Raw genomic sequence first — 57,671 nt, 5'->3', positions numbered from 1 at the left:
GAGGACCTCGAGGGCGCCGTCGAGGTGCTGCTGTGGCCGAGTGTCTACGTCCAGGTCAGCTCGGTGCTCGCGCAGGACGCGATCATCCGGGTCAAGGCCGGCGTCGACAAGGAGCGCGACGGCGTCCAGCTGCGCGGCATCGAGGTCGTCGTCCCGGACCTGGACGCCAGCAGCGTCGGCGGCCCGGTCGTCATCTCCATGCCCTCCACGCGCTGCACCCCGCCGGTGGTCCAGCAGCTCAAGGACATCCTTGCCACCCACCCCGGCATGACCGAGGTGAGGCTGCGCCTGCTCACCCGCGAGAACACCCGCGTCCTCAAGCTCGGGGACGGCCTGCGCGTCACCCCGAGCCCCGCCCTGTTTGCCGACCTCAAGGCACTGCTCGGCCCGGGTTGCCTCGGGTGACGCGCCGACCGACCGTCATCTCCGTAGCGGTGATCCTGCTGTGGTGCGCCGTCCTCGGGGACCTCGGCGGCCGACTCTGGATGAGTCGTTGGCACGCCCCGCAGGGCGTCGTCTCCGGCCACACCTGGTACCCCGACCCGTGGGACGCCGGCAGCCGTGCCGACTTCGCCGCAACGGCATGGTTCACCCTGATCGCGCTCGGCCTCGGCCTGGCGACCGGCGTGCTCGCCGCGTGGCTCTCCCGCGCCGGGGAGCTCGTGACGCTGGTTGCCTTGGTCGTCGGATCATGCCTGGCCGCGTGGTTGATGTACCGGCACGGCGTCCACACGGCACCGCCGGATCCGGCACCGATCGCCAAGACGGCGAAGGACGGCACCCGACTCATCGGCACCCTGGTCGCGCCGGGATGGTCCGCCCGGGTGTGCCTGCCGCTCGCTGCGCTCATCGGGTTGGGCGGTTGGTTCCTGCTCCTTCCGGATCGGAAGACAGTAGGCTCCGACGAAGCCTTTTCGAAGGCCTGAGCGAAGGAGCATGGGGATGAAGGGCTGGATTCTCGGGGGCGGCGCAGCCGTCGTCGCAGTCGGCGCAGGAGCGGCCACCTGGGCGGCGGTGTCGTTCTTCGGAGCGGGCCCCCAGCCATCGGACGTGATGCCCGCCGACACGATCGCCTACGTCTCGGTCGACCTCGACCCGAGTGGCAGCCAGAAGATCGCCGCCCTCCGGCTGGCGAACAAGTTCCCCGCGCTGAAGAAGGAGATCGGACTCTCCACCAGCGACGACATCCGCCGGAAGCTCGTCGAGTCCTTCGCCAAGGACTCCGGCTGCACGATCGACTACAGCAAGGACGTCCAGCCCTGGCTCGGCTCGACGATCGGCTTCGGGCTCGTCGGCGCCAGCGACCCGCAGCCCGTCTTCGCCCTCGAGATCAAGGATGAGGACAAGGCCAAGACCGGCGCGGAGAAGCTGCTCAGCTGCGGCGACGGCGACGACGAGCTCGGCTTCGAGGCCGACGGAGACTTCCTGGTCTTCGCCAAGGACAAGACCCAGGCGCACAACACGATCACCGCGGCGAAGAAGGGCTCGCTGTCCGACAGCGACGACTTCAAGAAGTGGACCTCTGCCGCTGGAGACTCCGGCATCCTGACGGCGTACGCCGCCCCGAAGGCCGGCGATGCGCTGGCGACCGAGTTCGGCAGCCTCACCTCCGACCTCTCGGGCCTGTCCGGTGACGGGCTCGGTGAGCTCGGTGGCCTCAGCTCTGACGACTCCCAGGGCTCCGGACCCAGCTGGTGCCCGGGCGCCGGCGGCACCGGTGCCACCACGAGCATGCTCAAGAAGTTCGGCGGTGGTGGCGCGACGCTGCGCTTCAGCGACCACGGCCTGGAGCTGGAGTTCGCCGGCGACTTCGGTGCGTCCACCAGCGGCGCCAAGAAGGCCAGCGTCACGGACCTTCCCGCGGATGTGGGTGCCGCGTTCGGCATGGGCTTCGCCGACGGCTGGCTCGACAAGACGCTCACCAGCCTCAAGGAGACCTGCGGCGACCAGTTCGACCCGCAGTCGCTCTACGAGGCGATCAACAGCTTCACCGGCCTCGACGCGCCGGCCGACCTCGAGACGCTGACGAGCGACTCCGTGCAGCTCGTCGTCGGGCCGAAGATCGACGTGGAGGCGCTGATCAACTCGGCCGACCCGTCCGCGCTGCCGGTCGCGCTGCGCGTGAAGGGGGACCCGGACAAGATCAAGACCGTCGTCGGGAAGCTCGCCAAGCTGGCTCCCGGCAGCCCCGTCTTCGATCCGAAGGCCGGCGCCGGCTCGGTGACCATCGGCTTCGACCCGGACCTGCGCGACCAGGTGGCCGCGGGTGGCAAGCTCGGCGACGACGCGAGCTTCAAGTCCGTGGTTCCGAACGCCGACAAGGCGAACTCGGTCCTCTTCATCAGCCTCGCCCGCCTCTCCTCAGCCATCGTGAAGGCCGCGGGCGGCGACAACGAGGTCGCCGCCAACGTGGAGCCGCTCAAGGCGTTCGGTGTCAGCGGCTGGCTCGAGGGCAAGGTCAGCCACGGCGAGCTGATCCTCTCCACCGACTAGCGGACGGACTGGCGGAGGGGCTAGTTCGGGGACCAGCGGGTGCGCGCCACCTCGGTGGCGGGGAGCGAGGGGATCACGTTGATCGCCTCGAGCTCACTGCGCAGGTAGTCGGTGACCAGGGCGATCCGCTCACCCGCGTCGTCGGCCTCGAGCAGCGTCTGCCGCTCGGCGAGGGGCAGCGGCGCCACCGCGGCGAGCGTCCAGGAGAGGTACTCCGCGTCCTTCGGCAGGAGCCCGCTGTACGGGTCGCCGCGAAGGTCCGTCACCGCCGCGCGATAGGCGGTGAAGGTGGCACGGGCCCGGGTCAGGACGTCCTCCGGGACGTCGACGGTCGGCGCGGGTCGGTCACTCACCTCGCCGACCGGGAACTCGCCGTTGGTCATCAGGCCGTCGAGACGGATCCGGTCGCGGCCGAGGGCGACGATGTCGAAGGAGCCGTCCGGGTGGGCCTCCACCTCCGTCAGCTGCAGTCGTACGCCGACGCGGTAGAGCGACTGCGCCCCGTGGTCGCCCACCTCGTACCCCTCGCGGATCGCGACGGTGCCGAAGACGCGCTCTGCCGGGTCCTCGATGCGGAGCAGGTGGTGGACGAGTGCCCGGTAGCGGTCCTCAAAGACGTGCAGCGGCACGCTCACGCCCGGATAGAGCACCGAATTGAGCGGGAACATCGGCAGCGCGACCGTCACGCCCTCAACCTACTGGGGTCGAGGTGGGCGTGACGGCCGCGCTGGCCGTGCTCACTCTGTATCCGTCGCTCCGTGTCAGCGATAGCCGACGACGGCGTCCACGCGACGGTGGTAGCGCTGCCCGGTCGCACCTCCGAGCATCGCTGCGCCGAGCATGACCACGAGCAGGACGACACCGGTGATGACGGCGCCGATGCCCAGCTCGCTGTTGCTCAGCCCGGTCGACGGCAGGTCGATCCGGTCCAGCACGTTGTACTGGTCACCGAAGATCGCGCCCGCAGCGGCGGCGATGATCATCACCACCAGGGCGACGACCCAGACGCCGACACCCTGACGGGCACCGTCGAAGCGGGACATGCGGCCGGCGACGTACCCGCCGGCGTAGTAACCGATGAACATGACGACGGCGAGGACGATCGCGACGCCGAGGCCGATGGAGCTGGCGTTGGCCTCCGCGTCGTTCCGCGACAGGTCGAGGTTGTTGCCCACTGCGGTGGCGATGGCCGAGGCGATGCCGGCGAGCAGCACCGTGACTCCGACCGCGACGAGCCAGCCGAAGAAGCTGGCCCCCCAGTTGATCCCACCGAAGTGGTCGTGGGCGTCCGCACGCCGGTCGTCGGCTACGGCGAGGTGCTCGCCGCGATAGTCGGTCTCATCCTCCGTATGGTGGCGGTGAAGCAGACTCATGACTTCCTCCTAGGTTTGCTGACCATCAGGGGGTACCCGAGGCCCTCGCGTGGATACCCGCGGGCGGGCCGGAGCAGCGGACCCTAGAATTGGCACATGATCCGCCGTATCGACCTCCGTGGCGCTGAAGGCGCCCTCGACTACCGCTCGGCCGTGCCGCGCGCGGAGTTCGACATCGAGAAGGCGACGCATCTGGTCCAGCCGATCCTCGACGCCGTCCGCGAGCGGGGCGTCGAGGCCGTCCTCGAGTTCAACGCGAGGTTCGACGGCGTCGAGCAGAGCGGCCTGCGGGTCCCGGTCGAGACGCTGTCCCGCGCCCTGGAGGAGCTCGACCCGGAGATCCGCGCCGGCCTCGAGGAGTCGGTCGCACGGCTGCGCAGAACGTGCACGAACGAGCTCGAGTCTGACGCCGTCACCGACCTCGGTCCCGGCGCCCGCGTCACCCACCGCAAGGTGCCGGTCGGCCGCGTCGGTCTCTATGTCCCGGGCGGCCTGGCCCCGCTGGTCTCCTCGGTCCTGATGAACACGGTGCCGGCCCAGGTCGCGGGCGTCCGCTCCATCGCGCTCGCGTCACCCGCGCAGAAGGAGTTCGGTGGCCTGCCGCACCCCACGATCATGGCCGCCTGCGCACTGCTCGGCGTCGACGAGGTCTACGCCGCCGGCGGTGCCCAGGCGATCGGCCTCTTCGCGTACGGCGACCTGGCAGCCGGCATCGCGCCCGTCGACCTGATCACCGGTCCGGGCAACATCTACGTCGTCACCGCGAAGCGCCTGGTGAAGGGCACGGTCGGCATCGACTCCGAGGCCGGCCCGACCGAGATCGCGATCCTCGCCGACGACAGCGCCGACGCCGCCTTCGTGGCCGCCGACCTGATCAGCCAGGCCGAGCACGACCCGCTCGCCGCAGCCGTCCTCGTCACCGACTCGGAGAGCCTCGCGACGGACGTCGAGGCGGAGCTGGACAAGCAGGTCTCGGCGACGAAGCACGCCGAGAGGATCCGGACCAGCCTCTCCGGTTCGCAGTCCGGCATCGTCGTCGTCGACGACGTGGAGCAGGGCATCGCCGTCGTCGACGCGTACGCCGCCGAGCACCTCGAGATCCAGACCCGTGACGCTGCGGAGGTCGCTGCCCGGATCAACAACGCGGGTGCGATCTTCGTCGGCGGCTTCGCGCCGGTCAGCCTCGGTGACTACTGCGCCGGCTCCAACCACGTGCTGCCCACCGGCGGCTGCGCCTGCCACTCCTCGGGTCTCTCCGTGCGCGCGTTCACGAAGAGCATCCACGTGATCGACTACAGCCGCCAGGGCCTCGCCGACGTCAAGGACCACGTGGTCCGGCTGGCCAACGCCGAGGACCTCCCCGGCCACGGCGCGGCCGTGTCGGTGCGCTTCGCGAACGACGAGGCGTAGCCGATGTCGTCGTACCAGCCCCCGCTCCGCGACGAGTTGAAGGGGATCGAGCCCTACGGCGCGCCCCAGCTCGACGTTCCGGTCCAGCTCAACGTCAACGAGAACCCGTACGGACCGAGCGAAGCGACGGTTCGGGACATCGCCGACTCCGTCGCGCGCGCAGCGGCGACGCTCAACCGCTACCCGGACCGCGAGTTCACGGAGCTTCGTCGTGAGCTGGCGGGCTACCTGACCCCCGATTCGGGAAGCACGCCCATCGCCCCGGAGATGGTCTGGGCCGCGAACGGATCCAACGAGGTCATGCTCCAGCTCCTGCAGGCCTTCGGCGGCCCGGGACGCACCGCCTTGAGCTTCGCGCCGACCTACTCGATGTATCCGGAGTACGCCCGCGACACCAACACCACCTGGATTGCCGGGACGCGCGAGGAGGACTTCAGCCTCGACCTCGAGAAGGCACGAGACCTGATCGCGGAGGTGAGGCCGAGCGTCGTGCTGCTCCCGAGCCCGAACAACCCCACGGGCACTGCGCTCGACCCGAAGGCGATCGCCGTCATCGCCGAGGCTCTGGGCGACAGCGGTGTCCTCGTCGTCGACGAGGCGTACGGGGAGTTCCGCCGCGACGGAGTCCCGAGCGCGCTCGAGCTGCTGTCGACGTACGACAACCTCATCGTCACCAGGACGATGTCCAAGGCGTTCGCGGGAGCCGGGCTGCGCCTGGGCTATCTGGCTGCGCACCCGGCGATCACCGACGCGATCCGCGTGGTGCGGCTGCCCTACCACCTCAGCGCCGTCACGCAGGCCGCCGCCCTCGCCGCGCTCCGTCACCGCGAGGAGCTCTTGGCCAAGGTCGACGAGCTCCGCCAGGAGCGGGACGCCCTCGTCGCGTGGCTCCGCGGCCAGGGCCACCAGGTGGCCGACTCCGACGCCAACTACGTCTTCTTCGGGACCTTCCCCGACCGCCATGCCGTCTGGCAGGGCCTGCTGGATCGCGGTGTGCTGATCCGCGAGACTGGCCCCGACGGCTGGCTCCGCGTCTCCGTCGGCACGCCCGAGGAGATGACCGCCTTCAAGAACGCACTACTGGAAGTTGTGACGCCATGACACGCACCGCCCGCATCGAGCGCCAGACCAGCGAGTCGAAGATCCTCGTCGAGCTCGACCTCGACGGCACCGGCGCACACTCGATCGACACCGGTGTCGGGTTCTACGACCACATGCTCACCGCGCTGGCGCGGCACTCGCTGATCAACCTGACGGTCCAGGCCGAGGGCGACCTGCACATCGACGCCCACCACACCGTCGAGGACACGGCCATCGTCATCGGCCAGGCGATCCGCGAGGCTCTGGGGGACAAGAAGGGCATTCGCCGGTACGGCGACGCCACCGTGCCCCTCGACGACGCGCTGGTCCAGGCCGTGGTCGACGTGTCCGGCCGCCCCTACCTCGTCCACTCCGGCGAGCCCGCCGGCCAGGAGCACGTCCTGATCTACGGCTCCGGCGTGCCCTACCTCGGCTCGCTCACGCGCCACGTTTTCGAGTCGATCGCGCACCACGCCTACCTCACCACGCACATCCGCGTCCTGGACGGACGCGAGCCGCACCACATCGTCGAGACGCAGTTCAAGGCCTTCGCCCGCGCGCTGCGCCAGGCGATCGAGCCCGACCCCCGCGAGACCGGCATCCCGTCCACGAAGGGCGCTCTGTGACCGGCAGGCTTGTAGACCTCACTCGCATCGCCACCCTCCGGGCCTCGCTCGCTGGCGCTCGCTCGTGTCCTCAGGCGGCGGCTTCGTGAGGAAGGTCGTCGTCCTCGACTACGGCTCCGGCAACCTGCGTTCCGCCGTCCGGGCCGTCGAGCGCGCGGGAGCGGAGGTCGAGCTGACCGGAGACATGGACGCGGCCATGGAGGCCGACGGCCTGCTGGTGCCGGGCGTCGGTGCCTACGCCGCCTGTATGGAGGGCCTGCGGGCGATCCGTGGCGAGCGGATCATCGCGCGCCGCCTCTCCGGTGGACGGCCGGTGCTGGGCATCTGCGTGGGGATGCAGATCCTCTTCGAGCACGGCATCGAGCACGGCATCGACACCGAGGGCTGCGGCGAGTGGCCCGGCGTCGTCGAGCGGCTCCAGGCGCCCGTCGTACCGCACATGGGGTGGAACACCATCGCCGCTCCGGCAGGGTCCAAGGCCTTCGAGGGCATCGAGGACGAGCGTTTCTACTTCGTGCACTCCTACGGCGTCCGGGACTGGACGCTCGTGACCAACGACCGCACCACGGCACCGCTCGTCACGTGGGCCGACACCGGCCCGGGCGAGGGCGGAGACCGCTTCGTCGCCGCTGTGGAGAACGGCCCGCTGTGGGCCACGCAGTTCCACCCCGAGAAGTCCGGCGATGCGGGCCTCCACCTCCTTGAGAATTGGATCAACACGCTGTGAGCACGTACCTCGAACTCCTTCCCGCCGTCGACATCAAGGGCGGCCGGGCCGTCCAGCTCGTCCAAGGCGTCGACGGCTCCGAGAAGGTCTTCGGTGACCCCATCGAGGCCGCCCTGCGCTGGCAGGAGATGGGCGCAGAGTGGATCCACCTCGTGGACCTCGACGCCGCCTTCGGCCACGGGTCGAACGCCGACCTGCTCGCCGAGGTGACCAAGGCGGTCGACATCAAGATCGAGCGCAGTGGCGGCATCCGCGACGACGAGACCCTTCGCGCCGCCATGGAGTCGGGCTGCCGCCGGGTCAACATCGGCACCGCCGCGCTGGAGAACCCCGAGTGGTGCCGCAAGGCCATCGCCGAGTACGGCGACCGCGTCGCCATCGGTCTCGACGTACGCGGCACGACCCTCGCCGCCCGTGGCTGGACCAAGGACGGCGGCGACCTCTACGAGACGCTGGCCCGCCTCGACTCCGAGGGCTGCGCGCGGTACGTCGTCACCGACGTCAACAAGGACGGCATGCTGCAGGGGCCGAATCTCCAGCTGCTCCGCGACGTCTGCGCCGCGACGTCTGCTCCCGTCGTGGCCTCGGGTGGGGTCACGACGATCGACGACATCGCCGCCCTCATGGAGCTCGTGCCGATCGGCGTCGAGGGTGCCATCGCCGGCACTGCGCTCTACACCGGCTCACTGTCCTTGGCCGACGCCCTCGACCTGACGCTCGGCCGCACCACGGGCGACGGGTCATGAGTCTGGCCGTCCGCGTCATCCCATGCCTCGATGTCGACGGCGGCCGGGTGGTCAAGGGCATCAACTTCCAGGACCTGAGAGACGCGGGTGACCCCGTCGAGCTGGCGAAGGTCTATGACGCCGAAGGTGCCGACGAGCTGACCTTCCTCGACATCTCCGCCTCCCACGAGGGCCGCGCCACGACGATGGAGATCGTCTCGCGCACGGCCGAGCAGGTCTTCATCCCGCTCACGGTCGGCGGCGGGGTCTCCTCGGTCGAGGACGTCGATCGACTGCTTCGCGCCGGCGCCGACAAGGTCGCGATGAACACCGCCGCCATCCGCCGCCCCGAGCTGATCGCCGAGGTCGCCGACCGCTTCGGCAACCAGGTGCTCGTCCTCAGCGTGGACGCGCGACGTGCCGAGGGCACGAGCAGTGGCTTCGAGGTGACCACCCACGGCGGTCGTGAATCGGCCGGGATCGACGCCATCGAATGGGCCGTCAAGGCCGCCCAGCTCGGTGCAGGGGAGATCCTGCTCAACGCGATGGACGCCGACGGTACCGAGGACGGCTTCGACCTGGAGCTGATCCGCGCGGTCCGCAGCGAGGTCTCCGTCCCTGTCATCGCCTCCGGCGGGGCCGGCGCCGCGGAGCACTTCCCGCCCGCTGTGGACGCCGGTGCCGACGCCGTACTCGCGGCCACGATCTTCCACTTCGGCAAGGTCCGCATCTCCGACGCCAAGGCAGCGCTGGCGGCGGCAGGTCAGCCCGTCCGCTGATGCTGGCCTTCGACTACGCGCCCGACCCCGACGGCGATGCTGATCCCGGGGAGGTCGTGTGGGCGTGGGTGCCGTACGAGGAGGACCCGAGTCAGGGCAAAGACCGCCCGATCCTGATCGTCGCGCGCGACCTTGCGACGGGCGGACTGTGGGGGCTGCCGCTGACCTCCAAGGACCATGACCGCGACGCGGCGCAGGAGGCGTCGGTCGGTCGGTACTGGATGGACATCGGCACCGGTGGATGGGATCGCTCCGGCCGCCCGTCCGAGGTGCGCCTCAACCGCCTCGTGCCGTTGAAGCCTTCGGCCGTACGTCGCGAGGGTGCCGCCGTCTCCCGGTCGGTCTTCGACGCGGTGATCGCGGCCGCCCGCCCCTACCTCCCGGCCGCGCCGCTGGTCGAGGTGCGAGCCTCGAAACCACTGACTTCTCCACAGGCCCGCTTGAGGGGTCTGGTCAGGCGCCTGCGCGGTCGCTAGCGTCGGCTCAGCGTCTCTCTGGTCGAGGCGTGATCTCGGGAAGGCCAGGACATGGGGAAGCACCTCACCAGGTTCGCTGTCGGCACGGTCGCCGCAGCGGTTGCGCTGGCCTTGGCCGGCTGCGGGTCGGACAAGGCACAGCCGCCGTCGTCGGTCCGTACGACGAGCACCGTCGCCTCACCCACCTCAACGCCCACGCCCACCGCTCCAGTCATGCCCGACGCCGCCAAGCAGCACACCAAGGAAGGTGCAGAAGCGTTTGTTCGGTACTTCTGGGACGTCGCGAACGCTGCCCAGTCCAACGGTGACCCGAGCGAGTTGACTGACCTAAGTCTCGACGGTTGTGAAGCGTGTGACGGGACGATTTCATCGATTCGCAAAACGAAGGCCGCGGGCGGCACCTACGTCGGCGGCACCTCGACGGTTGTCGTGCAGTCTTCAGAGCTGTTGCAGTCCGAGACATTCCAGATGGCTCACGTCCAGGCTCGAATTGATGTGTCAGACGAAACGGTCGACTACCCGGGCAGCGGGAAGGATGTCCATCGCCCCGCCCGCCAAGCTCGCATTCGCATGGAACTCACATGGGCTGGCGGGTGGCGTGTCGCGCAGATAGTCGCTGTGGCATGAGCTTCTTACTGCGGCTGCTCTGCATCACGGCGCTGATCTCTTGGTTGAGTGTTTGCGTCATCAGTTCTTCAGTCCTAGCTGCGGGTTGTAGTGGCACCCTCGCCGGTTCGGCAGGGGCCGAGGACCAAGACTTCCTTACGAACATCGACATCACGACGCACTGCGGCAACTCTGATGATTCGTTCGTCGACGCGGTTCCAGGTCACTGGGTCCACGAGCCCGTTTGCAAGCTAGGGGGCAGCACTATGTGTGATGCCGATGGCCAAGCCGTCTGCGCCGACGGAACACCGATGGAGACGGTCTACTTCCAGCCAGACGAGGGCGTGGCGGGCGGGCCCCGGAGCAACTGCCCGACTGACGCTAATGCGGCAGACCCAGGTCCAACGGTGAGCGACGTCATACACGCCCTTGAACGAGTCCCGTTGCCGCAGTCCGTCCTCCAGATCCAGCCTCCCGACGGCGAAACGCTCGTCAACTTCGACACCAACTTCCTGACCGAAGCTGAGCCCTTCGACACATCGGTGACGCTCGTCGGCCACACCGTCGACTTCAAGATCCACCCTGCGCGTTTCACCTGGCACTACGGCGATGGTGAGACGGCCGAGGGGACCGAGCCGGGGCGGCTTTACCCGAACCTCGACGTCACGCACCGCTATCGGAAGAAGGGCACCGTGGCGGCGAGCGTCGACACGACCTGGGCGGCCGATTACCGGATCGACGGGGGAGCGTGGGCGACCGTTCCGGACACGGTGACGATGGCCGGCGCCCCGCAGCAGTTGAGGATCAGGACGGCGACACCGTTACTCGCGGGGTCGTGAAAGCCGCGGGTGTCGGCGTACATCGGCAGGTGGCTTCGGCGTAGCCGGAGTACGCAGGTTTAGCCCGTATGTGACGGGGTACACAACCCGCGGAAAACGATCGTGGAAGGCCTGGACATGAAGTACCTCAGTTGGGTGGTTGCCTACGGCGTCGTGGGCACGGTCTTGATCGTTCTCGGAGGACGCAGCCTGAGCGAGGCCGCCACCCCCGAGCAGGACGGGCCCGTGGCTGTTTCCGTCGTCGCCGGGCACTGACGACCAATCGCACATCGCCTCCGCGGCTCTTAGAGTCGCGACATGAGGACCTGGCTCTATCTGATCCACCCGCCACGCGAGGACTTCATCGCCACCATCACGCCGGACGAGGCGGCGATCATGGGCGAGCAGCACTCGCCGTACCTCGCCCGCCTGCTCGACGAAGGCACGCTCATCCTTGCCGGGCCGACGTGGGGGCAGCCGTGGAACGACGGTGTCGCGATCGTCGAGGCCGCCGACGAGGAGGCGGCGCGCGCGATCATGGAGGCAGACCCGGCGATCACCTCGGGCCTGATGGTCGGCGAACTGCGGGAGATGCGCGTCTCCTATCTGCGCGGGCGGGCCTGACGAGCATGGGCCTTTGGGGCGATCGGCTGCTGCCGCACGTGATCGACCGGGCGTGCGGTGACCGGCGCCTGCAGCCCCTCCGTGAGCGCGCGCTGGCGGGACTGCACGGCACCGTCGTCGAGCTCGGCTTCGGCAGCGGGCTCAATGTCCCGCTCTATCCCGAGGCGGTTGACCGTGTCCTCGCCGTGGAGCCCTCCGACGAGGCGTGGCGGATGTCAGACGCCGTACGCCGACAGGCCGATGTTCCGATCGAGCGGGTCGGCCTCGACGGAGCGTCGCTGGACCTCGCCGACGATTCGGCCGACTGCGTGCTGCTCACCTTCACGCTCTGCACCATCCCGGACGTCGAGTCGGCGGTCCGCGAGTCGGCGCGCGTGCTCCGGCCCGGCGGCACGATCCACATCGCCGAGCACGGACTGTCGCCTGACCCCGGTGTCGCCACGTGGCAGCACCGGCTCGATGGGTTGCAGCAGCGGGTCTTCGGCGGCTGCCATCTGATCCGGGATCCTCGAGTGCTTCTCGCTGGGGCCGGATTCGTCGAGCTCAACATCGAGTCCGGCTACGTCGACGGCCTGCCGCGCTTCGGCCGTCCATGGTCCTATGGCTATGCGGGGTCGGCTCGCCACGGTTTTGTCGGTGGTGGCGTATAGCGTCGGAGACGTGATCTCGGGCGAGCGGTTGGCCGGTGTTTTCGGCCTCGATGCGGGCGACCTGGGCGGGGTGGAGTTCCTCGACCATGTCGCCGACGTCGGGCGTGCCCTGCGGGAGCTCGAGGTCCGGATCGTGCAGCTGGCCTACGAGTGGGTGGTGCGTAACGACGCCCAGACGGTGGGCAGGCGTGAGGCCCGCCGGCGGCCCGAAGGCGTGGAGCGTGTGGTGCCGGTCGGGAGCGCGGGAGCTGAGGAGATCGCCGAGTTCTCCCCGGCCACGCTGGGGATGCGGCTCGGCATGACGACGTACGCCGCCCGCGAGTTGATGGCCGACGCGACCGACCTGCACCACTTCTTCCCGCAACTGTGGGCCCGGGTGCAGGAGTTCGAGGTGAAGGTCTCCTACGCGCAGCACGTGGCGAAGTGCTGCCGAGCCGCCAACCTCGATCGCGAACAGATGGCGTCCGTTGACGAGGCGGTGGCCGAGTCGGCTGATGGGCGGCTCAACTGGACCCGCTTCGACGAGCTCGTCCGGGCGGCGACCACCACCTGTGACTACGAGCGGGCTCGTGAGGAGGAGCGGAAGCGGCGTGAGGCGACCTTTGCCCGCAAGCTCCGCGGTGTGCAGTCCGGCATGGCATCGTTCATGTACCGCGACACCCTCGACAACATCACCCGTGTCGATGCCTCCGTGAAGGCGGATGCCGAGAAGCTGGCCGAGACCATGCCGGAGAAGTCCTTCGATGAGCGCTGTGCGATCGCGGCCCGGATGCGACTCCTCGGAGAGACTCCGGGTGAAGGAACGCCGAGTGGCCCCGACGTGGTGATCCACCTCCACTCCTACGCCGACCCGACCGGCCAGGACAGTGCCGAAGAGGCCGGCTTCTCCCGGATCGACACCGCGGAGATGGTGACCAACGCCTGGGTCTCGGAGGTCTTCGGGGACGACCCCGCGGCGAAGATTGAGATCCGGCCGGTGCTCGATGTCGAGGGTCTTGCTCCGGTCGATTCCTACGAGATCCCGAGGCGGCACCGCCGCGCGGTCGAGGTTCTCTTCCCGGCGAGTGTCTTCCCGTGGGGCGGACGCCGGGGTCCGACCTCGCAGATCGACCACACCATCGCGTGGAAAACCGACGGCCCAACCGGCCAGACCGGGATCGGCAACCTCGGCCCGCTGAGCACCCGCGAGCATCGCCTCAAGACCCACGGTGACGTCGACGTGAAGCAGCCCTTCCCGGGCATCTTCCTCTGGCGCGACGCCGGCGGAGCGGTCTACCTCGTGGACGCCTCAGGCACCCGCGCGCTTCGACATCAGGAGCCGCCGCCTCCGAGAAGGCGAAGGCCGAGCGCAGCCGAGCTGCGCCTTGCGACCCACTTCGGGCTCCACACCTTCGACGTCGACTACGACGCCGCCTGAGTCAGTTCTTCGGCACAGGGAACGACTCGACGTCTCTCGTGAAGTCGACCAGGTAAAGCGGGTCGATCTCGAGCGCCTTGGCGAGTCGATAGATGACGTCGATGGTCGGATTCGGTGGAGCGGACTTGTCCGTGTTGCTTCCCCGGTTGTTGAGGAGCAACTGAACGTAGCGACGGCTCAGTCCGGTCGCATCCACAAGCCGCTGCTCGGTCCATCTGAGCTCGTTGTGGCGATGCCGCACCTTCTGGCCGAGGAGGCGTGCTCGCGCCTCGAACTCTGCCGGTCGCGTGTCGGAAGCCACCGAAAGAGCCTCTTCGGCTACGGTCCTTTACTCGGCGCAATATATTGAGCCAAGCGCAGGATCCTGCGCTTCCTTGTTGCGCGTCCGAGAGGGTGACCGTTGAGCGTCTTGGGCTCTGCGATCTGGTCGATCGCGGACATCCTGCGCGGCCCGTATCGGCCGAACCAGTACGGCGCCGTGATCCTCCCGTTCACGATCTTGCGCCGGCTCGACTGCATCCTTGAGCCCGAGCGCGAGACGGTCCGGGAACTGGGGGAGAAGTACGGCAACCCGGCTCGGCTGCGTGTCGAGGTCAAGAAGGTGACGGGCCGCACCTTCTACAACCTGTCGAAGTTCTCCTTCGCCAACCTGCTCGCCGACGCTGACGGGCTGGTCGACAACCTCGTCGACTACGTCGACCGCTTCTCCGACGACATCGATGTCTTCGACTACTTCGACCTCAAGAAGGAGATCCTCGCCCTCGAGAAGGCCGAGCTGCTCCGCGAGATCGTCAAGGCCTTCGGGGCCCTCGACCTGCACCCGGAGGTCATCAGCAACGCCGACATGGGTGATGCCTTCGAGTACATCATCCGGAAGTTCAACGAGGTCGCCAACGAGACCTCGGGCGACCACTACACGCCCCGCGATGCCATCAAGTTGATGGTCGACCTCCTCTTCGCGGAGGAGGACTCGGGCCTCACCGAGGCCGGCGTCGTGCGCTCGATCTACGACCCCACGGCCGGCACCGGCGGCATGCTCGCGCTCGCGGAGGAGCACCTCCTGGAGCAGAACCCCGACGCCCGCCTCGCGCTCTTCGGCCAGGAGTACAACCCGCAGTCGTACGCCATCTGCAAGTCAGACCTGATCGCCAAGGGCCACGACGCCTCCAACATCGCCTTTGGCAACACGCTCACCGACGACCGGTTCGCAGGGCGGCACTTCGACTTCGGCATGTCGAACCCGCCGTACGGCGTCGACTGGAAGCAGTACGCCAAGCAGATCAAGGCGGAGCAGGAGCAGGCCGGTCCCTACGGCCGCTTCGCCCCCGGCCTCCCCGCGACGTCAGACGGCCAGATGCTCTTCCTTCTCCACCTGGCCCACAAGATGCGCCCGGCCCACGACGGCGGCGGCCGCGTCGGCATCGTCATGAACGGCTCACCGCTCTTCAACGGCGCCGCGGAGTCGGGACCGTCCAACATCCGCCGCCACCTGCTTGAGAACGACCTGGTCGAGGCGATCGTCGCGCTTCCGACCAACATGTTCTTCAACACCGGCATCGCCACGTACATCTGGATTCTCGACAACACCAAGCAGCCTGAGCGCCGCGGCAAGGTCCAGCTCATCGACGGCTCGTCCTTCTGGACCAAGCTCCGGAAGAACCTCGGCTCCAAGGGCCGCGAAATCAGCGATAGCGACCGCTCCCAGATCCTCAAGTTGTACGTCGACTTCGAGAATGCCGACCCGGATTTCTCCAAGGTGCTCCGCAACGACGAGTTCGGCTACTGGACGATCACTGTCGAGCGCCCGCTGCTCGACGAGTCCGGTGAGGTCGTTCACGACCGCAAGGGCAACGCCAAGCCCGACACGAAGAAGCGTGACACCGAGAACGTCCCCTTCACCTACGGCGGCAACACCGGTGCCGACGGGAAGATCGAAACGATCAAGGCGTACGTCGACGCCGAGGTCCTTCCGCATGTCCCCGATGCTTGGATCGATTGGTCCAAGGTCAAGGTCGGCTACGAGATCCCGTTCACGCGGCACTTCTACAAGTACGTCCCGCCTCGTCCGCTCGAGGAGATCGATGCGGACTTGGAGAAGCAGGTCGCGAAGATTCTTGACCTTCTTCGCGAGGTCGAGGGATGAGTGTGCTTGCGCCCTGGCTTCCCGATCTCCCACCCCGATGGGATGTCGTTCAGATGAGGCGGGTCGCCACGATTCGCAACGGAGTTGACTACAAAGAGGTCGAGGTGTCGGCGGGCGGCTACCCGGTCTACGGGTCCGGAGGCGAGTTCCGACGCGCCTCGGAATATCTATACGACGGCGTCAGTGTCTTGTTTGGCCGTAAAGGGACGATCGACAGGCCACTTCTTGTGACGGGGCGGTTTTGGACCGTCGACACGATGTTCTTCACCGAGTTGTCGGAGAAGGTCGAACCGCGGTTCTTTCACTACTACGCGTTGACCATGCCGTTTTCGTATTACGCGACCAACACGGCGCTTCCTAGCATGACGCAAGGCGAGCTCGGCGGTCACCGAATGCCGCTGCCGCCACTGAACTTGCAGCGCTCCATCGCCGACTTCCTCGACCGCGAGACCGCCCGGATCGACGCGCTCATCGACGATCAGCAGCGACTGGTCAAGTTGTTCAAAGAGCGCCGGCAAGCAGCCGTGGACTTGGTGTTCAACGGTGCGCCGACTCGGCGGGTCGAGTTGAGGAGACTCCTAAGCCAGTCGCCGACCTATGGCGTCCTGGTGCCACGTTACGTGGAACCTGAGGAACCCGGCGCGGTCCAATTCTTCCGAGTGGGCGATCTTTCCTCAGCGCAATTAGTGCCGAGCGCAAGGTGGGTCTCGGGTGAACAGTCGGACGAGTACGGACGGACCGTTCTTCGTGAAGGGGATGTCCTTCTCGGCGTGGTTGGCAAGATGGGGAGCGCTGCCGTCGCGCCTGCTTGGGCCTCAGGAGCGAATGTCGCACGGGCGGTAGCCGTGCTCCGACCTGCCATGGACGTACAGCCAGAGTTGCTGCGCGCGTGGCTCACGTCTAGCGAATTCCTTGAACAAGCAGGGTCCGCAACCAGCGGTGATTCCGTCCAGCCCACGCTCGGCATGGCCGACCTGTCGAGATTCATTGTCTCGTGGCCCAGTACGTCCGGCGTTTGGCATCGCCTAGAACTGTCGCTTTCGCGCCTCGACGCACTCATTGCCGAGACCGAGCGGTTCATCGAGCTGTCCAAGGAGCGCAGGGCAGCGCTCATCACCGCGGCAGTGACGGGCCAGATCGATGTACGCGACGCGGTGGCGTGATGGCGGATCACAACGAGGTCGTCTTCGAGACGGAGATCTGTGAGTACCTCGAGGCGAACGGATGGCTGTACTCCAAGAACGACAAGGGCTACGACCGGGAGCGCGCACTCTTCCCTGAGGACGTCGTCGCCTGGCTCGAGGCGACCCAGCCGGCGGCGTACGAGAAGGCCCTGAAGGCAGCGGGAAGCCAAGGGAAGTTCCTCGACGTCCTGACGGCCGCACTCGACAGGCCGCTGGAGCACGGTGGCGGCACGCTCAACGTGCTGCGCAACGGCGTGCAGTACGTCGGCGGCGGCCGGCTCAAGATGGCGCAGTTCCGTCCGGAGAACACGCTCAACGAGACGACCGTCGCGCAGTACGCCGCCATGCGGGTGCGTGTGATCCGGCAGGTGCACTTCTCGACGGCCGACCAGCGCAGCATCGACCTGGTCCTCTTCGTCAACGGCATCCCGGTGGCGACAGCGGAGCTCAAGACCGACTTCACGCAGAGCCTCGACGAGGCGACGACGCAGTACCGGCGGGACCGCAACCCGCTCACCAACGGCAAGCCCGAGCCGTTGCTCTCCTTCGGTCACCGTGCACTGGTCCACTTCGCCGTCTCCAACACGCTCGCCGCGATGACGACCAAACTCGAGGGGGAGAAGACTCACTTCCTGCCCTTCAACATCGGCCACGACGGTGGCGCCGGGAACCCGCCCGCCGAGGACGAGCTGTCACCGACGGCATACCTCTGGACGCGGGTCTGGCAGAAGGACGCGTGGCTCCAGATCATCGGGCGCCTGATGATCGTCCAGACCAAGGAGGAGTGGGACGCCGCAACGGGGAGGAGCGAGCGGCGCACGTCGATGCTCTTCCCGCGGTTCCACCAGTGGGAGGCGGTCACAAAGATCGAGCAGGCGGTGGCGGCCGAGGGCGTGGGCCAGCGCTACCTGATCGAGCACTCCGCCGGCTCAGGGAAGACCAACACGATCGCGTGGACGGCCCACCGGCTCGCGCGTCTCCACGTCGACAACAAGAAGGTCTTCGACTCGGTCGTCGTCGTCGTCGACCGTGCGGTCCTCGACGGTCAACTGCAGGACGCCGTCCGCCAGATCGACGGGGGCAGGAAGGTCGTCGCGACGATCAGCCCGGAGGACGTGCGCAAGGCGGGCGCCAAGTCCAAGTCGGGCCTCCTCGCCCAAGCACTGACACAGGGTGAGCTGATCATCGCCGTCACCGTGCAGACCTTCCCGCACGTGCTCAAGGAGCTCGGCGACGACGCCTCACTGGCGGGCAAGCGCTTCGCGGTGATCGCCGACGAGGCGCACTCGTCGCAGGCCGGCCAGACGGCGTCCAGGCTCAAGGAAGTCCTCTCGGCCGGCGAGAGTGAGGACGAGGAGCTCGACGTCGAGGACATCCTCGCCGCTCAGATGGCAGAGCGCGCCGAGTCGCACAACGTCTCCTACTTCGCCTTCACCGCGACGCCGAAGGCGAAGACGATCGAGCTCTTCGGGCGCAAGGGCGCCGACGGCGTGCCGAAGCAGCGCTTCCACCTCTACTCGATGAAGCAGGCGATCGAGGAGGGCTACATCCTCGACGTGCTCCGGGGCTACCAGACCTACGACACCGCCCTCAAGATCGCCGGCAACGCGACGGCAGCGGAGGGTGAGCTCGATGTCGAGGTCGACGAGAAGGTCGCGAAGAAGGGCCTGATGCGGTGGGTCAAGCTCCATCCGACGAACATCAGCCAGAAGGTCCAGATCATCGTTGAGCACTTCCACGCCAACGTCGCCCATCTGCTCGACGGCAAGGCCAAGGCGATGGTCGTGACCGACTCGCGCAAGGCCGCGGTGAAGTACAAGAAGGCCATCGACCTCTACATCGCCAAGCGCGCGGCGGAGGATCCGAGCTACAGCTACGGCACACTGGTCGCCTTCTCCGGCTCCGTCTCCTTCGGCGACGACGAGATCTGGTCGCCGGAGTGGGGAGTGAAGCCCGACAAGGACGCCGAGGCGACGGAGGCCACCCTCAACCCGGGCGCCAGCGCCGACCTGGCAGCGGCCTTCAAGGGCGACACCTACAAGGTCATGCTCGTCGCCAACAAGTTCCAGACCGGTTTCGACCAGCCGCTGCTCTCGGCGATGTACGTCGACAAGCGCCTCTCCGGCGTCACGGCCGTCCAGACGCTGTCCCGACTCAACCGCACGCACCGCACCGCCACGGGTGAGCGCAAGGTCACGACCTTCGTCATCGACTTCGCCAACAAGCCGGAGGACATCCAGGCGGCCTTCGAGCCCTACTTCGCGGGCGCCTCGCTCGAGACCGAGACCGACCCGTACGTCGTCTCCCACCTGATGAACAAGCTGGACACCGTCGGGATCTACGACGAGGCCGACGTCCGCAAGGTCGGGCTGATCCTCGTCGAGCACCAGGGCAACAACGCGCTCGCGGCCGTCGTCAGCCGGGGCCAGGAGGAGTTCCGCAGACGGTGGACCCACGCCATCGAGACCGGCGACAAGCTCGCCCAGGACGAGCTCGAGCTCTTCCGCAAGGACGCCGGCACGTACGTCCGCCTCTACGACTTCATGAGTCAGGTCGTGAACTACGGCGACCCCTACATGGAGATGCTCGCCGCCTACCTCCGCCTTCTGGGCCAAGTGATAGGTGAGGAGACGTGGAGCTCGCCGGTCGACCTCTCGAACGTCGAGCTCGCCGGCGTACGCCTGCAGAAGAACGCCGAGGTCGACATCAGCCTCAGCGGCGACGCCGACCTGAAGCCGCCCAGCGGCGCTGGCACAGGGGCGAAGAAGGAGCCGAAGTACGTCGCCCTCCGAGAAGTCATCGACGAGATGAACACCCTCTTCGGGGCCGAGGCGTTCGGCGACGCCCAGGTCGCCGAGTTCGTGAACGTGCTCCTCGGGACCCTGATGGGCAACGAGGCACTCCGACTCCAGGCGAAGGTCAACTCACGCAACCAGTTCCGCGAGTCCGCCGACTTCAAGGACGCCGCGATCGAGGCAGTGGCCGACAACCAGAACGCCCACAACACCATGGCCGACTACTTCTTCACCGACGGTCCGGCCATCCAGCGGATCATGACCAAGTTGGCCGACGCCTATTACGAGGCGGCCCTCGACGGTCGGTAAAGTCGTCCCTTGTGGCTGAACCCCCGAGCAGAGCAACGACGTGGGACGGCCTCAAGGTCCTCGGGGTGGCGATCAGGCGCGAGCCGGCGATCTTCACCCTCTCGACGATCGGGAGCGCGCTCTTCGGGGCCCTGACGGTCGCGGATGCGTGGGTCCTCGGGTGGTCGACGGACCACGTCCTCATCCCGTACTTCGACGGCCACCACGTCGGCCGGGGTGCGTACGTCGCCGTGGCGGCGCTCTTCATCGGCGTTGCGCTCCTGCGGGCGGTCGGCATCGTCGCGCGGCGACTGGGCGCCGGGATCATGCAGTACCGGATGCAGGCCCACACCCGCCGCGCGGTCACCCGCACGTACCTCGAGCTTCCGCTCGCCTGGCACCACCAGCACCCGACCGGCCAGCTGCTGAGCAACGCCAACTCCGACGTCGAGGCGGCCTGGGCGCCGATCGCGCCGCTGCCGATGGCGGTCGGCACGATCGTCATGATGGTCATCGCGGTGGCCCAGATGTTCCTCGCCGACGTCGTCCTCGCGCTCGTGGGTGTCCTCGTCTTCCCGGCCGTGATCGCGGCCAACCTCACCTACCAGCGCTTCTCGAGCCCGCTGATCACGCGCGCCCAGCAGCTTCGCGCGGAGCTCAGCGAGATCGCCCACGAGTCCTTCGACGGCGCCCTCGTCGTCAAGACGCTCGGCCGCGAGACCGAGGAGACCGAGCGGTTCAGCGCCAAGGCGCAGCAGTTGCGCGACATCAACATCCGCAGTGGCCGCATCCGCGCCGCCTTCGACCCGACCCTCGCGGCCGTGCCCAACCTCGGCGTCCTCGTCGTCCTCATCGTCGGCGCCCTCCGCGTCCGCTCCGGCGGCACGGCCGCGGGCGACGTCGTCACGGTCGCCTACCTCCTCACGATCGTCAGCTTCCCGATCCGCTCGATCGGCTGGCTGCTCGGCGAGTTCCCGCGCAGCGTCGTGGGCTGGCGACGGGTGCGCAACGTCCTCGACGCGACCGGCTCGACGGCGTACGGCGACGCTGCGCTCGCCGACAGCTCGGCCGGGGCCTCCCTCGAGGTGCGGGACGTCGCCTTCTCGTACGACGGCACCACCCCCGTCCTCGACGGCGTCACGTTCGACGTCCAGCCCGGGCGCACCACCGCGATCGTGGGCGCGACGGCAGCCGGCAAGTCGACGCTCACGACACTGTTGACCCGTCTCGTCGACCCTGCTTCCGGCCGGATCGTCGTGGACGGCACGGACGTCCGTCACCTGGCACCCGGCGAGCTCGCACGAGCCGTGGCCGTCGTACCCCAGGCGGCGTTCCTCTTCGACGACACGGTCCGCGACAACGTCACGCTCGGCGGCGACTTCTCCGACGAGGAGGTCTGGTCGGCGCTGGAGACGGCACAGGCGGCCGACTTCGTCCGCGAGCTCCCGCACGGCTTGGACACGCGGCTGGGGGAGCGCGGCACCTCGCTGAGCGGTGGCCAGCGCCAGCGCATCTCCCTCGCCCGCGCGCTGGTCCGGCACCCGCGGCTCCTGATCCTCGACGACGCGACGAGCGCGGTCGACCCCGAGGTCGAGCAGCGCATCCTCGCCGGCATCAAGCAGTACGACGCCACCTTGGTCGTCGTCGCCTACCGCAAGGCCACGATCGGGTTGGCCGACGAGGTCGTCCACTTGGCCGAGGGCAGGATCGCCGACCGCGGTTCGCACGCCGAGCTGCTCGCAGAGTCCGACGACTACGCGCGGCTGGTCAATGCCTACGAGACCCAGGAGGTGCACGAATGAGCAGCGTCGACACCGGTCTCGACCTCGGCGCGTTCGAGACCATCCGCCGTGGCGTGAAGCACAGCCCGGAGCTGACGGTCGGGATCAGGACCACCGTGCTGTTCGCGATCTTCGCCAGCCTCGGCCAGGTCGTCGTCCCGATCGCCGTGCAGCAGACGCTCGACAAGGGCATCAACGCCGACGGCGGCCCCGACATCCCGTTCACCGTCACCGCCGCGATCATCTCCGCAGTGGCGATCATCGGCACGGCCGTCTGCTCCTACCTGATGACCAGCCGGCTCTTCACCGCGAGCGAGCGTGGCCTCGCCACCTTGCGTACCAAGGCGTTCCGGCACATCCACGACCTGCCGATGCTCACCCAGAACACCGAGCGGCGCGGCGCCCTCGTCTCCCGCGTCACCAGCGACGTCGACCAGGTCAGCCAGTTCCTCGTCTTCGGCGGACTCATCTTCATCATCAGCCTGGGCCAGATGCTCGTCGCGACGGTCGTGATGGCCTTCTACAGCTGGCCCCTCGCAATCGTCGTCTGGCTCTGCTTCGCCCCGCTCTTCGGTTCGATCCGCTGGTTCCAGCGCCGCCTCTCGGCCGCCTACACGCACGTGCGCCAGACCGTCGGCGCCATGCTGTCGGCCGTCAGCGAGCCCGTCGTCGGCGCTGCCGTCGTCAAGGCGTACGCCGTCGAGGAGCGCACCCAGCAGCGCATCGACGAGGCGATCGACGCCAACAGGAACGCCCAGGTCGCCGCGCAGGGCTACACCGTCGTGAGCTTCAGCCTGGGCGGCATCAGCGGCGGCCTCGCCAACGCCGGGGTCGTCCTCGTCGGTGTCTGGCTGGCTGCCCACGGCACGTTCGGAAGCCACCCGATGAGCTCTGGCACCATTCTCGCCTTCGCGTTCCTCGTCAGCCTCTTCGTCAACCCGGTCCAGATGGGCACGCAGATCCTCACCGACGCCCAGAACGCCATCGCCAGCTGGCGTCGCGTGATCGGTGTGCTCGACACTCCGGCCGACCTCGTCGACCCCGGACCGGACGGACAGGTCCTGCCGCGCGGCCCGATCAGCATCGAGTTCCGTGAGGTCAGCTTCGCCTATCCCGGCGGTGCGCCGGTGCTGCACGATCTCAGTCTCGCCATCGCGCCCGGCCGCCGCATCGCCGTCGTCGGTGAGACCGGCTCGGGCAAGTCCACCATCGCGAAGCTGCTCACCCGCCTGATGGACCCCAGCTCGGGCACCGTCCTTCTCGACGGCGTCGACCTGCGGGAGATCCGCGCGGAGTCCCTGCGCTCGTCCGTCGTCCTCGTGCCGCAGGAGGGTTTCCTCTTCGACGACACCCTCGCCGCGAATGTGCGTTACGGCGACCTCACGGCCACCGACGACCAGATCGTCGCGGCCGCGGAGTCGCTCGGGCTCGACGACTGGCTCGCCTCGCTGCCCCTCGGCGTCGCGACGCGTGTGGGCCAGCGCGGCGAGAGCCTGAGTGCGGGGGAGCGGCAGCTCGTCGCACTGCTCCGCGCCCAGCTCGCCGACCCCGACCTGCTCGTCCTCGACGAGGCCACGAGTGCCGTCGACCCGCAGTTGGAGATGCGGATCAACCGCGCGCTCGAGCGGCTGATGGAGGGCCGCACCAGCGTCACCATCGCCCACCGGTTGAGCACCGCCGAGGCCGCCGACGAGGTGATCGTCGTCGACCGCGGACACATCGTCCAGCGCGGCCCGCACACCGAGCTGGTGAGCCAGTCGGCGACGGCGTACGACCGCCTGCACCGCTCCTGGATCGCGCAGCACGGATAATGGACTCCGTGCTGAACCCTGACATCGCCGCCCGGCTCAAGCGGACCACCGACGGCCTCGTGCCGGCGATCGTGCAACAGCACGACACCCGCGAGGTCCTGATGATGGGCTGGATGGACGACGAGGCGCTGCACCGCACGCTCACGACCGGCCGGGCGACCTACTGGAGCCGCAGCCGCCAGGAGTACTGGGTCAAGGGCGACACCTCCGGCCACGTCCAGTGGGTCAAGGAGGTGCGCCTCGACTGCGACGGCGACACCATCCTCCTCACCGTCGACCAGGTCGGTGCCGCCTGCCACACGGGGGACCACACCTGCTTCGATGCCGACCTGCTCGGCGCGCCCCAGGCTTCCGCGTGAGGCTCGGTCTCTGGCCGACCACGCTCCTCGGAGTGGCGGGAGCCGGCGTCGCCGCGATCGCCGGGCACCACGACTGGGCCTCGCGGCCCGGCGCCGCGGCTGCCACGGTCACCTCCGGCGCCAATCCCGCCGAGCGTCCGGCGGTGACCGCGTTGGCACTCGTCGCGCTTGCGGCCTGGGGTGTGCTCCTGGTGACGCGAGGTGTGGTGCGACGTGGCATCGCCGGGCTGGCAGCCCTCGCAGCCCTTGCAGCGCTCGCCGCGTCGGTCGTCGGGCTGATCAACGCGCGCTCCGATGCGCGGAACGTGGGCTGGTCGACGTACACCTCCACGCCGCCCGACCCCTCCCTGACCGTGTGGGGGTTCGTGGCCGTGGTGGCCGCCTCGCTCGCTGCGCTCGCCGGCTGCTTCGCCGTGTGGAAGGTCGGCTCGTGGCCGGAGATGGGGCGGAAGTACGACGCCCCGACGACTGCCGCGGCACCGACGCCGGACACACCGCTGGATGTCTGGAAGGCCCTCGACGAGGGTCGCGACCCGACCGACCCTGACCCCCGTTAGGATCTGCGCTATGGCTGACAATCACGGAAACACCCCCGCCGCCTGGGCCGCTGTCGCGCTCGCGCTTCTCGGCTTCGTGGTCGGCAGCGTCGGCATGATGCTCTCGCCGGTCAACTACGTCGTCTTCTGGATCGGCGTCGCGCTCGTGGTCATCGCCGGGGTGGCGTTCGTGGTGCTGTCGAAGATGGGTTACCACGTCGAGTCGCACTGACCGGCTCACAGCACCGGTCCTGACCATCGGCGGCCTCGCGGTCGCCACGCTTGCGCTGCGGCTCCGTGACCCGCACCAGCACGGCGCCTGGGGCCTCTGCCCGTTGTACGCCGCCACCGGCATCTACTGCCCGGGGTGCGGCGGCCTGCGGGCGGTCAACGACCTGACGCACGGCGACGTCGGTGCCGCCCTCTCGAGCAATCTCCTCATCACCGTCGGCATCCCGTTCGCGGTCGTCGGACTCGCGCTGTGGCTCCTGCATGAATGGCGCGGCACCACGGTGAACCGCGTCCCGCCGGCGCTCCGTTCGGGGGCCTGGACCGCGCTCGTGGCGGTGGCGGTGGTCTTCACCCTCGCTAGGAACACGCCGGCCGGCTCCTGGCTCGCGCCCTGACCCGGCCGACGCGCGGGATCAGCTCGACGAGCTCTCGAAGTCGAGGTTCGCGTCGATGACGCCGGTCGAGATCAGGATGATGTTGACCACCAGGCCGACCGCGGTCAGCACCACGCCGATGATGCCCATCGTGCGGCCGCTCTTGACCCTGTCGCGGCCGCTGAGCGTGCCGCCGGAGGCGTCGATCTCGCGGAGCGCGCTGGTCCCCATGACCCACGGCGCGATGCCGACCAGGCCGAGGAACGCGCAGCAGAAGAGCCCGATGATCCCGAGCACGAGGCTCGTGATGCCGAGCCCGAAGATGAGGCCCGCGCGGGGGTGCTCACCAGGCGGTTGGCCGGGAAAGCCGGGCTGCGGTGCGCCGTAGCCGGGCGGGGGAGGCGGAGGAGGGGTTCCGTAACTCATGACCTGACCCTAGTGACGGCGGAACTGCTTGGTCACACAAATGGGTGCCATGCCAGACTGAGGGCCATGCCCAACAGCCCCGCGACCGTGCTCGACGGCATCATCGCCGGCGTTCGCGAGGACCTCGCCGCGCGACAGGCCACGACCTCCGAGGCCGATCTGCGCGCGATGCTCGCCGACGTCGAGCCGGCCCGCGACCCGATGCCGTCCCTCCGCACGCCGGGCAGCAGTGTGATCTCCGAGGTCAAGCGGAAGAGCCCCAGCAAGGGCGCCCTGGCCGACATCCCCGACCCCGCGGAGCTCGCCGGCGCCTACGCCCGCGGCGGTGCACACGCCATCAGCGTCCTCACGGAGCAGCGTCGGTTCGGCGGTTCGCTGGCCGACCTCGACGCGGTGCGGGCGGCTGTCGGCGTACCGATCCTGCGGAAGGACTTCGTCGTCGAGGCCTACCAGGTGCTGGAGGCCCGCGCCCACGGAGCCGATCTGATCCTGCTGATGTGCTCGGCACTCGACGACCTCCAGCTCAAGGCGCTCTACGGGCGCGCCTGCGAGCTCGGCCTCACCCCGCTGGTCGAGGTGCACGACGAGGCCGAGACCGAGCGGGCGGTCGAGCTCGGTGCCGAGCTGATCGGCGTCAACGCCCGCAACCTCAAGACCCTCGAGATCGACACCGACGTCTTCGGCCGGCTCGCTCCGCTGATCCCTGACGATCGCGTGAAGGTGGCCGAGTCCGGCATCTTCAGCGCCGCCGACGTCACGCGCTTCGTCGGAGAGGGCGCTCGGGCCGTCCTCGTCGGTGAGGCGCTGGTCAAGGACGGCGACCCGGAGGCCGCGGTGCGCGCCATGACCGGCCTCGGTGCATGAAAGGCACGAAGTGACCACCCACCTGCACGAGACGACGAGCTTCGACGCGGACGCCCGCGGCTTCTTCGGCGGCCCCGCCGAGGGCTTCGGCGGCAAGTACATGCCCGAGGCCCTGATGCGTGCGCTCGATGAGATCGACGAGGCGTGGACGGCGGCGAAGGCCGACGCGAGCTTCGTCGAAGAGTTCGACGCGATCCTGCGTGACTACGCCAACCTGCCCTCGCCGCTCTACCACGCCCAGCGACTCTCGGAGACGGTCGGCAGAAGGATCCTGCTCAAGCGCGAGGACCTCAACCACACCGGCGCCCACAAGATCCGCAACGTCCTCGGCCAGGCGCTCCTGACGAAGCGGATGGGCAAGAGGCGCGTCATCGCCGAGACCGGCGCGGGCCAGCACGGCGTCGCCACGGCCACCGCGGCGGCGTACTTCGGGCTGGACTGCACCATCTACATGGGCAAGGTCGACACCGAGCGTCAGGCACTCAATGTCGCCCGCATGCAGCTCCTCGGCGCCGAGGTGATCCCGGTCGACACCGGCTCGGCGACGCTCAAGGACGCGATCAACGAGGCCTTCCGCGACTGGGTCGCCAACGTCGAGCACACCGCCTACCTCTTCGGCACCGCGGCCGGCCCGCACCCCTTCCCGACCCTGGTGCGCGACCTGACCCGTGGCATCGGCGACGAGGCCCGCGAGCAGGTCCTGGCGCAGTACGGTGCCCTCCCGGACGCCATCGCCGCGTGCGTCGGTGGAGGCTCCAACGCGATCGGCCTCTTCACGGCGTTCCTCGAGGACCCGTCGGTGAGGATCTACGGCTTCGAGGCCGGCGGCGACGGGTACGAGACCGGTCGTCACGCCGCCACGATCACCGCCCACGACGAGGGCGTCCTGCACGGCGCCCGCACCTACGTCCTCCAGGACGACGAGGGGCAGACCATCGAGTCGCACTCCATCAGCGCCGGCCTGGACTACCCGGGAGTCGGCCCGCAGCACTCGTGGCTCGCGAAGTCCGGCCGGGCGACGTACGAGCCCGTGACCGACACCGAGGCGATGGACGCCTTCGCCCTGCTGGCACGCACCGAGGGGATCATCCCCGCGATCGAGTCGGCCCACGCCGTCGCCGGCGCGCTGCGGATCGCGCCCACGCTGCCCGAGGGCTCGACCATCCTGGTCAACCTCAGTGGGCGTGGTGACAAGGACATGGGCACCGCGGTCGAGTGGTTCGGCCTGGGCCAGGCGAAGCCCGACGGCACGCCCGTCGCCGCCACTGAGGAGCAGATCGCGGAAGGGGCCAAGGCATGAGCACGAGTACGTCGCGCGCGTTCGAGACCGCGAAGGCCGACGGCCGCGCCGCGCTCGTCGGCTACCTGCCCGCAGGCTTCCCCGACGTCGACGGGGCCATCGACGCACTCAAGGCGATGGTCGACGCCGGCTGCGACGTGATCGAGATCGGCCTGCCCTACAGCGACCCCGTGATGGACGGCCCGACCATCCAGGCCGCGGCGCAGCAGGCCCTCGACGGCGGCGTCCGGATCAAGGACGTCCTCCGCACCGTCGAGGCGGTCGCCTCCACCGGTACGCCGACACTGGTCATGACCTACTGGAACCCCGTGGAGAAGTACGGCGTCGAGCGCTTCGCCACCGATCTCGTCAACGCCGGGGGAGCGGGCCTGATCACGCCCGACATCACGCCGGACTACGCCGAGGCGTGGATCGCCGCGGCCGACGAGCGTGACCTCGACAAGGTCTTCCTCGTCTCGCCGTCGAGCACCGACGAGCGGATCGCCCTGACGACCGCCGCCTCGCGCGGTTTCGTCTACGCCACGGGTGTCATGGGCGTCACCGGGGGCAAGCAGGCCAGCGCCGACATCGTCGGGCCGCTCGTCGCGCGCACCAAGGCGACCACGTCGCTGCCGGTCGGTGTCGGTGTCGGCGTGAGCACGGGCGACCAGGCCGCGGAGCTCGGCCGGCTCACCGACGGTGTCATCGTCGGCAGTGCCTTCGTCCGGGCGCTGCTCGACAATGCGGGGGACCGGGCGGGTGGTCTCCGCGCCCTCTCGGACCTCACCTCAGAGCTGGCTGCTGGTGTTCGGCGTCGCTAGGCGCCTCGTCGCAGTCGTCGCTGCGCTCCTCCTGCTCGGCGCCTGCGGCTCCGCCGGGCCGACCGGGTTCACGGGCATCACCCACGCGCCGTACGCCGTGGCGGCGACGCCGCTGCAGAACACCGACGGGTCGACGTACGCCCTGACGCAGGCGACCAAGCCGCTGACGCTGGTCTTCTTCGGTTACACCCACTGCGAGGACTACTGCCCGCTGGTGATGAACAACCTCAGCGTCGCCCTGCAGCGGCTCGACGAGGAGGACCGCAGCAAGGTCGACCTCGTCTTCGTGACCAGTGACCCGGCCCGCGACACCGGGCCGGTGCTGCGCAAGTACCTCGACCGGTACGGCGACGGCTTCCTCGGCCTCACCGGCAAGCTGACCGACATCGTCACCGTCGCCAAGTCGTTGGCCGTCTCCGTCGACGACGGCACCAAGCTGCCCGACGGCGGGTACGACCTGACGTCGCACTCCACCACGATCACGGCGCTCGGACCGGATCACACGTCGACGGTCCTGTGGGACATGGAGACCTCCTCGGCCCAGTTCGCGGCCGACTTCACTGCGATCCTGCACGGAAAGGCCCCCGCCGCCTCATGAGTCTCGCCACCGTTCTGCCGCTCAGCATCCCCAGTCCCGGCGACGGCGTCTGGCACATCGGTCCGCTGCCGATCCGCGGCTACGCGCTCTGCATCGTCCTCGGCATCGTCGTCGCGGTCTGGCTGAGCGAGCGACGGTGGGCCGCCCGCGGCGGCAAGCCCGGCGAGATTGCCGACCTGGCGCTGTGGGCGGTGCCGCTCGGCATCATCGGCGCCCGGCTCTACCACGTCGCCACCGACCACGACCTCTACTTCGGGGCCGGCCGCAGCGCGTGGAACATCCTCTACGTCTGGCACGGCGGCCTGGGCATCTGGGGCGGCGTCGCGGGCGGCGCCCTCGGGGTGTGGATCGGCGCGAAGCAGAAGGGGATCCGTTTCCTCCCTCTGATCGACATCGTCGCGCCCACGCTCCTCGTCGCCCAGGCCATCGGCCGCTGGGGCAACTGGTTCAACCAGGAGCTCTACGGCAAGCCGACCGACCTGCCGTGGGGCCTCAAGATCGATGAGGCGCACCGCGTCCCGGGCTACGAGAACGTCGCCACCTTCCACCCGACGTTCCTCTACGAGTGCGTCTGGAACCTGGCCGCTTTCGCGCTGCTCCTCTGGCTCGAGCGCCGCTTCAGGCTCGGCTACGGCAAGGTGATGGCGCTCTACGTGATGTTCTACTGCGCGGGCCGCGGATGGATCGAGATGCTGCGCATCGACACCGTCGAGCTCAACCACGTCCTGGGCCTCCGGTTCAACGTGTGGACCTCGATCGTGCTGTTCGTCGTCGCGACGGCGTACCTTCTATGGAGTATCCGGAAGCACCCCGGCCGTGAGGACGGCGTCTACGTTGCGGACAACGCGCGTGCAGAACCCTGAAACACGGTGGTAACGTAACGCTTCGCGCCTGGGCCAATGCCGTCCCTTGCAAAGCTTCACCGGACGACACATCGACAGGAGAGCATTCCTGTGCGCTACCAGCACTCGTTCCCGGCCCCTCAGGGTCTCTATGACCCGCGCTTCGAGCGCGACGCCTGTGGCGTCGCCTTCGTCGCCACACTGACGGGCACCCCCAGCCACGAGATCGTCGCGCAGGGCATCCGCGCTCTCGAGAACCTCGACCACCGCGGTGCGGCCGGTGCCGAGGTCAACTCGGGCGACGGCGCGGGCATCCTGATCCAGGTGCCCGACGCGTTCCTGCGTGCCGTGGCCGCCGAGTCCGGGCTCGGCGAGCTCCCCACCCAGGGTGCGTACGCCGTCGGCACGGCGTTCCTCCCCGGCGACGCCGACCACGTCGCCAAGACCAAGGCCACGATCGAGACCATCGCCGGTGAGGAGGGCCTCGACGTCCTCGGCTGGCGCTCGGTCCCCGTCGACCCCGCCACGCTCGGCCCGACGGCCCTGGCCGTGATGCCGACGTTCGAGCAGCTCTTCGTCGCCTCGTCCGGCTCGCGTCGGACCGGCCTCGCGCTGGAGCGCCTCGCCTTCTGCCTGCGCCGGCGGGTCGAGGCCGAGACCGACACCTACTTCCCGTCGCTCTCCTCGCGCACCCTGATCTACAAGGGCATGCTCACGACCAGCCAGCTCGCCGAGGTCTTCCCGGACCTCCGTGACGAGCGGATCGCCTCGGCGATCGCGGTCGTGCACTCGCGCTTCTCGACCAACACCTTCCCGTCGTGGCCGCTGAGCCACCCGTTCCGGTTCATCGCCCACAACGGCGAGATCAACACCGTGATGGGCAACCGCAACTGGATGCGCGCGCGTGAGGCCCTCCTCGAGTCGGCCCTCATCCCCGGTGACCTCGAGCGGCTCTTCCCGATCTGCACGCCGGGTGCCTCGGACTCCGCGAGCTTCGACGAGGTGCTGGAGCTGCTCCACCTCGGCGGCCGCAGCCTGCCGCACTCGGTGCTGATGATGATCCCCGAGGCGTGGGAGAACCACGCCGAGATGGACGCCAAGCGCCGTGCCTTCTACGAGTTCCACTCCGCCCTGATGGAGCCGTGGGACGGCCCCGCCAACGTCGTCTTCACCGACGGCACCCAGGTCGGCGCGGTCCTCGACCGCAACGGCCTGCGTCCCGGTCGCTTCTGGGTGACCGACGACGGCCTGGTCATCTACGCCTCGGAGGCCGGTGTCCTCGACGACATCGACCCCGCCAAGGTCGTCCGCAAGGGCCGGATGCAGCCCGGAAAGATGTTCCTCATCGACACCGAGGAGCACCGGATCATCGAGGACGACGAGATCAAGGACCAGCTCGCCGGGGAGCAGCCCTACGACGAGTGGCTCCACGCCGGACTGATCAAGCTCGACCAGATCCCCGAGCGCGAGCACGTCATCCACTCCCACGCCTCGGTCACCCGCCGCCAGCAGGTCTTCGGCTACACCGAGGAGGACCTCCGCGTGCTCCTCACCCCGATGGCCAACACCGGTGCCGAGCCGCTCGGTTCGATGGGCACCGACAGCCCGATCGCGGCGCTGTCGAGCAAGCCGCGGCTGATCTTCGACTACTTCGCCCAGCTCTTCGCGCAGGTCACCAACCCGCCGCTCGACGCCATCCGTGAGGAGCTCGTCACGAGCCTCCACGGGTCGATCGGCCCCGAGGCCAACCTGCTCGAGCCTGGCCCGGCGTCGTGCCGCCAGATCGTGCTGCCGTTCCCGGTCATCTCCAACGACGACCTCGTGAAGATCCGCTACATCAACAACGAGGGCGACCACGCCGGGTTCATCACCCACGTCTCCCGCGGCCTCTACGACGTCGCCGGCGGCGGCGCCGCCATGGCAGCCCGGATCGACGAGATCTGTGCCGAGGTCAGCGAGGCGATCGCCGGCGGTGCACGCATCGTCGTGCTCTCCGACCGCCACTCGAACGCCGAGCTCGCGCCCATCCCGTCGCTGCTCCTCACCGCGGCCGTCCACCACCACCTGGTCCGTGAGAAGACCCGCACCCAGGTCGGCCTCCTCATCGAGGCCGGCGACGTCCGCGAGGTCCACCACGTGGCGCTCCTCGTCGGTTACGGCGCGGCGGCGGTCAACCCCTACCTCGCGATGGAGTCCGTCGAGGACCTCGCCCGCGAGGGTCACTACGTGATGGTCGAGCCCGAGGTCGCCGTCAAGCACCTGATCAAGGGCCTCGGCAAGGGCGTCCTCAAGGTCATGTCGAAGATGGGTGTCTCGACGCTGTCGTCGTACACCGGTGCGCAGCTCTTCGAGTGCGTCGGCCTCTCCCAGGAGGTCGTCGACAAGTACTTCACCGGTACGTCGTCGAAGCTCGGCGGCATCGGCCTCGACGTCGTCGCCGAGGAGGTGGCCCTGCGCCACGCCAAGGCGTACCCGCGTGACGGCGTCGGAGCGGCGCACCGCGAGCTCGAGATCGGCGGCGAGTACCAGTGGCGCCGCGAGGGCGAGCCGCACCTCTTCGACCCCGAGACCGTCTTCCGGCTCCAGCACGCCACGCGTCAGGGCCGCTACGACATCTTCAAGCAGTACACCGAGCGCGTCGACGAGCAGGCCGAGCGCCTGATGACCCTGCGCGGTCTCTTCAAGTTCAAGGACGCTTCGGTCACCGGTCGTCAGCCGATCTCGATCGACGAGGTCGAGCCGGTCGAGGCGATCGTCAAGCGATTCTCGACCGGTGCCATGTCCTACGGCTCCATCTCGATGGAGGCCCATGAGACCCTCGCGATCGCGATGAACCGGATCGGCGCCAAGTCGAACACCGGCGAGGGCGGCGAGGACCCGGAGCGTCTCTACGACCCGGAGCGCCGCTCCGCGATCAAGCAGGTCGCCTCGGGCCGCTTCGGCGTCACGTCGGAGTACCTGACGAACGCCGACGACATCCAGATCAAGATGGCCCAGGGCGCCAAGCCCGGTGAGGGCGGCCAGCTGCCCGGCCACAAGGTCTACCCGTGGGTCGCCAAGACCCGTCACTCGACGCCGGGTGTCGGCCTGATCAGCCCGCCGCCGCACCACGACATCTACTCGATCGAGGACCTGGCGCAGCTGATCCACGACCTCAAGAACGCCAACCGTGACGCGCGCGTGCACGTCAAGCTGGTGGCCGAGGTCGGCGTCGGCACGGTCGCGGCCGGTGTGTCGAAGGCCCACGCCGACGTCGTACTCATCTCTGGTCATGACGGTGGCACGGGTGCCTCGCCGCTGACGTCGCTCAAGCACGCCGGTGGTCCCTGGGAGCTCGGCCTCGCCGAGGCCCAGCAGACGCTGCTGCTCAACGGTCTCCGGGACCGGATCGTCGTGCAGACCGACGGCCAGCTCAAGACCGGGCGTGACGTCGTCATCGCCGCGCTGCTCGGTGCCGAGGAGTACGGCTTCGCGACGGCCCCCCTGGTCGTCAGCGGCTGCATCCTGATGCGGGTCTGCCACCTCGACACCTGCCCTGTGGGTGTCGCGACGCAGAACCCGGTCCTGCGCGAGCGCTTCTCCGGCAAGCCCGAGTTCGTGGAGAACTTCTTCATGTACCTCGCCGAGGAGGTGCGCGAGCACCTCGCCGCGCTGGGCTTCCGCAGCCTCGACGAGGCGATCGGCCAGGTCGACGTCCTCGACGCACGTGAGGCGATCGACCACTGGAAGGCCTCGGGTCTCGACCTGAGCCCGATCTTCCACAAGGTCGAGCTGCCCGAGCAGTTCGCGGCCCAGGACCTGCGCCACACCAAGGGTCAGGACCACGCGCTGGAGAAGTCGCTCGACCTCACCACGCTGCTGCCGCTGGTCCAGCCGGCACTCGAGAGCGGCGAGCCGGTGCGCGCGCAGCTCCCGATCCGCAACATCAACCGGACCGTCGGCACGATCGTCGGCAACGAGGTGACCAAGCGCTATCGCGGCGAGGGCCTGCCGGACAACACGATCGACCTCACCTTCATCGGTGCGGCCGGCCAGTCCTTCGGCGCGTTCATCCCGCGCGGCGTGACGCTGCGCCTCGAGGGCGACGGCAACGACTACGTCGGCAAGGGCCTCTCGGGCGGTCGGATCGTGATCCGCCCGGATCGCGCCGCGACCTTCAACCCGAGTGAGCAGATCATCGCGGGCAACACGCTGGCCATCGGCGCCACCTCGGGCGAGATCTTCGTCCGCGGCGGGGTCGGCGAGCGCTGTTGCGTGCGCAACTCCGGCGCGACGGTCGTCACCGAGGGCGTCGGCGACCACGGGTGTGAGTACATGACCGGTGGCCGTGTCGTCGTACTCGGGAAGACCGGGCGGAACTTCGCCGCCGGCATGTCCGGCGGCTACGCCTTCGTGCTCGACTTCAAGGAGATCCGGCTCAACGGCGAGCTGGTCGAGAGCGGCCCTGTTCCGGAGAAGTACGCCGGCGAGCTGCTCGACCTCGTGACCCGACACCACGAGGAGACGGACTCCGAGGTGGCTGCCGAGCTCCTGGCCGACTGGCCGGCGGCGCTCGAGCGGTTCACCTTCATCATCCCCAGTGACTACAAGCGCGTGCTCGAAGCCCGTGAGGAGGCCTTCGAAGAGGGTCTCGACGACGACGAGGCCGCCGCGCGGATTATGGAGGTTCTCCATGGCTGACCCGAAGGGCTTCCTGAAGGAGGGGCGCCAGGTCGCGTCCCGCCGTCCGGTCGAGGAGCGACTGGGGGACTGGAACGAGGTCTACCCCGGTGGCATCGGCCGTGCGCTGCTGCCGATCATCAACACCCAGGCGAGCCGCTGCATGGACTGCGGCATCCCGTTCTGCCACCAGGGCTGCCCGCTGGGCAACATCATCCCGGAGTGGAACGACCTCGTCTGGCGCAACGACTGGGAGGGCGCGATCGAGCGCCTGCACGCGACCAACAACTTCCCGGAGTTCACCGGTCGCCTCTGCCCGGCCCCGTGCGAGACCGCCTGCGTCTTGGGCATCAACCAGGACCCGGTGACGATCAAGAACATCGAGGTCTCGATCATCGACAAGGCGTGGGAGTCGGGCTACGTCCGGCCCCAGGCGCCGGAGTGGCTCTCGGGCAAGACGGTCGCCGTCATCGGCTCCGGCCCTGCCGGACTCGCCGCCGCCCAGCAGCTCACCCGCGCGGGCCACACCGTGGCCGTCTACGAGCGGGCCGACGAGATCGGGGGGCTGCTGCGCTACGGCATCCCCGAGTTCAAGATGGAGAAGATGCAGGTCGACCGTCGCCTCGACCAGATGCGGCGCGAGGGCACGATCTTCCGTACCGGCATCAACGTCGGCGACGAGCTCACCGGCGAGGCGCTCCGTGCGCGGTACGACGCCGTCGTGCTCGCCATCGGTGCGACGGAGCCCCGCGACCTGCCCGCCCCGGGCCGTGAGCTCGGTGGCATCCACCAGGCGATGGAGTTCCTGCCGCAGGCCAACCGCGTGGCGCGTGGCAAGGCTCCGACCACCGACGGTTCGGAGCAGATCACCGCGACCGGCAAGCACGTCGTCATCATCGGCGGCGGCGACACCGGTGCCGACTGCCTCGGCACCTCCCTGCGGCAGGGCGCCGCGTCGGTGACGCAGCTCGAGATCATGCCGCGACCGGCTGACTCGGACGGCAAGGCGCTCAACCGGCCGAACGGCCAGCCGTGGCCGACGTACCCGATGATCTACCGCGTCTCCTCGGCCCACGAGGAGGGGGGCGAGCGTGTGTACGCCGTCAACACGAAGGAGTTCCTCGGCAACGACGAGGGCAACGTGCGGGCGCTCAAGCTGGTCGAGGTGGAGTTCGTCGAGGGCCGCCTGACCGAGATCGAGGGCACCGAGCGCGAGATCCCGGCCGACCTGGTCCTCTTCGCAATGGGCTTCCTCGGCCCGGAGAAGCCGGGGCTCCTCGAGCAGCTCGGTGTCGAGCTCGACGGCCGCGGCAACGTCGTCCGCGACGGTGCGTTCGCCACCACGGTGCCGGGCGTCTTCGTGGCCGGTGACGCCGGTCGCGGTCAGTCGCTCATCGTCTGGGCGATCGCCGAGGGCCGCGCCGCCGCGTCCGCCGTGGACACGTTCCTGACCGGCTCCACGACGCTGCCGGCGCCGATCAGGCCGACGGACCGACCGCTCGTCGTCTGAGACGTTTCCGACACCCGGGACTCCTGCAGCGGTAGGGGTCCCGGGTGTTTTGATCGTTCCACGGTCGCTAGGGTGGAGGCGTGAGACGGGCAAAGATCGTATGCACGCTGGGACCGGCGACAGACTCCGAACGACGGATCAAGGAGCTGGTCTACGCCGGCATGGACATCGCTCGGCTCAACATGAGCCACGGTGCGCATGAGGAGCACGCGGCCCGCTACCGGCTGGTCCGCGACGCCGCGGACGCCAGCGGCAAGGGCGTCGGCATCCTCGCCGATCTGCAGGGTCCCAAGATCCGTCTCGAGAAGTTCCGCAGCACCCCCGACGGGTCCAAGTGGCAGCTCCGCCGTGGTCAGGCCTGGGTGATCACCACGCGTGACGTCGAGGGTGACGACACGATCAGCGGGACGACGTACAAGGGACTGCCGGGCGACGTGAAGGTCGGCGACATGCTGCTCGTCGATGACGGCCGCCTGCGTCTCCGCGTCACCGGCGTCGTGGACGAGACCGACGTCCACGTCGAGGTCCTCGTCGGTGGTCCGGTGAGCGACAACAAGGGCATCAACCTGCCCGGCGTCGCGGTCTCCGTCCCCGCGCTGAGCGAGAAGGACATCGAGGACCTGCGCTTCGCCCTCGGCCTCGGTGTGGACTACATCGCGCTGTCGTTCGTGCGTGACGCCGCCGACGCCGAGGACGTCCGGAAGATCATGCGCGAGGAGGGCCGCATGGTCCCGATCATCGCCAAGATCGAGAAGCCGCAGGCGATCGACAACCTGGACGAGGTGATCGAGGCGTTCGACGCGTTCATGGTCGCCCGTGGCGACCTCGGCGTGGAGTGCCCGCTCGAGGAGGTGCCGTTCCTCCAGAAGACGATCATCGACAAGGCCCGCCGCAACGCGAAGCCCGTCATCGTCGCCACCCAGATGCTCGACTCGATGATCACCAGCCCCGCCCCGACGCGTGCCGAGGCCAACGACGTCGCCAACGCCGTCCTCGACGGCGCGGACGCCGTCATGCTCTCGGCCGAGACGTCGGTCGGTGACTATCCCGTGCACACGGTCGAGACGATGGCGCGGATCATCACCGCCACCGAGGGCCACGCCTTCGACCCGGGCACGGTCGGCCACCTCGCGCCCATCCAGTGGGACCCGCACACCCGCGGCGGCGTGATCACCAAGGCTGCCGAGGAGGTGGCCGAGCGTGTCGGTGCCAAGTACCTCGTCGCCTTCACCACGTCAGGCGACTCCGCACGACGCCTGGCCCGGCTCCGCGGCCCGATCCCGATGATCGCCTTCACCCCGCATCCCTCGGTCCGCTCACAGCTCGCCCTCGTCTGGGGTGTCGAGACGTTCAAGACCGACGAGGTCGAGCACACCGACGAGATGGTCCGCCAGGTCGACGAGGCGCTCCTGCAGATCGGCCGGGTCGAGGAGGGCGACCTCGTCGTGATCATCGCCGGCGCCCCTCCGGGCATCCCCGGCTCCACCAACGCCCTGCGGATCCACCGCATGGGGGACGCGATCAACGAGGTCAGCCCGGCGTACAAGCGCAGCTGATTCACCCTGGGTGCCCCGAGTCGGATTCGAACCGACACTGGATCCGGTTTGAGCGGACTCTCTCTGCCGTTGGAGTACCGGGGCTTCGAGCACTGAACCCTAGCGGGTACTAACCTTCTGCCGTGAGCCAGACCCCCACCCGCCGTACCGTCGTCATCGCCGAGGACGAGGTGCTGATCCGCATGGACCTTGCGGAGATGCTCGAGGAGGAGGGGTACGCCGTCGTCGGCCAGGCCGGGGACGGGCAGGCGGCCATCGACCTGGCCACGGAGCACAGGCCAGACCTGGTGATCCTCGACGTGAAGATGCCCGTCCTCGACGGGATCGCTGCGGCGGAGGTGATCGCGCGCCAGCGGATCGCACCGGTGGTCATGCTGACGGCCTTCTCCCAGCGCGAGCTGGTGGAGCGTGCCCGCGACGCCGGCGCGATGGCCTATCTGGTCAAACCGTTCACGGCCTCCGACCTCGTCCCGGCGATCGAGCTCGCCGTGAGTCGCTTCCAGGAGCTCGCCCAGCTCGAGTCCGAGGTCGCGGGCCTGACCGAGCGGCTCGAGACCCGCAAGGCGGTCGACCGCGCGAAGGGTGTCCTCCAGCAGCAGCTCAGCCTCAGCGAGCCCGAGGCGTTCCGCTGGATCCAGAAGACGGCGATGGACCTGCGCCTCTCGATGCGGCAGGTTGCCGAGGGAGTGATCGAACACGGACCCGCGATTGCCGGGGGCAACTGAATCGGTGGCGACAGCTCCGATTACGTCTTGATTTCGGAGCGTTACCGACTCAGCACGGTCGTTGACACCACCTGTCACAGAACCTAGGTTCACGGACCAGTGCTTCACCATGCCCAGAGGACCTGGCATGACCTGGCATCCCCGCCATACGAAGCAGTTGAGAGGACAAGAATGAACAAGCGCATCAAGGCGATCGCCGTCCTGGCGACCGCGGCCGCGACCGGCCTCACGGTCACGGCCTGCGGCTCCAGCGACTCAGACAGCTCCGGCGGCAGCGGCGGCGGCAAGACGCTGATCGTCGGCGTCGACCAGCCCTTCACCGGCTCGTCGAAGGACGCGGCGGACTCCATCTGGAACGCCATGCAGCTCTACCTCAAGCAGAACCCGAAGGCCGGCGACTACACGATCGAGCTCAAGAAGTTCGACGACGCCACCGCTGCTGCCGGCAAGTGGGACGCCGCGCAGTGCTCGAAGAACGCCAACGACGCGGTCGCCACCAAGAACCTCGTCGCGGTCATGGGCACGTACAACTCGGGTTGTGCCGAGGTCGAGGTCCCGATCCTCAACCAGGCTCCCGACGGCCCCCTCCTCGAGGTCTCCGAGGCCAACACCTACCCCGGCCTGACCAAGGCCTGGGACACCGGTGAGCCCGACAAGTTCTACCCCACCGGCATCAAGTCCTACGCCCGCGTCGTCGCGACCGACGACTACCAGGGTGTCGCCGGCGCGCAGATGGCCGTCCAGGACCTCAAGGTCACCAACTGCCTCGTCCTCGACGACGCCGAGGTGTACGGCAAGGGTGTGGCCGGTCAGTTCGCCAAGGAGGCGAAGAGCGAGGGCATCAAGGTCACCCAGCAGGCCTGGGACGGCAAGGCCGCCAACTACAACGCCCTCTTCAACAAGGCGAAGTCCGACGGCGTGGACTGCGTCTACTTCGGCGGTATCGAGGACAACAACGGCGCCCAGCTGATCAAGGACAAGGTCAAGATCCTCGGCGACAACTCCAAGGTCAAGGTCATCACCCCTGACGGCTTCGTCGGCTACCCGGACTTCGACGCGCTGCCCGAGGCGGAGGGCGTCTACCAGACGTTCCCGGGCCTGGGCCTCGACGACCTCGCCAAGACCGAGACCACCGGTAAGTTCCTCACGGACTACGAGGCCGAGTACGGCGGCCCGCCGGCCAGCCCCTACGCCCTCTACGGCGTCCAGGCCCTCCAGGTCATCATGCAGGGCATCGAGAAGTCCGATGGCACCCGCAAGGGTGTCAACGCGGCGGTCGTCGGTGACGACGCCGACATCTCGATCGCCGCTGCCGACGCGATCCTGGGCAAGGACATCAAGATCGACCCGGCCTCCGGTGACGTGAACCAGATCGACATCACCATCCAGCAGGTCAAGGGTGGCAAGGAGACCACGGTCAAGCCGTGGCCGGTCTCCTGACGTCGTACTGAGAACGGGGGAGCCGACGCTCACACATGAGCGCCGGCTCCCCCTTCCCACGTCCCCATCCTTGGGACGAAGATCCCAACAGCACCACCCGGACCTTTAGGGAGATCCCCATGGCCACGTCCGCCGCAGTAACCCTGCCCAAACCGCCCCTCCGGGTCAGCGTCATCGTCGAGCGCGCCTTCGCGTACGCGCTCCTGACCGCTGTCGCCGTCTGGCTCATCGCCAACCTCGCCAAGAGCCCCTCGAGCTTCGCCTCCGCCATCGTCATCGGCATCAGCAACGGCGCCCTCTACGCGCTGCTCGCCCTCGGCTACTCGCTCGTCTACGGCATCATCGAGCTGATCAACTTCGCCCACGGCGACCTCTTCATGCTCGGCACCATCTTCAGCGCCCTCGTGGTCGACCGCTGGTTCGACCAGCACGGCGGCACGAGCCTCACCGGATGGCTCGCCCTGCTCGCAGCGCTGATCCTGACCGCCACGTTCTGCGCGGCGATCAACGTCGCGATCGAGTTCTTCGCCTACCGCCGCCTGCGGCACGCGCCCAAGCTGGCGCCCCTCATCACGGCCGTCGGCATGAGCTTCGTGCTCCAGTTCGTCGGCCTCAAGTGGAACGGCTCCTCACCCAAGTCGGTCGCCAGCGTCCTGCCCAAGGGGGGTTTCAGCATCTTCGGCGTGGACTTCTACTGGTCCTACACCATCGCCTTCCTGATCACGATCCCGATCCTCCTGGTGGTCAGCTGGCTCGTGACCAAGACCCGGATGGGCAAGGCGATGCGCGCCACCGCGCAGGACCAGGACGCCGCCCGCCTGATGGGCGTCAACGTCAACCGGATCATCTCCATGACCTTCGCGCTCGGCGGCGCCCTCGCGGGCGTCGCTGCGGTCATGTACGCCCAGACGATCGGCACCGTCCGCTACAGCCTCGGGATGCAGCTCGGCATGATCGCCTTCACCGCGGCCGTCCTCGGTGGCATCGGCAGCCTGTCGGGCGCAGTCCTCGGCGGCTTCCTGATCGGCATCCTGCAGGCCCTCAACGAGGGCGCGGCGTACGGCGCCGGCCAGCGCTGGACGCAGTCGGTCGTCTTCGTCGTCCTCATCCTCGTCATGGTGTTCCGCCCCGGCGGCCTCATGAACATCAACACGAAGGAGAAGGTGTAGCCACATGGCCATCGACTTCAAGAGCATCGACAAGTCCAAGGTCGGTTGGCCGCTCGGCTTCGGCATCGCGGCCGTCGTGGTCTTCGTCTTCTACAGCTTCATCCTCCCCAACCTCGGTGACGACGTCGGCACGTTCTTCCAGGACTGGCTTCCGCTCGACCAGATCAACCTCGCGCTGATCTGGGCGATGAGCGCCCTCGGCCTCAACATCGTCGTCGGCTACGCGGGCCTGCTCGACCTCGGCTACGTCGCCTTCTGGGCCTTCGGTGGATATTCGACGGCGTGGTTCATGTCGTCGTTCATCCCGACGCACAAGGCGATCGACGTGCTCGGCAACCTCTCGCCGGGCACCGAGCAGGGCGTGCACCTCAACGTCGTGCTCGTGGCGGTCATCGCGGTCGCACTCTGCGCGGCCTTCGGCGTGCTCATCGGCGCGCCGACGCTGCGCCTCCGCGGTGACTACCTCGCCCTGGTGACGATGGGCTTCGGTGAGATCACCGCCCAGTTCTTCACCAACAGCGACAACATCTTCGGGCACAACATCGGCAACGGGTCGCTCGGCATCGGTCCGACGGACAACGTCAGCGGGGTCAAGGTCACCGACAGCACGCTGAGCTGGGGCAACCTGCTCGCCTTCGACCACCAGGGGCGTTTCATCTACTTCGCGCTCCTCACGGGGATCATCATCTTCATCTCACTGCGCATCCGCTCGGGCCGACTCGGACGCGCCTGGCTGGCACTCCGTGAGGACGAGTTGGCCGCAAGCGCCATGGGCGTCTCGCTGGTGAAGACCAAGCTGTCGGCGTACGCCGTCGGGGCGGCCGCCGGCGGCCTCTGCGGCGTCGCCTACGCGATGCAGCTCGGTCGCCTGCTGCCGGATCCCTTCACCTTCTCGGTCTCCATCACCCTGCTCGCCATGGTCGTCCTCGGCGGCATGGGCAACGTGTGGGGCGTCCTGATCGGCGCGCTGTTCCTCTCCTGGTTCAACAGCACCGGCCTGGGCCAGATCGGTGACACGATCAACAACGCCGCCGGCACGAGCATCGACTTCTCGTCGTACACGTTCCTCATCTTCGGTGGCGCGCTCGTCCTGATGATGCTCTTCCGTCGTGAAGGCTTCTTCCCGGAGAGCCGCACCCGGGCAGTCATGCATGAGGGCGCCGTCGGCGACACGTTCGCCGAGGCTCCGAGTGACGAGATCGTCGAACAGGCCGAGGCCAAGGCAGAGGAGTCGTCCCTGTGAGCACCACCGCAGCAACCGCAGTCGAGGCCCCTCCCGCCCTCGTCGCCAGCAACATCAGCGTCACCTTCGGCGGCCTGGTCGCCGTCAACAAGGTCGACTTCATCGTCCCCGAGAAGTCCGTCGTCTCCCTGATCGGCCCCAACGGTGCCGGCAAGACCACGTTCTTCAACGCCCTCACCGGTCTCTACGAGCCCGACCATGGCGGTCGGGTCGTCCTGGGGGAGAAGGACGTCACGGGCTTCCAGCCGCACAAGATCGCGCAGCTGGGCCTGGCCCGGACGTTCCAGAACATCCGGCTCTTCGGTCTCATGACGGCCGAGGAGAACGTCAAGGTCGCGATGCACTCGCACCTGCGCTCCGGCATGTGGAGCACGGTCTTCGGCCTGCCGAAGCAGAAGCGCGAGGAGAGGGAGGCCCACGACTTCGCGCGTGAGCTCCTCGACTTCGTGGGCATCGGCAAGACCGCCGGCGAATACGCCCGCAACCTCTCGTACGGCGACCAGCGCCGTCTCGAGGTGGCCCGTGCGCTCGCGCTCAAGCCGAAGGTGCTCCTCCTTGACGAGCCCACCGCCGGCATGAACCCGGCCGAGTCCGCCGAGTTCGTGCGGTTCGTCCACCGGGTCCGCGACGAGCGCGGCGTCTCGGTGCTGCTCATCGAGCACGACATGTCCGTCGTCATGCGTGTCTCGGAGCGGATCACGGTGCTCGACCGTGGCGAGAAGATCGCCGAGGGCACCCCCGACGAGGTCCGCGTCAACCCGCGCGTCGTCGAGGCCTACCTCGGCTCCGCCGCAGGCGACGACCACATCACGATCGCAGACGAGGACTGAGCCATGACCATGCTGGAACTCAAGGACGTCCACGTCTCCTACGGCAACATCGCCGCCGTCAAGGGACTCAGCCTCACCGTCAACGAGGGCGAGATCGTCACGCTGATCGGCTCCAACGGTGCCGGCAAGTCGACGACGCTGCGGACCATCTCGGGGCTGCTGCGCCCCAAGAAGGGGCAGGTGACCTTCGAGGGCAAGGCGATCCAGGGGATGCCCGCGGACAGGATCGTGAACCTCGGCATCGCCCAGTCGCCGGAGGGTCGCCGGATCTTCCCGCGCATGACGGTCGCGGAGAACCTGGACCTGGGCGCCTTCCTCCGCAAGGACAAGGCCGCGGTGGCCGAGGACATGGAGGCCATGCTGGAGCTCTTCCCGCGGCTGCGGGAGCGGCTCCACCAGAAGGCCGGGACCATGTCCGGCGGTGAGCAGCAGATGCTCGCCGTGGCCCGTGCGCAGATGACCCGGCCCAAGCTGCTGCTCCTCGACGAGCCGTCGATGGGTCTCGCGCCGGTGCTGGTCGACCTGATCTTCGCCACGATCCGCCGGATCCGCGAGCAGGGCACCACGGTCATGGTGGTCGAGCAGAACGCCCGCGCGGCGCTCAGCATCGCCGACAGGGCTTACGTGCTCGAGTCCGGGTCGCTTAAGCTGGAGGGCGCGGCCAGGGACCTCCGGAACGACCCGGAGATCACCAAGGCCTATCTCGGCGGCTAACCACAGATTGTTGAGAGGCTGGCACCCCACATGAACAGCCGCATGACCCGGTCCATGGTGACCCTCCGCGAGGCGACCGTCGAGGACGCGCTCGCCCTGACCGAGCTCTGGGCCGACCTGCTCCGACGCGCCGACGCGCAGGAGCAGGCGGCCGACCTCGAGACGGTCATCAAGGACTCTGCCGACTCCGCCGAGCAGCGGATCGTCGTCGCCGAGTACGACGGCGAGTTCGCCGGTGCCGTCCTCCTGAGGATCACGACACTCACGCCGCTGAACCTCACGCCGACGGTGCTGATCCTCGCCCCGCACGTGGCGAGCAGGTTCCGCCGCCGCGGTGTCGGCCACGCCCTCATGGACGCCGGCACCACGTGGGCAGAGGAGAACGGCATCGGACATGTCACCGGTGGTGCCGCCCACGGCACGCGCGAGGCCAACCGCTATCTCGCCCGCCTGGGGCTGGGCGCCTCGGCGATCTTCCGGGTCGGCACGACCCAGGCGATGCGGGACAAGCTCACCGAGCAACTGCCGGTCAGCCAGCGGGTGCCGGGCTACCGGCCGCAGCGCGTGCTCGCGGCGCGGCGGATCCGGCGGGCGAACTCCGCCGGCTGAGCGCTACTTCGCGGCGATCAGCGCGCAGGTGATCCGCGAGGTGCAGATCCGCTTGCCGCGCTCGTCGGTGATGACGATCTCGTAGGCCGCGCTCGTGCGGCCCAGATGGATCGCCGTCGCCGTACCGGTGACGACCGTGCCGGGGTAGGACGAGCGGTGGTGGGTGGCGTTGATGTCCACGCCCACCGCGATCTTGCCGAGGGCGAAGGCGTGGATGCCGGAGCCGACGGAGCCGAGCGTCTCGGCGAGCACGACCGAGGCGCCGCCGTGGAGCATCCCGTACGGCTGGGTGTTGCCCTCCACGGGCATGGTGCCGACGACGCGCTCGGCGGAGATCTCGGTGAGCTGGACGCCCATCTTCTCGTTGAGCTTCCCCATGCCCTCGGGAAGGGCGGCCAGGAAGTCGTCGATGGTGATGGACGGGCTCTGTTCTGTCATAGCCCCAAGATAGGGTCATCCACGATGTCTGGAGCCACCCGCCCTCGCCTGCTGCTGCTCGACGGTCACTCGCTGGCCTACCGCGCCTTCTTCGCGCTGCCGGTCGAGAACTTCGCGACCGCGGCGGGGCAGCACACCAACGCGGTGTACGGGTTCACCTCAATGCTCACCAACGTGCTGCGCGACGAGCAGCCCACCCACGTCGCGGTCGCCTTCGACGTCTCGCGCCAGACCTTCCGGATGGCCGAGTACAGCGAGTACAAGGCCAAGCGGAACAAGACGCCCGACGAGTTCAAGAGCCAGCTGCCGCTGATCAAGCAGCTCCTCGACACCTGGCGGATCCCGTTCCTCGAGGTCGACGGCTACGAGGCCGACGACATCATCGCGACCCTCGTCACCGAGGCCCTCGCCGAGGACTTCGACGTCCTGGTGCTGACCGGAGACCGCGACAGCCTGCAGCTCGTCACCGAGCACTCGACGATCCTGTACCCGATGCGCGGCGTCTCGGACCTCGCCCGGATGACGCCGGCCGCCGTCCAGGAGAAGTACGGCGTCCCGCCGGCCCGCTATCCGGAGATCGCCGCGCTCGTCGGTGAGGACAGCGACAACCTCCCCGGTGTGCCGGGCGTGGGGCCGAAGACCGCCGCCAAGTGGATCGCGCAGTTCGACGGGCTGGACAACATCATCACGCGCGTCGACGAGATCAAGGGCAAGGCGGGCGACAACCTGCGGGCGCACCTCGGCGACGTGATCCGCAACCGGCGACTCAATGCGCTCGTCTGCGACCTTCCGCTGGCCAAGCGGCCGGAGGAGCTCGTGCGCGCCGAGTGGGACCGGCAGGCGGCGCTGCAGTTCCTCGACGAGCTCGAGATCCGCGGTGAGCTGCGCACCCGCGTGATGACGGTCGTCGGCGACGCCGGCGCGGCCGAGGAACCGACCGCCGAGGGTGGCTTCGAGCTCGCCGGTCGAACTCTCTCTCCGGGTGAGGTGGGTGCGTTCCTCGCTTCGCTCGGCACCACGCCTGTTGCCCTGCACGTCCGTGGCTCCTGGGGCTCGGGCACCGGCCAGGTCGACGGCCTCGCCTTCGTCACGCACGAGGAGGCGGCGTACCTCTCCCTGGAGACGGCGGCGCCCGAGGACCTGGCCGCGCTCGGCGCCTGGCTCGGCGACCCGGAGCGACCCAAGCTGATGCACGACGCCAAGGGACCGGCGCAGGCGCTGTGGGGACAGGGCGAGTGGGACCTGCTCGGCCTGCAGACCGACACGGCGCTCGCGGCCTACCTCGTCGCGCCCGACCAGCGCTCCTACGACCTCGCCGACCTGACGCTGCGTTATCTCAAGCGTGAGCTCAAGTCCGAGGTCTCGACCGACCAGGGCGCTCTCTTCGACGACCCGGCGGAAGACGCTGGCCAGGCCGCGATGCTGCACGCGCGGGCCGTCCTCGATCTCGCCGAGGCGCTCGACGGCGAGGTGGAGCGGGCCGGTGGCACGCGGCTGCTCACCGGCATCGAGCAGCCCCTCATCGGCGTGCTCGCGCGGATGGAGCGGACCGGCATCGCCGTCGACCAAGACCACCTCGAGGACCTGATGGGCTTCTTCGCCGATGAGGTGCGCGGCGCGGCGGAGGCGGCGTACGACGTCATCGGCAAGGAGATCAACCTCGGCTCCCCGAAGCAGCTCCAGGTCGTGCTCTTCGACGAGCTCGACATGCCGAAGACCAAGAAGACCAAGACCGGCTACACCACCGACGCCGACGCGCTGCAGTGGCTGTATGAGGCCACGGAGCACCCCTTCATGCTGCACCTGCTGCGGCATCGCGAGGCCCAGAAGCTGCGCGTCACGATCGAGGGCCTGCTCAAGACCGTCCAGCCCGACGGCCGGATCCACACGACCTTCAACCAGACGGTCGCCGCGACCGGGCGGCTGAGCAGCAACGAGCCGAACCTGCAGAACATCCCGATCCGCACCGAGGAAGGCCGCCGGATCCGGGAGGGCTTCGTGGTGGGGGCCGGCTTCGAGTCGCTCATGACGGCGGACTACAGCCAGATCGAGATGCGGATCATGGCCGACCTGTCGGGTGACGAGCAGCTGATCGAGGCGTTCAAGTCCGGTCAGGACTTCCACACCATCACGGCCCGCCGCGTGTTCGGGATCCCTGACGACGTACTCGTCACGAGCGAGCAGCGCGCCAAGATCAAGGCGATGAACTACGGCCTCGCCTACGGCCTCTCGGCCTTCGGGCTGAGCCAGCAGCTCGGCATCGAGCCGAGTGAGGCGCGGGGCCTGATGGAGGAGTACTTCCAGACCTTCGGCGGCATCCGGGACTACCTCGCCGAGGTCGTCGCCGAGGCGCGGCGTTCGGGGTACACGGAGACGATCATGGGTCGCCGCCGCTTCCTGCCCGACCTCACCAGTGACAACCGCCAGCGTCGCGAGATGGCCGAGCGGATGGCGCTCAACGCCCCGATCCAGGGTTCGGCCGCCGACCTGATCAAGGTCGCGATGCTCAACACCCAGCGCGCGCTGGAGTCCGAGGGCCTCGCCTCCAGGCTCCTGCTGCAGGTCCACGACGAGCTCGTGCTCGAGGTGGCGCCGGGGGAGCGGGACCGGCTCGAGGAGCTGATCCGTCGCGAGATGGGCGGCGCTGCCGACCTGACCGTGCCGCTAGACGTGAGTGTCGGCACCGGGCGCAGTTGGCACGACGCCGCCCACTGAGGGGCTCTCCGTGCTGTCGGCGCGCATCGTCCACAGACTCATGCCGAACAGGACGACGAAGAGCACGGCGTCGGTGGCGGTCGCGAGTGCCAGCAGCTCCGCCATCGACGAGATTCGCCACCAGCCGACCAGGCCCATCACGATGACGGCCGCCCAGATGAACCACGCCGAGCGACGGCTTTGGCGGGCCAGGACGGAGTACACGAGGAGCTGGAGGGCCGCGAGCAGCATGCCCAGCGCCGCGAACTGCCACAGTCGGCTCCGGATCGGGTCGTAGTCCGAGCCGCCGACGAAGACCATCGCGACGTCGGCCAGCACGACGGAGCCGACCAGCGAGCCGGCCCCGACGACGGCCACCATGCCGAGCGCGCGGAGCATCACCGTGCGGCGCTCGGCCGGCGTCGACATGGCGGGAAAGGCCACGATCGACACGAACTGCGGGAGGAACAGCACCGCCTTGGTGAGGATCAGGCCGCCGGCGTACAGGCCGGAGCCGTGGGGAGTGAGGATGTGCCGGCTCATCACGATGTCGATGTTGGAGAGAGCGAAGAAGCCGAGGAGTGCGAGGGAGCTGTGCGCGACCTCGGTGGCGAGCTGGCGTTGGGCGACCGATCGTCCCCCTCGTCGGGGTCGCGCGTGCCGGCCGCGGCTGAGGAACCACCAGCCGACCGCGCACGGCGCGATCCAGCCGAGCGCGACGGCCGCCATGCCGGCGCCCTCCGTGGCCCGGACTGACAGCGCGATCGCGCCGATGGCGAGACGAGGCACGCCGGCGGCGAGGTAGACCAGCGCGAGTGCTCCCCACCGCCGCTCGCCCTGCAGGATCCCGCACTGTGCGCCCTGCACGTTCATCGGCAGCGCGCCGACCGCGAGAAGCAGGGCGGGATAGAGGCTCTGGAGGTGCAGGAGGTGGCTGATCAGCGGCGACAGGGCGAGCAGCACCAGGGTCAGCGCGCCGGCCGCCCGCCATCCCAGCCTGAGGATGCCGTGCTCGACCTCGGCGACGTCGTCGGGCGCCGCGGCGATCCGTCGGGCCGCCGTCGCCTGGAGACCGAGCTGGAGGACGGAGGAGACGAGCTGGATCGCGAGCAGGCTCGCGATCGAGCCGTACTCCTCGGGACCGACGAGGCGCGCCGCCACCATCTGGAAGCCGTACGTCGACATGTTCATGACGACGATTGCCACTGCGATCAGCCCGCCGCTCTCCAGCAGGCGACGTAGGCCGGAGGGCCGCACGTCGGTAGTCGTCACGATGCGTGAGCCTAAGGCACCGGGCAGGGGACGGCGCCGTCGCCGCGTGTGTGCCCACGACGCTGACCTAATGTTCACCGCGTGAGCGGGCTGGGTCGTCGAGCGGGCGTCGGGAAGGGCTGCGGCCCACTCCTCTGGTCTCTGCTCTGGAGCCTCCTGCTGTCGGTGATGCTGCTCGGTCCCGCCCTCGGCCCCGGTTACGTGCTGCATCGCGACATGGTGTGGGTGCCCGATCTCGCTCTGGGCCGGGCCGATGTGCTCGGCCTCGGCTCCGCCTTGCCGAGGGCGGTGCCCTCTGATGCCGTCATCGCCGCGCTCGACGAGGTGATCCCCGCCATGCTGATCCAGAAGCTCGTGCTGCTCGGGTCGCTGGTGGGCGCGGGTCTCGGCGCGGCGGCACTGGTCGGTGGACGTACCGCTCCTCGGCTGGCGGTGGCCAGCGTCGCGATCTGGAACCCCTTCGTCGTCGAGCGGCTCGGGATGGGCCACTGGCCCGTGTTGCTCGGCTATGCGGCGGTGCCGTGGCTGGTGATCGCCGGTCGGTGCGTCGCTGCCAGAGGCACGCTGCCCGGCTGGGCGCTGCTCGTGCTCGTCCTCGGCAGCTTGAGCGCCAACGCCGGTCTCGTGAGCGGGGCCACGCTGCTCATCACCGCACTGGCAGGGGGAGGGCGCGGCAGAGGCGCCTGGCGTCGCACGGCCGTTCTCGTCGCTGCGGTCGCCGCGGCGAACGCCCCGTGGATCGTGGCGGGCTTCGTCCATGCGGCGGCTGCGGCCGATGCTGCGGGCTACCGCGCCTTCGCGACCTCGGGCGACGGACTCCCGGGACCGTTGGCGGCGCTGACGCTCGGTGGCATCTGGAACGGCGACGTCGTTCCCGACTCACGGCACGGGGTGCTGCCGTGGTTCGGCCTGCTGCTCCTCGTCCTCGCCGTGGTGGCCGGCGGGCGGCGATGGTGGCGCGCGTCAGGTCCTCGGCAGGGCGGTGCTCTGGTCGTGCTGTGGTCGGTGGGCGTCGGTGTCGCCGTGGTCAGCTGGGCCGTGCCCGGTGTGCTGGCGGATCTGGGCGGCTGGGTCCCTGGTGGCGCTCTGCTGCGGGACGGCACTCGCGAGCTTGCACTCGCCCTTCCGTTGACCGTCGGCATCGTCGCCGCGGCGGTGGAGCGCCTCTGCGCCTGGGCGCCGCAACGTCTCGCCGCCGGTGCCCTGGCGCTGGCCGTCGTCGCAGCTCCTGTCGCCCTCATGACGGATGCTGCCTGGGGGCTCGGCGGGTCCCTGCGCGCTGCGCACTATCCCGCGGAGTGGCTCGCCGCGCGGGCTCGGGTCGCCTCCGGTCACGGCGCCGCGCTGCTGGTGCCGCTGAGCAACTACCGGGCGCCGGCGTGGAACGGCGGCCAGCCTGTGATCGACCCGCTCGCGCGGGTGCTGGCCGTCGACGTGACGCTCGATGACGACCTGGTGGTCGACGGTGTCGGCGTACCGGGGGAGGACCCGGCGGCCCGAGCGGCGCGCGCGGCGCTGGGGGAGTCGACGCCTGACGCACGGGCGATCGCCCTGCGACGCGCCGGCATCGGATGGGTGGTCAGCGAGAACGACGCCGGTGGCGACGTCCCTGAGGTGGCGGGCAGCGTGGTTCATGACGGCCCGCTTCTGCGCATCATCCGCCTGGACGGGCTCGTCCAGGTCCCGTCCGCGGGCATGCCCGCGCGAGTCGCCCAGGGCCTGGCATGGATCGCTTTCCTGCTGGTGGTGGGATGCGGCGCGGCACGTGCGGCAGGCAGAAGTGTGAGGATGGCCACAGGACGCCATCAGCCTGCTAGGCTCCGGGACTGATTGGGAGGAGGGACCGATGTTCGGTTTCGGTTTTTTGGCAACGGTCGGCAGCATCATCGCTGGCGGCGCAGTCGCGGCGGTCACGGTCGTCGGCCTGGTGAACAGCACTGTCGAGTCCGCTCCATCGCACTCTGGCGACGTTTCGCAGGCGACGACGATCAGCTACGGCAGCACGTCTGGCAACTGAGCCGCACTCGCAGACTCAGTCACTCGCGGCGATGACTCGGCCCGCTCCGGCGGAGTCGAGCACCGCCGCGAAGTTCATCTGGGACTGCTCCCACGTGTGACCGGCCGCGTGCCACCATGCACCTTCGGCGAGCTCCTTGCGGAGTACCTCGTCCCGCAGTACGTCGCCCAGACGGCGCGTGAACTCCGCCGGATCCGCGACGAGCAGCCCCGAGACGCCGTCCATGATCGACTCGGTTGTGCCACCGGCGGAGCGGAAGGCGATCGACGGGGTGCGCCGACCGGCGGCCTCGGTGATGACGAGGCCCCAGCCCTCCTTCAGGGACGGCACGGCCATCACCCACGAGCACTCGTAGACGGACTCCTTGACGGACTCCCCGACGTGGCCGAGGAATGTCACCGCGCCCGGCTCGGAGTGTTGGTCGGCGTACGCCTTGAGCTCGTCGGCCCACCAGCCGTCGCCGACAATGGTGAGCGTCAGCTCCGGGAACTCCGCCCGCAGGGCGTTCACCGCGTCGACGGCGAGCTCGACCCGCTTGTGCGGGACGAGGCGGCCGACCACGCAGATCGACGGCTGGCCGGACTTGGTCGGAGCCACGTCGGGGAGACGCTCGGCGCCGTTGTGGACGACCGCGATCCGTGAGCCGGAGACGCCCAGGCCGACGAGCTCGTCCCGCGTGGCACGGGAGACGGCGATGTACTGACAGTGCCGGTAGAGCCGCGGCGCGACGCTGGACTCGAGCCACCACCCGACGCGACCCTTGAGGCCGGGGTAGACGACGGGCCACTGCTCGCGGTGGACGTGGTGGACCAGCACGACGACCGGGCGGCGGGTGACGAGCCGGCTGAAGAACGGCAGGCCGTTCTGCACGTCGACCACAACGTCGGGCCGGCCGAGTCGACCGGTGAGAAGCAGCCACATGCCCCAGAGATAGACGCTCAGCTTGCCTCCGCGGCGGACGAACCGGATGCCGTCGACGGTCTCGTCGGGCGCCGCACCCGGGTAGGCGGCCGTGAAGACGGTGACGCGATCGCCGCGGCCGCGCAGGCCATGGGCGACCTGCTCGAGATACATTTCGGCTCCGCCGCCCTCAGGGTTGGCGGTGTCACGCCAGCTCAGCATCACGATCTGACGGCCCTTGACGGCCGTCCCTCCCCAAGGACCCACTTGATAAGCGTAGGTCCGACCGTGAGATCGCGCACATTCCGGACCGGACTTCGGACTCGGGTATGGTGCGCCGGTGCGCCTCCGGCTTCGTCTCGTCGCCTCCTGCTCACTCCTTCTCGGACTGGCCTTCATCCAGTCGCCAGGACTACTCGTCTCCGACACGAAGTTCGACCTTGCGGTCTCACCGGTGGAGTTCCTCCATCGTGCCTTGCACCTGTGGGACGACTCGACATCCTTCGGGCAGTTACAGGACCAGGCCTATGGGTACATCTGGCCGACGGGCCCGTTCTTCGTGGTCGGACACCTCGTGGGCCTTCCCGGTTGGGTGGTCCAGCGGCTCTGGTACGCAGCCGTCCTGGGCGTCGCCTTCGTCGGATCTTCCCTCGTCACGCGGGCGCTCGGTGCCCGCCGGGACGCCTCCGTGCTCATCGCCGGCTTTGCGTATGCCCTGTCCCCCGCCCTGCTCACCAAGATCGGCCCCATCTCGAGCGAGGCATGGACCCTCGCGATCGCACCGTGGGTGCTCCTCCCGCTGGTCATCGGCTCGCAGGCAGGGTCTGTCCGGCGTGCTGGCTTCTGGGCGGGGCTCGCGGTGGCGACGGCGGGAGGCATCAACGCTGCAGCGACCGCGGCTGTCCTGCCTCTCGGAGTGATCTGGCTGTTGACCCGCGGCCGTGGTCCCCGACGTCTGCCTCTTCTTGGGTGGTGGACGCTCTTCACCATCCTCGGTACGGCATGGTGGCTCTTGCCGCTCGTCCTCCTCGGCGCCTACTCGCCGCCCTTCCTGGACTTCATCGAAAGCGCCGATACCACGACCTTCGCCAACAACGTCGTCGATGCGTTGCGAGGCACCACCGACTGGGTCGCCTATCTCGACAGCACGTGGCGGGGCGGCCATGAGATGATCACCGTCGGGTTCCTCGCTCTCGATAGTGCGGTGTTGGTTGGACTCGGCCTGATCGGCATCGTGCATCGGCAACAGAGGCACAGACTATTCCTGGTCGTCTCGCTTCTCTGCGGACTCGTACTCGTGACCCTCGGGCATTCGACCGGTGCCCATGGATGGGGCGACGGCTCCCTACGCGGCCTGCTCGACGGTGCCCTTGCACCGATTCGCAACCTGCACAAGTTCGACCCCATCGTGCGACTGCCGCTCGTCGTCGGGCTGGGAATCAGTGTCGATGTGGCCCTGCGGTCTCGCAGGCGGATCGAGCTTCGCCTGGGAAGGCGTGCCGGCCTCCTGGCGCCGGGCGTTGGCGTCGCGGGTCTCGTCTGCCTCGCCGCCTTTGCTGCGGCGATGCCCGCATGGACGGGCCGACTGGCGCCACTCAACCCGGTCCAGTCGACGCCGGCATACTGGAGTCAAGCAGCGACCTGGGTGAACGAACAGCATCGCGGCGTCGCCTTGTTGCTTCCGGGCTCCTCATTCGGGCACTACCTCTGGGGCTCGCCGGATGATGAGCCGATGCAATACCTCGATGCGAAGGACTGGGCGGTGCGCAATGCTGTCCCGCTTGCACCGGCGGGCAATATCCGCATGCTCGACGCCGTGGAGACCAGGCTGGCGCAAGGCACGCCGTCCGACGGCCTTGCCAACTACCTGCGCCGCGCCGGTGTCGGTCTCCTCGTGGTCCGCAACGACTTGCAGCCATCCTTCGACACGCCAGACGACGCCTACGTGACGCAGGCGCTGAGCGGCTCGCCCGGGATCCATCTGCTGAAGGCATTCGGGCCTGACGTCGGTGGTGACCCAGTCGTGAAGTCCGATGAGGGACGCCTTGTCATCGATGCCGGGCTCGCACGTCATCGGCAGGCACTCGAGATCTATGCGGTCGACGGTGCGCAGCAGTTGGTCTCCGCAGACAAGGCTCCCGTCGTCATCGGCGGACCCGAGGATCTCCTCGATGCCGTCGATGCGGGGGTGCTCACCGACGCGCCGGCCGTTCTCGGCAGTGATCTGGCAGCGAGCGACGCCGCCGTCCCCACCGGGCCAATGATCCTCACCGACGGCCTACTCGACCGTGAGCGCGGGTTCGGCCAGATCCACGAGGCGGCATCGGCAGTGCGCACACCCGGCGACGTCCGGCGTACCGGAAACCGGGTGCAGGACTACGCCATCAGTGGTGGCACCGCCTGGAGAACAACGGCGAAACTCATCGGGGCACGTTCGATCGCGGCGTCCTCGTCCGCATCGGATGCGACCGAGTACGGCGGTGCCGAGCCAGGCGAACTGCCCTTCGCCGCGATCGACGGCGATCCCGGGACCCAGTGGGTTTCAGGGACCACCGTGGGCGTGCCGTGGTGGCGGGTGAACCTCGGCCGCACGGTCTCGGCGAACGATGTGAGCATCACTCTTGGCCTCGGGGGTGAGAGCTCGACAGCCGTCCGCGTGCGGACAGCTGCGGGAACTGGCGCGCCGGTGCGTTTCACGGCCGGTGCGACCCACCGTGTCTCGCTTCCCAATGGCGACACCACGTGGCTCGAGATCAGAGGGGTGGAGGGGGAGAAGCTCGCCCTCGCGGACGTATCCCTTGCCGGCGTCGACATACGGCGTGAGTTGGTCCTTCCCACGATCCCGTCGACCTGGGGAGCTCCGGACACCATCCTGCTGCGTGCCCTTCATGACGACCGCACGGGGTGTGTCACCCGGGGGACACGGACCTCGTGCGTCGCTGAGCGCGCCCACGCCTCGGAGGAGCCGACAGGCTTCGAGCGAGTCGTCACGCTTCCTTCCGCGGCGCTACCCACGTCTTACTCCGGCAGCCTGACGGTCCAAGCCAGGCCTGGTGCAGCACTGACAGAGCGACTGCAGAGCGGCTTCCTGATTGGTGCCTCCGCATCCTCGTCCGGGGTGCCGGATGCGCGCGCCTCGGTCGTGGCGGCTCTGGACGGTCGGCCCACGAGCACCTGGATGGCTGCCGTCGACGATCCGAGCCCGACCGTCGACGTGCACTGGCTGGGCGAGCGGAGGATCACCTCGGTCACCGCGGCCCTCGCCAAGCTGGCTCCGGCCCGCAAACCGACCGCGCTCCAACTGCGTTGGCCCGGGGGGTCGGTGGACGTGACGCTCGACGGCAAGGGCTTGGCAACCCTCCCGGAGCCGATCACGACCGACCGGCTCCAGATCGAGGTGACGGACAGCCAGGACGCTGCGTGGACGGACGCCGCCGGGACATGGCACAAACTCCCGGTCGGTATCAGTCGCCTTCGGTTGGGCGGCCTGCCGCCACGCTCGTTGGCACCCTCCACAGAGCAGAAGGACTGGGGCTGTGGGTCCGGACCCGACGTCCACGTCGGCTCCGCAGTCGTCCAGACGCGCTTGGTCGCCTCGGCCGATGATCTGTACGCGATGCGAAAGGTCCCTGCGAGACTCTGCGGTCCGGCCGCACTCCAGTCCGGCGCCAACGACATCCGGGTCGATGCCACCGACACGCTGATCCCCCTCTCGTTGACTGTCCAGGACGCTGGAGTGAGCTTGGTGGGGACGGCGAACGAGTCGCGTCGGGCCACGACTGCGACCACGCGCACGATCGAGCCCTCGCCCGGCACCGTCATCCTCGATCAGCAGGAGAACGCCAACGCGGGGTGGCAGGCGACGCAGGGCGGACACCGGCTCAAGCCGATCATCCTGGACGGCTGGCGACAGGGGTGGCTCGCAGATGGCAGCAGCACGCCGGTCCACGTGGCCTTCGCACCTGACTCGATCTACCGATGGGCTCTTGCGGGCGGGCTATGTGGGCTTCTCCTACTCTTCGCGCTGACCTTGTGGCGCCGCTGGGGTTCGGGCGTGCTGCCGCCGTCGAGTGAGGCCACGTGGCCACCATCTGTCGTGGGGGGCCTGGGGCTGTCGGTCATCGGGTTGATGGGAGGCTGGCCCGCCGTGGCAGCCGCAGTCGTCGGCATCGGCCTCGCGGTGCTCAGCCGGCGACTCGGCAGGGATGAGGTCGCGTGGGGTCTCATCGCGGCCGGGATCCTGGCCGTGGGTCTGGCCTATGCGCTGCATCCCTGGGGGAGTTTCGGGGCGTGGGCAGGCTCCTGGGCCTGGACGGCCTACGTGGTTCTATGGGCGCTGGGAGTCATGGTCGGGATGGTCGCGGAGCGTCGGCCGAAGCGCGTGAACGGGCGCTCGACCAATCGGTAAAGAGCCTCCGAGACGACGATCGAGGCAGCCAAGGCCACGAGGGTGATCGTGACGAAGTGTCCGCGGAACTGCGCGAAGCCGAACACCCACATGGCGAACTGCAGGAGTGCCATATGGACAAGGAAGATGCCGTAGGAGACGTGTCCCAGGTGTCGCGCCCATGGGTGTGAGAGGAGGGCGACCCAGCGGGACGCCGGGTCGCCGAACGCTGCGGGGATGACGATCAACAGGCCTGTGACGAGGTACAGCACGTGGCGCGTGAGCGCCTCCGAGGTCGTCATGGGCAGCAGCAGCCACGGGCCGGCCAGCTGACTCGATGCGATGAACAGCACCGCGAGCACAAGCGTCCAGCAGACTCCGGGGCTGCGGCCGAGACCACGAAGTGCGCGGTCCGTGCGGGGAAAGAGTCCTGGGGCGGTGTGCACGACTGCCAATGCGATGCCCGCGGCGAACCACGAGAGGTAACCGGGGATCCACTCGCCGGCAGGACGGCCGGCGAGTGGAAGCCGGCCCGAGAGGTCGCCGATCCACCAGAAGCTGATCGCGCTCAGGAGGACGAGCACCGTCACGATCCGCCAGCGCGCCAACCGCCGGCCGATCAAGGCCATGATCAACGGGAGGAGCGCGTAGAAGCCGACCTCGGTCGCGAGGCTCCAAGTCTGCGTGAAGCCGTCGGGGAGCGTGTGGCGGCTGTAGCTGTCTGCCATCGTGAGTGCGCTGACCCAACGGGGCAGCCCGAGGTGACGGTTGGCCGGGAAGGCGACCATGACGACGGCGACCGTGACGAGGTAGGCAGGGTAGATCCGCCAGAACCGCTTCCAGTAGTAGCGAAGTGCGGATGGGGCCGGCTCGCCGGCTGCCGCCCGCACCAGCCACTCACGCGACAGGAGGAAGCCTGAGAGGACGAAGAAGACCGACACGCCGACCGCGAGCCGCGACACGACATGCCCGAAGACCCCGGCAGTCGTGTACGTGCCGGCGTTGAAGCCGACGTGCGTCAGCAGCACGGCCAGTACGCCGATGAACCGCACCGAGTCCAGGGCGGGTATCGACGAGGGCCGGCTGAGCATCACGACTTGCCGTTCGTGTCCGGTGCTGCCTCGGGTTTGCCGAGCTGGACATCGGTGATGCAGAAGCCGGAGGCGTTCGCGATCGATGTGAAGTCGAGCGTCGAGAATCGCTCACCGCTGGCGGGGAAGTACAGGCTGTGCAGGCCGGGGTCCACGACGGTCTCGTGGTGGAGCGAACCCGCCTGGACGGTCAGCGGAGTGGCCGTGGCGCTGTAGTAACTGACCTTGACCCACCAGCCGTAGCCCAGGACGGGGCCGTCGAGCGGCACGATGATGCGCCC

General features: G+C 68.7%; 53 protein-coding genes and 1 tRNA gene (2 of these 54 cut by a window edge). 44 read left to right on the top strand and 10 right to left on the bottom strand.

Features of this window, described 5'->3' with window-relative positions; all coding sequences use genetic code 11:
• The 3 genes in view from dnaE to LH076_RS10305 are tightly spaced (at most 16 nt apart) and all read left to right on the top strand, a layout consistent with a single transcriptional unit that may run on beyond the window.
• Positions 1 to 405: the end of a DNA polymerase III subunit alpha gene (gene dnaE / locus LH076_RS10315; protein ID WP_227780611.1), read on the top strand. The gene continues 3,165 nt to the left of window position 1, outside the view; the window shows 405 of its 3,570 coding nt (coding positions 3,166-3,570); its start codon lies beyond the left edge, outside the window; the stop codon is at positions 403 to 405.
• Positions 402 to 926 carry a hypothetical protein gene (locus LH076_RS10310; protein WP_227780610.1) on the top strand — a complete coding sequence of 175 codons (525 nt, stop codon included), beginning with the start codon at positions 402 to 404 and terminating at the stop codon, positions 924 to 926. The genes dnaE and LH076_RS10310 overlap by 4 nt, the downstream gene beginning before the upstream one ends.
• Positions 927 to 942: 16 nt before the next feature.
• A complete protein-coding gene (locus LH076_RS10305; protein WP_227780609.1) occupies positions 943 to 2,493 on the top strand; it encodes a DUF3352 domain-containing protein in 1,551 nt (516 codons plus the stop codon).
• A gap of 20 nt (positions 2,494 to 2,513) precedes the next feature.
• Here the strand turns inward: LH076_RS10305 and LH076_RS10300 are convergent, their stop codons facing one another.
• Positions 2,514 to 3,179, bottom strand: coding sequence for an LON peptidase substrate-binding domain-containing protein (locus tag LH076_RS10300; RefSeq protein WP_227780608.1), 666 nt, complete (start codon positions 3,177 to 3,179; stop codon positions 2,514 to 2,516).
• Between the two features lie 75 nt (positions 3,180 to 3,254).
• On the bottom strand, positions 3,255 to 3,866 hold the full coding sequence (locus tag LH076_RS10295) for a hypothetical protein (RefSeq protein ID WP_227780607.1): 612 nt from the start codon (positions 3,864 to 3,866) through the stop codon (positions 3,255 to 3,257).
• 96 nt (positions 3,867 to 3,962) lie between these two features.
• Between LH076_RS10295 and hisD the strand changes: the two genes are divergently transcribed.
• From hisD to LH076_RS10230, 13 genes are all read left to right on the top strand, one after another.
• Positions 3,963 to 5,276: a histidinol dehydrogenase gene (gene hisD, locus LH076_RS10290; protein WP_227780606.1), complete on the top strand. Its 1,314-nt coding sequence runs from the start codon at positions 3,963 to 3,965 to the stop codon at positions 5,274 to 5,276.
• A gap of 3 nt (positions 5,277 to 5,279) precedes the next feature.
• Positions 5,280 to 6,377, top strand: coding sequence for a histidinol-phosphate transaminase (locus tag LH076_RS10285; protein ID WP_227780605.1), 1,098 nt, complete (start codon positions 5,280 to 5,282; stop codon positions 6,375 to 6,377).
• On the top strand, positions 6,374 to 6,982 hold the full coding sequence (gene hisB / locus LH076_RS10280; RefSeq protein ID WP_227780604.1) for an imidazoleglycerol-phosphate dehydratase HisB: 609 nt from the start codon (positions 6,374 to 6,376) through the stop codon (positions 6,980 to 6,982). The genes LH076_RS10285 and hisB overlap by 4 nt, the downstream gene beginning before the upstream one ends.
• 85 nt (positions 6,983 to 7,067) lie before the next feature.
• Positions 7,068 to 7,709 carry an imidazole glycerol phosphate synthase subunit HisH gene (gene hisH, locus LH076_RS10275; RefSeq protein ID WP_227780603.1) on the top strand — a complete coding sequence of 214 codons (642 nt, stop codon included), beginning with the start codon at positions 7,068 to 7,070 and terminating at the stop codon, positions 7,707 to 7,709.
• Complete coding sequence (gene priA, locus LH076_RS10270) at positions 7,706 to 8,455, top strand: bifunctional 1-(5-phosphoribosyl)-5-((5-phosphoribosylamino)methylideneamino)imidazole-4-carboxamide isomerase/phosphoribosylanthranilate isomerase PriA (RefSeq protein WP_227780602.1); 750 nt, start codon at positions 7,706 to 7,708, stop codon at positions 8,453 to 8,455. Before hisH ends, priA begins: the two co-directional genes overlap by 4 nt.
• Positions 8,452 to 9,213: an imidazole glycerol phosphate synthase subunit HisF gene (gene hisF, locus LH076_RS10265; RefSeq protein ID WP_227780601.1), complete on the top strand. Its 762-nt coding sequence runs from the start codon at positions 8,452 to 8,454 to the stop codon at positions 9,211 to 9,213. Before priA ends, hisF begins: the two co-directional genes overlap by 4 nt.
• Positions 9,213 to 9,689, top strand: a complete 477-nt coding sequence (locus LH076_RS10260) for a type II toxin-antitoxin system PemK/MazF family toxin (RefSeq protein WP_227780600.1) — start codon at positions 9,213 to 9,215, stop codon at positions 9,687 to 9,689. Before hisF ends, LH076_RS10260 begins: the two co-directional genes overlap by 1 nt.
• A gap of 51 nt (positions 9,690 to 9,740) precedes the next feature.
• Positions 9,741 to 10,316 (top strand): DUF6318 family protein, encoded by a 576-nt coding sequence (locus LH076_RS10255; protein WP_227780598.1) that lies wholly within the window; start codon positions 9,741 to 9,743, stop codon positions 10,314 to 10,316.
• The gene (locus LH076_RS10250) at positions 10,313 to 11,134 is read left to right on the top strand and encodes a hypothetical protein (RefSeq protein ID WP_227780597.1); all 822 of its coding nucleotides are present in this window, start codon (positions 10,313 to 10,315) and stop codon (positions 11,132 to 11,134) included. The genes LH076_RS10255 and LH076_RS10250 overlap by 4 nt, the downstream gene beginning before the upstream one ends.
• Positions 11,135 to 11,251: 117 nt before the next feature.
• Positions 11,252 to 11,389: a hypothetical protein gene (locus LH076_RS10245; protein WP_227780596.1), complete on the top strand. Its 138-nt coding sequence runs from the start codon at positions 11,252 to 11,254 to the stop codon at positions 11,387 to 11,389.
• Between the two features lie 42 nt (positions 11,390 to 11,431).
• A complete protein-coding gene (locus tag LH076_RS10240; RefSeq protein WP_227780595.1) occupies positions 11,432 to 11,737 on the top strand; it encodes a YciI family protein in 306 nt (101 codons plus the stop codon).
• 5 nt (positions 11,738 to 11,742) lie between these two features.
• Entirely contained in the window at positions 11,743 to 12,387 is a 645-nt protein-coding gene (locus LH076_RS10235) for a class I SAM-dependent methyltransferase (protein WP_227780594.1), read from the top strand.
• Positions 12,388 to 12,397: 10 nt separating this feature from the next.
• Positions 12,398 to 13,804 (top strand): HNH endonuclease signature motif containing protein, encoded by a 1,407-nt coding sequence (locus LH076_RS10230; RefSeq protein ID WP_227780593.1) that lies wholly within the window; start codon positions 12,398 to 12,400, stop codon positions 13,802 to 13,804.
• A 1-nt stretch (position 13,805) separates the two neighbouring features.
• Here the strand turns inward: LH076_RS10230 and LH076_RS10225 are convergent, their stop codons facing one another.
• A complete protein-coding gene (locus LH076_RS10225; RefSeq protein WP_227780592.1) occupies positions 13,806 to 14,105 on the bottom strand; it encodes a helix-turn-helix domain-containing protein in 300 nt (99 codons plus the stop codon).
• Between the two features lie 99 nt (positions 14,106 to 14,204).
• On the opposite strand from LH076_RS10225, the gene LH076_RS10220 reads away from it, so the two are divergent.
• From LH076_RS10220 to LH076_RS10180, 9 genes are all read left to right on the top strand, one after another.
• The gene (locus LH076_RS10220; protein ID WP_227780591.1) at positions 14,205 to 15,947 is read left to right on the top strand and encodes a type I restriction-modification system subunit M; all 1,743 of its coding nucleotides are present in this window, start codon (positions 14,205 to 14,207) and stop codon (positions 15,945 to 15,947) included.
• Entirely contained in the window at positions 15,944 to 17,110 is a 1,167-nt protein-coding gene (locus LH076_RS10215; RefSeq protein ID WP_227780590.1) for a restriction endonuclease subunit S, read from the top strand. The genes LH076_RS10220 and LH076_RS10215 overlap by 4 nt, the downstream gene beginning before the upstream one ends.
• The gene (locus tag LH076_RS10210; protein ID WP_227780589.1) at positions 17,110 to 20,235 is read left to right on the top strand and encodes a type I restriction endonuclease subunit R; all 3,126 of its coding nucleotides are present in this window, start codon (positions 17,110 to 17,112) and stop codon (positions 20,233 to 20,235) included. Before LH076_RS10215 ends, LH076_RS10210 begins: the two co-directional genes overlap by 1 nt.
• Positions 20,236 to 20,246: 11 nt before the next feature.
• Positions 20,247 to 22,016 carry an ABC transporter ATP-binding protein gene (locus LH076_RS10205; protein ID WP_227780588.1) on the top strand — a complete coding sequence of 590 codons (1,770 nt, stop codon included), beginning with the start codon at positions 20,247 to 20,249 and terminating at the stop codon, positions 22,014 to 22,016.
• Entirely contained in the window at positions 22,013 to 23,806 is a 1,794-nt protein-coding gene (locus LH076_RS10200; protein WP_227780587.1) for an ABC transporter ATP-binding protein, read from the top strand. Before LH076_RS10205 ends, LH076_RS10200 begins: the two co-directional genes overlap by 4 nt.
• Entirely contained in the window at positions 23,806 to 24,165 is a 360-nt protein-coding gene (gene hisI / locus LH076_RS10195) for a phosphoribosyl-AMP cyclohydrolase (protein ID WP_227780586.1), read from the top strand. The genes LH076_RS10200 and hisI overlap by 1 nt, the downstream gene beginning before the upstream one ends.
• Positions 24,162 to 24,722, top strand: a complete 561-nt coding sequence (locus tag LH076_RS10190) for a Trp biosynthesis-associated membrane protein (protein WP_227780584.1) — start codon at positions 24,162 to 24,164, stop codon at positions 24,720 to 24,722. Before hisI ends, LH076_RS10190 begins: the two co-directional genes overlap by 4 nt.
• A 10-nt stretch (positions 24,723 to 24,732) precedes the next feature.
• Positions 24,733 to 24,933 carry an HGxxPAAW family protein gene (locus LH076_RS10185; protein ID WP_227780583.1) on the top strand — a complete coding sequence of 67 codons (201 nt, stop codon included), beginning with the start codon at positions 24,733 to 24,735 and terminating at the stop codon, positions 24,931 to 24,933.
• Between the two features lie 103 nt (positions 24,934 to 25,036).
• Positions 25,037 to 25,327: a DUF2752 domain-containing protein gene (locus LH076_RS10180; RefSeq protein ID WP_227780582.1), complete on the top strand. Its 291-nt coding sequence runs from the start codon at positions 25,037 to 25,039 to the stop codon at positions 25,325 to 25,327.
• 18 nt (positions 25,328 to 25,345) lie between these two features.
• Here the strand turns inward: LH076_RS10180 and LH076_RS10175 are convergent, their stop codons facing one another.
• A complete protein-coding gene (locus tag LH076_RS10175) occupies positions 25,346 to 25,732 on the bottom strand; it encodes a DUF4190 domain-containing protein (RefSeq protein WP_227780581.1) in 387 nt (128 codons plus the stop codon).
• 66 nt (positions 25,733 to 25,798) lie between these two features.
• Between LH076_RS10175 and trpC the strand changes: the two genes are divergently transcribed.
• The 8 genes from trpC (at position 25,799) to pyk (ending at position 37,861) form a co-directional block, all read left to right on the top strand.
• On the top strand, positions 25,799 to 26,596 hold the full coding sequence (gene trpC / locus LH076_RS10170; RefSeq protein ID WP_227780580.1) for an indole-3-glycerol phosphate synthase TrpC: 798 nt from the start codon (positions 25,799 to 25,801) through the stop codon (positions 26,594 to 26,596).
• Between the two features lie 10 nt (positions 26,597 to 26,606).
• Positions 26,607 to 27,896, top strand: coding sequence for a tryptophan synthase subunit beta (gene trpB, locus LH076_RS10165; protein WP_227780579.1), 1,290 nt, complete (start codon positions 26,607 to 26,609; stop codon positions 27,894 to 27,896).
• Positions 27,893 to 28,696 (top strand): tryptophan synthase subunit alpha, encoded by an 804-nt coding sequence (gene trpA / locus LH076_RS10160; RefSeq protein WP_227780578.1) that lies wholly within the window; start codon positions 27,893 to 27,895, stop codon positions 28,694 to 28,696. The genes trpB and trpA overlap by 4 nt, the downstream gene beginning before the upstream one ends.
• On the top strand, positions 28,680 to 29,294 hold the full coding sequence (locus LH076_RS10155; RefSeq protein WP_227780577.1) for an SCO family protein: 615 nt from the start codon (positions 28,680 to 28,682) through the stop codon (positions 29,292 to 29,294). Before trpA ends, LH076_RS10155 begins: the two co-directional genes overlap by 17 nt.
• Positions 29,291 to 30,157 carry a prolipoprotein diacylglyceryl transferase gene (gene lgt, locus LH076_RS10150; RefSeq protein ID WP_227780576.1) on the top strand — a complete coding sequence of 289 codons (867 nt, stop codon included), beginning with the start codon at positions 29,291 to 29,293 and terminating at the stop codon, positions 30,155 to 30,157. Before LH076_RS10155 ends, lgt begins: the two co-directional genes overlap by 4 nt.
• 90 nt (positions 30,158 to 30,247) lie before the next feature.
• A complete protein-coding gene (gene gltB / locus LH076_RS10145) occupies positions 30,248 to 34,816 on the top strand; it encodes a glutamate synthase large subunit (RefSeq protein WP_227780575.1) in 4,569 nt (1,522 codons plus the stop codon).
• Positions 34,809 to 36,305, top strand: a complete 1,497-nt coding sequence (locus LH076_RS10140; protein ID WP_227780573.1) for a glutamate synthase subunit beta — start codon at positions 34,809 to 34,811, stop codon at positions 36,303 to 36,305. Before gltB ends, LH076_RS10140 begins: the two co-directional genes overlap by 8 nt.
• An 80-nt stretch (positions 36,306 to 36,385) precedes the next feature.
• The gene (gene pyk, locus LH076_RS10135; RefSeq protein WP_227780572.1) at positions 36,386 to 37,861 is read left to right on the top strand and encodes a pyruvate kinase; all 1,476 of its coding nucleotides are present in this window, start codon (positions 36,386 to 36,388) and stop codon (positions 37,859 to 37,861) included.
• Between the two features lie 11 nt (positions 37,862 to 37,872).
• Here pyk and LH076_RS10130 read toward each other — a convergent pair.
• A tRNA-Leu gene (locus LH076_RS10130) sits at positions 37,873 to 37,945 on the bottom strand.
• Positions 37,946 to 37,983: 38 nt separating this feature from the next.
• On the opposite strand from LH076_RS10130, the gene LH076_RS10125 reads away from it, so the two are divergent.
• From LH076_RS10125 to LH076_RS10095, 7 genes are all read left to right on the top strand, one after another.
• Entirely contained in the window at positions 37,984 to 38,586 is a 603-nt protein-coding gene (locus LH076_RS10125) for an ANTAR domain-containing response regulator (protein WP_227780571.1), read from the top strand.
• Between the two features lie 171 nt (positions 38,587 to 38,757).
• Entirely contained in the window at positions 38,758 to 40,026 is a 1,269-nt protein-coding gene (locus tag LH076_RS10120) for a branched-chain amino acid ABC transporter substrate-binding protein (protein ID WP_227780570.1), read from the top strand.
• 119 nt (positions 40,027 to 40,145) lie between these two features.
• Positions 40,146 to 41,195 (top strand): branched-chain amino acid ABC transporter permease, encoded by a 1,050-nt coding sequence (locus LH076_RS10115; RefSeq protein WP_227780569.1) that lies wholly within the window; start codon positions 40,146 to 40,148, stop codon positions 41,193 to 41,195.
• Between the two features lie 4 nt (positions 41,196 to 41,199).
• Complete coding sequence (locus LH076_RS10110; protein WP_227780568.1) at positions 41,200 to 42,438, top strand: branched-chain amino acid ABC transporter permease; 1,239 nt, start codon at positions 41,200 to 41,202, stop codon at positions 42,436 to 42,438.
• Positions 42,435 to 43,268 (top strand): ABC transporter ATP-binding protein, encoded by an 834-nt coding sequence (locus LH076_RS10105; protein WP_227780567.1) that lies wholly within the window; start codon positions 42,435 to 42,437, stop codon positions 43,266 to 43,268. Before LH076_RS10110 ends, LH076_RS10105 begins: the two co-directional genes overlap by 4 nt.
• 9 nt (positions 43,269 to 43,277) lie before the next feature.
• Positions 43,278 to 43,982, top strand: coding sequence for an ABC transporter ATP-binding protein (locus LH076_RS10100; RefSeq protein ID WP_415753340.1), 705 nt, complete (start codon positions 43,278 to 43,280; stop codon positions 43,980 to 43,982).
• Between the two features lie 42 nt (positions 43,983 to 44,024).
• A complete protein-coding gene (locus LH076_RS10095) occupies positions 44,025 to 44,591 on the top strand; it encodes a GNAT family N-acetyltransferase (RefSeq protein ID WP_227780565.1) in 567 nt (188 codons plus the stop codon).
• Positions 44,592 to 44,594: 3 nt separating this feature from the next.
• On the opposite strand, the gene LH076_RS10090 is transcribed toward LH076_RS10095, so the two are convergent.
• Positions 44,595 to 45,029, bottom strand: coding sequence for a PaaI family thioesterase (locus LH076_RS10090; RefSeq protein WP_227780563.1), 435 nt, complete (start codon positions 45,027 to 45,029; stop codon positions 44,595 to 44,597).
• A 24-nt stretch (positions 45,030 to 45,053) separates the two neighbouring features.
• On the opposite strand from LH076_RS10090, the gene polA reads away from it, so the two are divergent.
• Positions 45,054 to 47,744 carry a DNA polymerase I gene (gene polA, locus LH076_RS10085; protein WP_227780562.1) on the top strand — a complete coding sequence of 897 codons (2,691 nt, stop codon included), beginning with the start codon at positions 45,054 to 45,056 and terminating at the stop codon, positions 47,742 to 47,744.
• Here polA and LH076_RS10080 read toward each other — a convergent pair.
• Positions 47,694 to 48,995: a lipopolysaccharide biosynthesis protein gene (locus LH076_RS10080; RefSeq protein ID WP_227780561.1), complete on the bottom strand. Its 1,302-nt coding sequence runs from the start codon at positions 48,993 to 48,995 to the stop codon at positions 47,694 to 47,696. The genes polA and LH076_RS10080 overlap by 51 nt on opposite strands.
• 81 nt (positions 48,996 to 49,076) lie before the next feature.
• On the opposite strand from LH076_RS10080, the gene LH076_RS10075 reads away from it, so the two are divergent.
• Together LH076_RS10075 and LH076_RS10070 are read left to right on the top strand one after the other, a co-directional pair.
• Positions 49,077 to 50,825, top strand: coding sequence for a hypothetical protein (locus tag LH076_RS10075; RefSeq protein WP_227780560.1), 1,749 nt, complete (start codon positions 49,077 to 49,079; stop codon positions 50,823 to 50,825).
• A 16-nt stretch (positions 50,826 to 50,841) separates the two neighbouring features.
• Complete coding sequence (locus LH076_RS10070; protein WP_227780559.1) at positions 50,842 to 51,012, top strand: hypothetical protein; 171 nt, start codon at positions 50,842 to 50,844, stop codon at positions 51,010 to 51,012.
• 15 nt (positions 51,013 to 51,027) lie between these two features.
• Here the strand turns inward: LH076_RS10070 and LH076_RS10065 are convergent, their stop codons facing one another.
• The gene (locus LH076_RS10065; RefSeq protein ID WP_227780558.1) at positions 51,028 to 52,179 is read right to left on the bottom strand and encodes a glycosyltransferase family 4 protein; all 1,152 of its coding nucleotides are present in this window, start codon (positions 52,177 to 52,179) and stop codon (positions 51,028 to 51,030) included.
• A gap of 73 nt (positions 52,180 to 52,252) precedes the next feature.
• Between LH076_RS10065 and LH076_RS10060 the strand changes: the two genes are divergently transcribed.
• The gene (locus LH076_RS10060) at positions 52,253 to 56,320 is read left to right on the top strand and encodes an alpha-(1->3)-arabinofuranosyltransferase domain-containing protein (protein ID WP_227780557.1); all 4,068 of its coding nucleotides are present in this window, start codon (positions 52,253 to 52,255) and stop codon (positions 56,318 to 56,320) included.
• Here LH076_RS10060 and LH076_RS10055 read toward each other — a convergent pair.
• Both LH076_RS10055 and LH076_RS10050 read right to left on the bottom strand, forming a co-directional pair.
• Positions 56,230 to 57,390 (bottom strand): acyltransferase family protein, encoded by a 1,161-nt coding sequence (locus LH076_RS10055; protein ID WP_227780556.1) that lies wholly within the window; start codon positions 57,388 to 57,390, stop codon positions 56,230 to 56,232. The genes LH076_RS10060 and LH076_RS10055 overlap by 91 nt on opposite strands.
• Positions 57,390 to 57,671: the end of a hypothetical protein gene (locus LH076_RS10050; protein WP_227780555.1), read on the bottom strand. The gene runs 1,482 nt beyond the window's last position; 282 of the gene's 1,764 nt are visible here — the last part of the coding sequence; its start codon lies off the right edge, out of view; the stop codon is at positions 57,390 to 57,392. The genes LH076_RS10055 and LH076_RS10050 overlap by 1 nt, the downstream gene beginning before the upstream one ends.

The organism is Nocardioides sp. Kera G14 (assembly GCF_020715565.1).
Taxonomy (GTDB): Bacteria; Actinomycetota; Actinomycetes; order Propionibacteriales; family Nocardioidaceae; genus Nocardioides.
Note: the sequence above shows the minus strand (reverse complement) of the source record. Positions and strands in the feature narration are given on the sequence as shown.

Excerpts from the sequence above, each read along its gene's own strand:
- LH076_RS10305 (WP_227780609.1), top strand. The coding sequence starts at position 943 with ATGAAGGGCTGGATTCTCGGGGGCGGCGCAGCCGTCGTCGCAGTCGGC.
- LH076_RS10295 (WP_227780607.1), bottom strand. The coding sequence starts at position 3,866 with ATGAGTCTGCTTCACCGCCACCATACGGAGGATGAGACCGACTATCGC.
- hisD (WP_227780606.1), top strand. The coding sequence starts at position 3,963 with ATGATCCGCCGTATCGACCTCCGTGGCGCTGAAGGCGCCCTCGACTAC.
- LH076_RS10285 (WP_227780605.1), top strand. The coding sequence starts at position 5,280 with ATGTCGTCGTACCAGCCCCCGCTCCGCGACGAGTTGAAGGGGATCGAG.
- hisB (WP_227780604.1), top strand. The coding sequence starts at position 6,374 with ATGACACGCACCGCCCGCATCGAGCGCCAGACCAGCGAGTCGAAGATC.
- hisF (WP_227780601.1), top strand. The coding sequence starts at position 8,452 with ATGAGTCTGGCCGTCCGCGTCATCCCATGCCTCGATGTCGACGGCGGC.
- LH076_RS10260 (WP_227780600.1), top strand. The coding sequence starts at position 9,213 with ATGCTGGCCTTCGACTACGCGCCCGACCCCGACGGCGATGCTGATCCC.
- LH076_RS10255 (WP_227780598.1), top strand. The coding sequence starts at position 9,741 with ATGGGGAAGCACCTCACCAGGTTCGCTGTCGGCACGGTCGCCGCAGCG.
- LH076_RS10250 (WP_227780597.1), top strand. The coding sequence starts at position 10,313 with ATGAGCTTCTTACTGCGGCTGCTCTGCATCACGGCGCTGATCTCTTGG.
- LH076_RS10245 (WP_227780596.1), top strand. The coding sequence starts at position 11,252 with ATGAAGTACCTCAGTTGGGTGGTTGCCTACGGCGTCGTGGGCACGGTC.
- LH076_RS10240 (WP_227780595.1), top strand. The coding sequence starts at position 11,432 with ATGAGGACCTGGCTCTATCTGATCCACCCGCCACGCGAGGACTTCATC.
- LH076_RS10235 (WP_227780594.1), top strand. The coding sequence starts at position 11,743 with ATGGGCCTTTGGGGCGATCGGCTGCTGCCGCACGTGATCGACCGGGCG.
- LH076_RS10215 (WP_227780590.1), top strand. The coding sequence starts at position 15,944 with ATGAGTGTGCTTGCGCCCTGGCTTCCCGATCTCCCACCCCGATGGGAT.
- LH076_RS10210 (WP_227780589.1), top strand. The coding sequence starts at position 17,110 with ATGGCGGATCACAACGAGGTCGTCTTCGAGACGGAGATCTGTGAGTAC.
- LH076_RS10200 (WP_227780587.1), top strand. The coding sequence starts at position 22,013 with ATGAGCAGCGTCGACACCGGTCTCGACCTCGGCGCGTTCGAGACCATC.
- hisI (WP_227780586.1), top strand. The coding sequence starts at position 23,806 with ATGGACTCCGTGCTGAACCCTGACATCGCCGCCCGGCTCAAGCGGACC.
- LH076_RS10185 (WP_227780583.1), top strand. The coding sequence starts at position 24,733 with ATGGCTGACAATCACGGAAACACCCCCGCCGCCTGGGCCGCTGTCGCG.
- LH076_RS10175 (WP_227780581.1), bottom strand. The coding sequence starts at position 25,732 with ATGAGTTACGGAACCCCTCCTCCGCCTCCCCCGCCCGGCTACGGCGCA.
- trpC (WP_227780580.1), top strand. The coding sequence starts at position 25,799 with ATGCCCAACAGCCCCGCGACCGTGCTCGACGGCATCATCGCCGGCGTT.
- trpA (WP_227780578.1), top strand. The coding sequence starts at position 27,893 with ATGAGCACGAGTACGTCGCGCGCGTTCGAGACCGCGAAGGCCGACGGC.
- lgt (WP_227780576.1), top strand. The coding sequence starts at position 29,291 with ATGAGTCTCGCCACCGTTCTGCCGCTCAGCATCCCCAGTCCCGGCGAC.
- LH076_RS10140 (WP_227780573.1), top strand. The coding sequence starts at position 34,809 with ATGGCTGACCCGAAGGGCTTCCTGAAGGAGGGGCGCCAGGTCGCGTCC.
- LH076_RS10120 (WP_227780570.1), top strand. The coding sequence starts at position 38,758 with ATGAACAAGCGCATCAAGGCGATCGCCGTCCTGGCGACCGCGGCCGCG.
- LH076_RS10115 (WP_227780569.1), top strand. The coding sequence starts at position 40,146 with ATGGCCACGTCCGCCGCAGTAACCCTGCCCAAACCGCCCCTCCGGGTC.
- LH076_RS10110 (WP_227780568.1), top strand. The coding sequence starts at position 41,200 with ATGGCCATCGACTTCAAGAGCATCGACAAGTCCAAGGTCGGTTGGCCG.
- LH076_RS10100 (WP_415753340.1), top strand. The coding sequence starts at position 43,278 with ATGCTGGAACTCAAGGACGTCCACGTCTCCTACGGCAACATCGCCGCC.
- LH076_RS10095 (WP_227780565.1), top strand. The coding sequence starts at position 44,025 with ATGACCCGGTCCATGGTGACCCTCCGCGAGGCGACCGTCGAGGACGCG.
- LH076_RS10090 (WP_227780563.1), bottom strand. The coding sequence starts at position 45,029 with ATGACAGAACAGAGCCCGTCCATCACCATCGACGACTTCCTGGCCGCC.
- polA (WP_227780562.1), top strand. The coding sequence starts at position 45,054 with ATGTCTGGAGCCACCCGCCCTCGCCTGCTGCTGCTCGACGGTCACTCG.
- LH076_RS10070 (WP_227780559.1), top strand. The coding sequence starts at position 50,842 with ATGTTCGGTTTCGGTTTTTTGGCAACGGTCGGCAGCATCATCGCTGGC.
- LH076_RS10055 (WP_227780556.1), bottom strand. The coding sequence starts at position 57,390 with ATGCTCAGCCGGCCCTCGTCGATACCCGCCCTGGACTCGGTGCGGTTC.